Source organism: Nocardiopsis sp. NRRL B-16309 (genome assembly GCF_001279585.1).
GTDB lineage: Bacteria > Actinomycetota > Actinomycetes > Streptosporangiales > Streptosporangiaceae > Nocardiopsis.
Map to the genome: position 1 here is coordinate 1 of NZ_LGEC01000066.1, position 55,477 is coordinate 55,477.

At 72.9% G+C, this 55,477-nt stretch carries 58 protein-coding genes (1 of these 58 cut by a window edge); 30 read left to right on the plus strand and 28 right to left on the minus strand.

Annotated elements, in window-relative coordinates; genetic code table 11:
• Positions 1-1,078: 1,078 nt before the first annotated feature.
• Entirely contained in the window at positions 1,079-2,368 is a 1,290-nt protein-coding gene (locus ADL05_RS11260) for a citrate synthase (RefSeq protein WP_053616861.1), read from the plus strand.
• Between the two features lie 415 nt (positions 2,369-2,783).
• On the plus strand, positions 2,784-3,542 hold the full coding sequence (locus tag ADL05_RS11265) for an HdeD family acid-resistance protein (RefSeq protein ID WP_053616862.1): 759 nt from the start codon (positions 2,784-2,786) through the stop codon (positions 3,540-3,542).
• A 13-nt stretch (positions 3,543-3,555) separates the two neighbouring features.
• Here ADL05_RS11265 and ADL05_RS11270 read toward each other — a convergent pair whose 3' ends face one another.
• Together ADL05_RS11270 and ADL05_RS11275 are read right to left on the minus strand one after the other, a co-directional pair.
• Positions 3,556-3,870: a putative quinol monooxygenase gene (locus ADL05_RS11270; protein ID WP_053616863.1), complete on the minus strand. Its 315-nt coding sequence runs from the start codon at positions 3,868-3,870 to the stop codon at positions 3,556-3,558.
• 88 nt (positions 3,871-3,958) lie between these two features.
• Positions 3,959-4,153, minus strand: a complete 195-nt coding sequence (locus ADL05_RS11275) for a hypothetical protein (protein ID WP_053616864.1) — start codon at positions 4,151-4,153, stop codon at positions 3,959-3,961.
• A 217-nt stretch (positions 4,154-4,370) separates the two neighbouring features.
• Between ADL05_RS11275 and ADL05_RS11280 the strand changes: the two genes are divergently transcribed.
• The 8 genes from ADL05_RS11280 to ADL05_RS11315 all read left to right on the plus strand — a co-directional run bounded on the left by ADL05_RS11280 (position 4,371) and on the right by ADL05_RS11315 (position 14,197).
• Positions 4,371-5,618 (plus strand): hypothetical protein, encoded by a 1,248-nt coding sequence (locus tag ADL05_RS11280; protein ID WP_053616865.1) that lies wholly within the window; start codon positions 4,371-4,373, stop codon positions 5,616-5,618.
• Entirely contained in the window at positions 5,615-8,041 is a 2,427-nt protein-coding gene (locus ADL05_RS11285) for a serine/threonine-protein kinase (protein WP_053616866.1), read from the plus strand. Before ADL05_RS11280 ends, ADL05_RS11285 begins: the two co-directional genes overlap by 4 nt.
• Positions 8,042-8,058: 17 nt before the next feature.
• Positions 8,059-9,360, plus strand: coding sequence for a PP2C family serine/threonine-protein phosphatase (locus ADL05_RS11290; protein WP_053616867.1), 1,302 nt, complete (start codon positions 8,059-8,061; stop codon positions 9,358-9,360).
• Positions 9,344-10,693: a VWA domain-containing protein gene (locus tag ADL05_RS11295; protein WP_053616868.1), complete on the plus strand. Its 1,350-nt coding sequence runs from the start codon at positions 9,344-9,346 to the stop codon at positions 10,691-10,693. The genes ADL05_RS11290 and ADL05_RS11295 overlap by 17 nt, the downstream gene beginning before the upstream one ends.
• Before the next feature lie 9 nt (positions 10,694-10,702).
• Positions 10,703-11,437, plus strand: a complete 735-nt coding sequence (locus ADL05_RS11300; RefSeq protein ID WP_053616869.1) for an FHA domain-containing protein — start codon at positions 10,703-10,705, stop codon at positions 11,435-11,437.
• A gap of 135 nt (positions 11,438-11,572) precedes the next feature.
• Complete coding sequence (locus ADL05_RS11305; protein ID WP_053616940.1) at positions 11,573-12,937, plus strand: hypothetical protein; 1,365 nt, start codon at positions 11,573-11,575, stop codon at positions 12,935-12,937.
• An 18-nt stretch (positions 12,938-12,955) separates the two neighbouring features.
• Positions 12,956-13,795 carry a glutamate ABC transporter substrate-binding protein gene (locus tag ADL05_RS11310; RefSeq protein WP_053616870.1) on the plus strand — a complete coding sequence of 280 codons (840 nt, stop codon included), beginning with the start codon at positions 12,956-12,958 and terminating at the stop codon, positions 13,793-13,795.
• Positions 13,796-13,903: 108 nt separating this feature from the next.
• Complete coding sequence (locus ADL05_RS11315) at positions 13,904-14,197, plus strand: DUF6221 family protein (RefSeq protein ID WP_053616871.1); 294 nt, start codon at positions 13,904-13,906, stop codon at positions 14,195-14,197.
• Positions 14,198-14,664: 467 nt separating this feature from the next.
• On the opposite strand, the gene ADL05_RS11320 is transcribed toward ADL05_RS11315, so the two are convergent.
• Complete coding sequence (locus tag ADL05_RS11320) at positions 14,665-15,354, minus strand: HAD family hydrolase (protein WP_053616872.1); 690 nt, start codon at positions 15,352-15,354, stop codon at positions 14,665-14,667.
• An 89-nt stretch (positions 15,355-15,443) separates the two neighbouring features.
• On the minus strand, positions 15,444-16,001 hold the full coding sequence (idi, locus tag ADL05_RS11325; RefSeq protein ID WP_053616873.1) for an isopentenyl-diphosphate Delta-isomerase: 558 nt from the start codon (positions 15,999-16,001) through the stop codon (positions 15,444-15,446).
• 162 nt (positions 16,002-16,163) lie between these two features.
• Between idi and ADL05_RS11330 the strand changes: the two genes are divergently transcribed.
• On the plus strand, positions 16,164-17,648 hold the full coding sequence (locus ADL05_RS11330) for an SDR family NAD(P)-dependent oxidoreductase (RefSeq protein WP_369800931.1): 1,485 nt from the start codon (positions 16,164-16,166) through the stop codon (positions 17,646-17,648).
• Between the two features lie 55 nt (positions 17,649-17,703).
• Here ADL05_RS11330 and ADL05_RS11335 read toward each other — a convergent pair whose 3' ends face one another.
• From ADL05_RS11335 to ADL05_RS11345, 3 genes are all read right to left on the minus strand, one after another.
• Entirely contained in the window at positions 17,704-18,717 is a 1,014-nt protein-coding gene (locus tag ADL05_RS11335) for a zinc-binding dehydrogenase (RefSeq protein ID WP_053616875.1), read from the minus strand.
• A gap of 261 nt (positions 18,718-18,978) precedes the next feature.
• Positions 18,979-19,629, minus strand: a complete 651-nt coding sequence (locus tag ADL05_RS11340) for a response regulator transcription factor (protein WP_053616876.1) — start codon at positions 19,627-19,629, stop codon at positions 18,979-18,981.
• A complete protein-coding gene (locus ADL05_RS11345) occupies positions 19,626-20,894 on the minus strand; it encodes a sensor histidine kinase (protein ID WP_082376289.1) in 1,269 nt (422 codons plus the stop codon). Before ADL05_RS11345 ends, ADL05_RS11340 begins: the two co-directional genes overlap by 4 nt.
• A gap of 140 nt (positions 20,895-21,034) precedes the next feature.
• Here ADL05_RS11345 and ADL05_RS11350 point away from each other — a divergent pair, with 140 nt between their 5' ends.
• Positions 21,035-22,270 carry a DUF418 domain-containing protein gene (locus ADL05_RS11350; RefSeq protein WP_231640702.1) on the plus strand — a complete coding sequence of 412 codons (1,236 nt, stop codon included), beginning with the start codon at positions 21,035-21,037 and terminating at the stop codon, positions 22,268-22,270.
• A 262-nt stretch (positions 22,271-22,532) separates the two neighbouring features.
• Here ADL05_RS11350 and ADL05_RS11355 read toward each other — a convergent pair whose 3' ends face one another.
• Both ADL05_RS11355 and ADL05_RS11360 read right to left on the minus strand, forming a co-directional pair.
• Positions 22,533-22,817: a ubiquitin-like small modifier protein 1 gene (locus ADL05_RS11355; RefSeq protein ID WP_053616877.1), complete on the minus strand. Its 285-nt coding sequence runs from the start codon at positions 22,815-22,817 to the stop codon at positions 22,533-22,535.
• 1 nt (position 22,818) lies between these two features.
• Positions 22,819-23,922 (minus strand): sialidase family protein, encoded by a 1,104-nt coding sequence (locus tag ADL05_RS11360; protein WP_053616942.1) that lies wholly within the window; start codon positions 23,920-23,922, stop codon positions 22,819-22,821.
• A gap of 449 nt (positions 23,923-24,371) precedes the next feature.
• On the opposite strand from ADL05_RS11360, the gene ADL05_RS11365 reads away from it, so the two are divergent.
• Positions 24,372-24,980, plus strand: a complete 609-nt coding sequence (locus tag ADL05_RS11365) for a TetR/AcrR family transcriptional regulator (protein ID WP_053616878.1) — start codon at positions 24,372-24,374, stop codon at positions 24,978-24,980.
• Positions 24,981-25,106: 126 nt separating this feature from the next.
• On the opposite strand, the gene ADL05_RS11370 is transcribed toward ADL05_RS11365, so the two are convergent.
• On the minus strand, positions 25,107-25,739 hold the full coding sequence (locus ADL05_RS11370; RefSeq protein ID WP_156365810.1) for a hypothetical protein: 633 nt from the start codon (positions 25,737-25,739) through the stop codon (positions 25,107-25,109).
• A 446-nt stretch (positions 25,740-26,185) separates the two neighbouring features.
• On the opposite strand from ADL05_RS11370, the gene ADL05_RS11375 reads away from it, so the two are divergent.
• Positions 26,186-26,926 (plus strand): dienelactone hydrolase family protein, encoded by a 741-nt coding sequence (locus tag ADL05_RS11375; RefSeq protein WP_053616880.1) that lies wholly within the window; start codon positions 26,186-26,188, stop codon positions 26,924-26,926.
• Positions 26,927-27,026: 100 nt separating this feature from the next.
• On the plus strand, positions 27,027-28,004 hold the full coding sequence (locus ADL05_RS11380; protein WP_156365811.1) for a serine hydrolase: 978 nt from the start codon (positions 27,027-27,029) through the stop codon (positions 28,002-28,004).
• Between the two features lie 30 nt (positions 28,005-28,034).
• Here the strand turns inward: ADL05_RS11380 and ADL05_RS11385 are convergent, their stop codons facing one another.
• The gene (locus ADL05_RS11385) at positions 28,035-28,481 is read right to left on the minus strand and encodes a DUF1801 domain-containing protein (protein ID WP_053616882.1); all 447 of its coding nucleotides are present in this window, start codon (positions 28,479-28,481) and stop codon (positions 28,035-28,037) included.
• A gap of 150 nt (positions 28,482-28,631) precedes the next feature.
• A complete protein-coding gene (locus ADL05_RS11390) occupies positions 28,632-28,958 on the minus strand; it encodes a rhodanese-like domain-containing protein (RefSeq protein WP_053616883.1) in 327 nt (108 codons plus the stop codon).
• Between the two features lie 117 nt (positions 28,959-29,075).
• On the opposite strand from ADL05_RS11390, the gene ADL05_RS11395 reads away from it, so the two are divergent.
• Positions 29,076-29,678, plus strand: a complete 603-nt coding sequence (locus tag ADL05_RS11395) for a TetR/AcrR family transcriptional regulator (protein WP_053616884.1) — start codon at positions 29,076-29,078, stop codon at positions 29,676-29,678.
• A gap of 229 nt (positions 29,679-29,907) precedes the next feature.
• Complete coding sequence (locus ADL05_RS11400) at positions 29,908-30,375, plus strand: NUDIX hydrolase (protein ID WP_053616885.1); 468 nt, start codon at positions 29,908-29,910, stop codon at positions 30,373-30,375.
• Between the two features lie 126 nt (positions 30,376-30,501).
• Here ADL05_RS11400 and ADL05_RS11405 read toward each other — a convergent pair whose 3' ends face one another.
• Positions 30,502-30,939, minus strand: a complete 438-nt coding sequence (locus ADL05_RS11405) for a hypothetical protein (protein WP_053616886.1) — start codon at positions 30,937-30,939, stop codon at positions 30,502-30,504.
• 81 nt (positions 30,940-31,020) lie between these two features.
• Here ADL05_RS11405 and ADL05_RS11410 point away from each other — a divergent pair, with 81 nt between their 5' ends.
• The 4 genes from ADL05_RS11410 to ADL05_RS11425 all read left to right on the plus strand — a co-directional run bounded on the left by ADL05_RS11410 (position 31,021) and on the right by ADL05_RS11425 (position 35,878).
• On the plus strand, positions 31,021-32,130 hold the full coding sequence (locus ADL05_RS11410) for a CapA family protein (protein ID WP_053616887.1): 1,110 nt from the start codon (positions 31,021-31,023) through the stop codon (positions 32,128-32,130).
• 273 nt (positions 32,131-32,403) lie between these two features.
• The gene (locus ADL05_RS11415; protein ID WP_053616888.1) at positions 32,404-33,687 is read left to right on the plus strand and encodes a GAF domain-containing protein; all 1,284 of its coding nucleotides are present in this window, start codon (positions 32,404-32,406) and stop codon (positions 33,685-33,687) included.
• 287 nt (positions 33,688-33,974) lie between these two features.
• Positions 33,975-35,498, plus strand: a complete 1,524-nt coding sequence (locus ADL05_RS11420) for an aldehyde dehydrogenase family protein (protein ID WP_053616943.1) — start codon at positions 33,975-33,977, stop codon at positions 35,496-35,498.
• Positions 35,498-35,878 (plus strand): DUF779 domain-containing protein, encoded by a 381-nt coding sequence (locus tag ADL05_RS11425; RefSeq protein ID WP_197285761.1) that lies wholly within the window; start codon positions 35,498-35,500, stop codon positions 35,876-35,878. The genes ADL05_RS11420 and ADL05_RS11425 overlap by 1 nt, the downstream gene beginning before the upstream one ends.
• A 69-nt stretch (positions 35,879-35,947) precedes the next feature.
• On the opposite strand, the gene mnhG is transcribed toward ADL05_RS11425, so the two are convergent.
• From mnhG to ADL05_RS11455, 6 genes are read right to left on the minus strand one after another with little or no spacing between them, the layout of a single operon-like run.
• Positions 35,948-36,352, minus strand: coding sequence for a monovalent cation/H(+) antiporter subunit G (gene mnhG, locus ADL05_RS11430; protein ID WP_053616889.1), 405 nt, complete (start codon positions 36,350-36,352; stop codon positions 35,948-35,950).
• Positions 36,349-36,672: a monovalent cation/H+ antiporter complex subunit F gene (locus tag ADL05_RS11435; RefSeq protein ID WP_053616890.1), complete on the minus strand. Its 324-nt coding sequence runs from the start codon at positions 36,670-36,672 to the stop codon at positions 36,349-36,351. The genes mnhG and ADL05_RS11435 overlap by 4 nt, the downstream gene beginning before the upstream one ends.
• Positions 36,669-37,277 carry a Na+/H+ antiporter subunit E gene (locus ADL05_RS11440; protein ID WP_053616891.1) on the minus strand — a complete coding sequence of 203 codons (609 nt, stop codon included), beginning with the start codon at positions 37,275-37,277 and terminating at the stop codon, positions 36,669-36,671. Before ADL05_RS11440 ends, ADL05_RS11435 begins: the two co-directional genes overlap by 4 nt.
• The gene (locus ADL05_RS11445) at positions 37,274-38,944 is read right to left on the minus strand and encodes a Na+/H+ antiporter subunit D (protein WP_053616892.1); all 1,671 of its coding nucleotides are present in this window, start codon (positions 38,942-38,944) and stop codon (positions 37,274-37,276) included. Before ADL05_RS11445 ends, ADL05_RS11440 begins: the two co-directional genes overlap by 4 nt.
• 2 nt (positions 38,945-38,946) lie before the next feature.
• Positions 38,947-39,777: a Na(+)/H(+) antiporter subunit C gene (locus ADL05_RS11450; protein WP_053616893.1), complete on the minus strand. Its 831-nt coding sequence runs from the start codon at positions 39,775-39,777 to the stop codon at positions 38,947-38,949.
• A complete protein-coding gene (locus tag ADL05_RS11455) occupies positions 39,774-42,728 on the minus strand; it encodes a Na+/H+ antiporter subunit A (protein ID WP_053616945.1) in 2,955 nt (984 codons plus the stop codon). Before ADL05_RS11455 ends, ADL05_RS11450 begins: the two co-directional genes overlap by 4 nt.
• Positions 42,729-43,034: 306 nt before the next feature.
• On the opposite strand from ADL05_RS11455, the gene ADL05_RS11460 reads away from it, so the two are divergent.
• The gene (locus tag ADL05_RS11460; protein ID WP_053616894.1) at positions 43,035-43,508 is read left to right on the plus strand and encodes a MarR family winged helix-turn-helix transcriptional regulator; all 474 of its coding nucleotides are present in this window, start codon (positions 43,035-43,037) and stop codon (positions 43,506-43,508) included.
• 18 nt (positions 43,509-43,526) lie between these two features.
• Here the strand turns inward: ADL05_RS11460 and ADL05_RS11465 are convergent, their stop codons facing one another.
• From ADL05_RS11465 to ADL05_RS11480, 4 genes are all read right to left on the minus strand, one after another.
• Positions 43,527-43,721, minus strand: coding sequence for a DUF397 domain-containing protein (locus tag ADL05_RS11465; protein ID WP_053616895.1), 195 nt, complete (start codon positions 43,719-43,721; stop codon positions 43,527-43,529).
• A 9-nt stretch (positions 43,722-43,730) separates the two neighbouring features.
• Positions 43,731-43,919 (minus strand): hypothetical protein, encoded by a 189-nt coding sequence (locus ADL05_RS31735; protein WP_053616896.1) that lies wholly within the window; start codon positions 43,917-43,919, stop codon positions 43,731-43,733.
• Positions 43,920-44,174: 255 nt separating this feature from the next.
• Complete coding sequence (locus ADL05_RS11475) at positions 44,175-44,366, minus strand: DUF397 domain-containing protein (protein ID WP_053616897.1); 192 nt, start codon at positions 44,364-44,366, stop codon at positions 44,175-44,177.
• 12 nt (positions 44,367-44,378) lie between these two features.
• Entirely contained in the window at positions 44,379-45,218 is an 840-nt protein-coding gene (locus ADL05_RS11480) for a helix-turn-helix transcriptional regulator (RefSeq protein ID WP_255351842.1), read from the minus strand.
• 169 nt (positions 45,219-45,387) lie between these two features.
• On the opposite strand from ADL05_RS11480, the gene ADL05_RS30500 reads away from it, so the two are divergent.
• The 6 genes from ADL05_RS30500 to ADL05_RS11510 all read left to right on the plus strand — a co-directional run bounded on the left by ADL05_RS30500 (position 45,388) and on the right by ADL05_RS11510 (position 49,614).
• Entirely contained in the window at positions 45,388-45,912 is a 525-nt protein-coding gene (locus ADL05_RS30500; RefSeq protein ID WP_053616898.1) for a hypothetical protein, read from the plus strand.
• On the plus strand, positions 45,912-46,190 hold the full coding sequence (locus ADL05_RS11490) for a hypothetical protein (protein ID WP_053616899.1): 279 nt from the start codon (positions 45,912-45,914) through the stop codon (positions 46,188-46,190). Before ADL05_RS30500 ends, ADL05_RS11490 begins: the two co-directional genes overlap by 1 nt.
• Positions 46,187-46,543: a hypothetical protein gene (locus tag ADL05_RS11495; RefSeq protein ID WP_156365812.1), complete on the plus strand. Its 357-nt coding sequence runs from the start codon at positions 46,187-46,189 to the stop codon at positions 46,541-46,543. Before ADL05_RS11490 ends, ADL05_RS11495 begins: the two co-directional genes overlap by 4 nt.
• 239 nt (positions 46,544-46,782) lie before the next feature.
• A complete protein-coding gene (locus ADL05_RS11500) occupies positions 46,783-48,204 on the plus strand; it encodes a hypothetical protein (RefSeq protein ID WP_053616901.1) in 1,422 nt (473 codons plus the stop codon).
• A 133-nt stretch (positions 48,205-48,337) separates the two neighbouring features.
• Positions 48,338-49,003 (plus strand): ClpP family protease, encoded by a 666-nt coding sequence (locus ADL05_RS11505; RefSeq protein ID WP_053616902.1) that lies wholly within the window; start codon positions 48,338-48,340, stop codon positions 49,001-49,003.
• Positions 49,000-49,614, plus strand: a complete 615-nt coding sequence (locus ADL05_RS11510; protein ID WP_053616903.1) for an ATP-dependent Clp protease proteolytic subunit — start codon at positions 49,000-49,002, stop codon at positions 49,612-49,614. The genes ADL05_RS11505 and ADL05_RS11510 overlap by 4 nt, the downstream gene beginning before the upstream one ends.
• A gap of 63 nt (positions 49,615-49,677) precedes the next feature.
• Here ADL05_RS11510 and ADL05_RS11515 read toward each other — a convergent pair whose 3' ends face one another.
• Positions 49,678-50,082, minus strand: coding sequence for a helix-turn-helix domain-containing protein (locus ADL05_RS11515; RefSeq protein ID WP_053616904.1), 405 nt, complete (start codon positions 50,080-50,082; stop codon positions 49,678-49,680).
• 282 nt (positions 50,083-50,364) lie between these two features.
• Between ADL05_RS11515 and ADL05_RS11520 the strand changes: the two genes are divergently transcribed.
• Positions 50,365-50,628 carry a GlsB/YeaQ/YmgE family stress response membrane protein gene (locus ADL05_RS11520; protein WP_053616905.1) on the plus strand — a complete coding sequence of 88 codons (264 nt, stop codon included), beginning with the start codon at positions 50,365-50,367 and terminating at the stop codon, positions 50,626-50,628.
• A 72-nt stretch (positions 50,629-50,700) separates the two neighbouring features.
• On the opposite strand, the gene ADL05_RS11525 is transcribed toward ADL05_RS11520, so the two are convergent.
• From ADL05_RS11525 to ADL05_RS11540, 4 genes are all read right to left on the minus strand, one after another.
• Positions 50,701-51,603 carry a Gfo/Idh/MocA family protein gene (locus tag ADL05_RS11525; protein ID WP_053616906.1) on the minus strand — a complete coding sequence of 301 codons (903 nt, stop codon included), beginning with the start codon at positions 51,601-51,603 and terminating at the stop codon, positions 50,701-50,703.
• Positions 51,604-51,756: 153 nt separating this feature from the next.
• Positions 51,757-52,917, minus strand: a complete 1,161-nt coding sequence (gene galK, locus ADL05_RS11530) for a galactokinase (protein WP_053616947.1) — start codon at positions 52,915-52,917, stop codon at positions 51,757-51,759.
• A 14-nt stretch (positions 52,918-52,931) separates the two neighbouring features.
• The gene (gene galT, locus ADL05_RS11535) at positions 52,932-54,014 is read right to left on the minus strand and encodes a galactose-1-phosphate uridylyltransferase (RefSeq protein WP_053616907.1); all 1,083 of its coding nucleotides are present in this window, start codon (positions 54,012-54,014) and stop codon (positions 52,932-52,934) included.
• A complete protein-coding gene (locus ADL05_RS11540; RefSeq protein WP_053616908.1) occupies positions 54,011-54,802 on the minus strand; it encodes a DeoR/GlpR family DNA-binding transcription regulator in 792 nt (263 codons plus the stop codon). Before ADL05_RS11540 ends, galT begins: the two co-directional genes overlap by 4 nt.
• 239 nt (positions 54,803-55,041) lie before the next feature.
• Between ADL05_RS11540 and ADL05_RS11545 the strand changes: the two genes are divergently transcribed.
• Positions 55,042-55,477: the 5' portion of a glycoside hydrolase family 2 TIM barrel-domain containing protein gene (locus ADL05_RS11545; protein WP_053616909.1), read on the plus strand. 2,468 nt of this gene lie beyond the right edge of the window; 436 of the gene's 2,904 nt are visible here — the first part of the coding sequence; the start codon lies at positions 55,042-55,044; the stop codon falls past the right edge of the window.

The following is a 55,477-nucleotide window of genomic DNA, read 5'->3' on the forward strand; positions in this document are numbered from 1 at the left end:
CGCGGAGGTGCTGCGGCGCCGCAACGACGGCGAACTCCTGGTGCTCGTGCACAACAAGTGGCGGCTGCGCGTCATCGAGCGCGAGCACCCCGGCCTGCTGATGGAACCGCTCCTCGCGGGCGGCGTCGTCGAGGGCGACTGATCCGTCAGGGGCGACCCATCCCCGCCGGTGCTCCGGACCGGCCGTGTCCGTGCCCTCGCGTGTGGACGGCCCCATCGGTGCTCCGGACCGACCGCGTCCGTGCCCTCGCACGTGGAACCGCCGAGGCTCCGGACCGGCGCGACTTCGGCCCCGACCGTGCCCCCGCGCGGTGACCACGCCTGTGATCCGTCCCACCGGTGGCCATTTCGCCCAGGGTTGTTCACGGTGTTTACCCCGCGTGAAAACCGATGACGCTTTGTCGATGCCTTCGCGTCGCTGACGGGCAATGAGTCCAGTGTTCGGGCGTCCCGGTATCCGTGTGGTCGAGAAAGTCTCACGGTGCGGTCGGGGGCGGTGTGAAATCCCGTGCCCGGGGCACACAGAGTGGACATCTTCCGGCGCTCAGCCGTGGGGGCGGTGGGGCGCACGAGGTGCGGTACACCCGGGTGGAGGCCAAGATCACCGCCTCCGGGGCACCCCGCGCCAGCTGCCGTGATCTGGGCGAAGGTACCCTGTGGGAAGGCCACTAGAGCTCGCTCGAACACCTGACCGCACCGCCGGTCGCCCGGGTCTGTCCAGATCTGTGAAGGGGCGTCCGGGGACGACGGGTTCGGGATGGGAGAAGTGCTCAGGGGACCGGTACAGGAGGCGGCGGCGCCATCGGGGGACCCCCGGTGCCGCCCGTGAAGCCTCAGGGTGATCACGGTGTAATCGACGGCTGGCAAAGATTGTAAATATTCACTGTGTGGTAATTATCCGCGCGTCTGGGTATGTGTTGCATGTCACCTGTTCGCGAAACGGTGGAACTTATATGATTTTGCTTAACCGTTGTTTAACAAAACAGAACAATAACGAGTGAATCAAGAACGTGGCGGCGGACCGTCCCGCGTCTGACGCACCTCACGTATCCCCCGCCTGGAAAGGTTGACCTCGGGCATGAGCGAAGACGACAAAGAGCGCACGGTGGAGCTCCACTACGACGGCGGCGTCCTGAAGCTGCCGGTGTTCACCGGTACCGAGGGTGAACGCACCATCGAGCTGAAGACACTGCTGGGCTCGACCGGTATGACCACCCTGGATCCGGGGTTCGGCAACACCGCTTCGTGTAGCTCGAAGATCACCTACATCGACGGTGCGGCCGGGATCCTGCGCTACCGCGGGTACCCCATCGAGGACCTCGCCGTGGGCGCGACCTTCCTCGAGGTCGCCTACCTGGTGATCTACGGCGAGCTTCCGGAGCCGGCCCAGCTCAAGGAGTTCTCCGGCAAGCTGCGCGAGAACGCCGCCATCCCCGACGACATGGGCGCGCTCATCGACGCGATGCCCCGCAACGGGCACCCGATGTCCCTGATGGCCAGTGCCGTCAACACCCTCGCCGCCTACTACGACGACAGCGTCGACCCCTCCGACGAGGAGCAGGTCGAGCTGGCCACGATCCGGCTGATGGCCAAGCTGCCGACGATCGCGTCGCGCATCTACCGCAACTCCATCGGCGAGAAGCCGATTAACCCGGACGAGTCCCTCGACTACGTCGAGAACTTCATCAAGATGACGTTCGGCGAACGCGCCCCCGAGGGCGAGCTCGGCGAGCTGTTCAACAAGGCCGTCGGCATGCTGCTCGTCCTGCACGCGGACCACGAGCTGAACTGCTCCACCGCCACCGTGCGCGTCGTCGGCTCCTCGCAGGCCGACATCTACGCCAGCGTCGCCTCCGGCATCAACGCCCTGTCCGGCCCGTCGCACGGCGGCGCCAACCAGGCCGTGCTGGAGATGCTGGAGGAGATCCGCGACTCCGGCATCAGCATCGACGACTTCCTGGAGCGGGTGAAGGCGCGCGAGATGCGCCTGATGGGCTTCGGCCACCGGGTCTACAAGAACTTCGACCCGCGCAGCAAGGAGATCAAGGTTCTGGCCAGCCAGATCCTCGACCGGGACGAGAACCCCGACGAGCTGTTCAAGCTGGCCCTGAAGCTGGAGGCCGCCGCGCTCGCCGACTCCTACTTCACCGACCGCAAGCTGTACCCGAACGTCGACTTCTACACCGGCGTCATCTACCGCACCATGGGCTTCCCGACCAACATGTTCACCGTGTTGTTCGCCATCGGCCGCCTGCCCGGCTGGGTCGCCCACTACCGCGAGCAGCTGCACGACCCGGCCTTCCGGATCGCGCGCCCGCGCCAGCACTACGTCGGTGCCTCCGAGCGCCGCTACCCCGGCCAGGGCTGATCGGCTCGGGCGCCTTGAAGACGGGGCCTTCGGTCCTTCCGGTGCACGCCCTCGTTCCTCGGGAGTGCACCTCCAGGTCCTCCAGGACCCCGTCGGCGCCCTCGCTGTGCCTGCTTTGGGCCTCCGGCCGTCACCGCACCGCCCGTCCGCGTCACCGAGACGCGGGCGGGCGGCGGTGCTTCTCGGGGGCCCTGGAGACGGGGCCTTCGCGCCTTGCGGTGCGCGCCCTCGCTGTGCTTTCCCTGGGCCTCCGCCCGCAGCTCGCTTCAGCTTGGGGACGTATCCGTACTCGTGTGGGACCGGGGCTTTCCGCGTCCTTTGCCTACGCAGAGTCGTCGGTGTGCGACCTTGAGGGAACTGGCAGGGTGCGGCCCCTCGACGGGGCACGGGACGGCGCGATCGAGCGGAGGCGACGATGGTCAGGTACGCGTTGGCCGGCGACATGCTCGGAGAGCTGAGCCGGAACTGGTGGCTGGTGCTCCTACGGGGGATCGCCGCGATCGTCTTCGGGGTGCTGGCCCTGGTCTGGCCGGGTCTGACCCTCGTCGCCCTGGCGTTCGTGTTCGGTGTCTACGCCCTGGTCGACGCGGCAGCGCTGGCCTACGCGGCCTACCGCTCCGCGCCGGTCGGCCGGGCGGGACTGGTCCTGCAGGCGGCCCTGAGCGGCCTGATGGGCGTCATCGCGCTGCTCTGGCCGCTGGCGGCGATCGTCGCGCTGGTCTTCCTGATCGGTGTGTGGGCGATCCTGACCGGTGTGGCGGAGATCGTCGCCGCCGTGCGGCTGCGGGCGCACATCACCTCGGAGTGGCTGCTGATCTTCGTCGGCGCCCTGTCCGTCGTCTTCGGTCTGCTGCTGTGGTTCTGGCCCCTGGAAGGGGCCCAGGCCATCATCTTCGTGGTCGGGATCTACGCCGTCATCTTCGGCGTCGTGCTGGCCGTCGCCGGGGTCCGGCTCCGGGGCGCGGCCGACGCCTTCGTCCCGCCGGCCGAGCGGGGCCGCTCCGGGGCGCCGGACGACGCGCCCGTGGAGGACTACGCGGGCGGCGAGGACTTCGGCGGGGACCGGGGCGGCCTCCGGCCCGACGCGGGGGAGGAGCCGCGTTCGGGCGGACGCCACCGGTCTCGCCGGGACGAGGAGCCCCCGGAACCGCCGGAGGCCCCCGGCCGGATCTGATCGCCGCGCGCCCTCACTCCTCGCTGACGAGCAGGGCCCCGAGGCGGTCGGACTGGCTGCCCGGGACGACCAGCGCGGCCTTCTGCTCCTGCCACGAGAGGAAGTGCGGCGTCCGCCGGTGCGCCTCCAGCGCCTCCTGGTCGGCGAACACCTCGTAGACCCAGAACAGGTCCGGGTCGACGGTGTCGGCGGCGACGTCGAAGCGCAGGCAGCCCGGCTCGTCGCGGACCGAGGCCACGGCGTTGCGCGAGATCCCGGTGAGGAAGTCGGCCCGCCGGCCCGGGAGGACGCGGACGGAGACGACGAGGCTGACGGAGCGGTCGGGCACGGGGCCTCCCAGCGGTGGACGTCGTGGCGATGGTGACGGATCCGGGGGCCGCGCGCGGTCCGGATCCGGCTCGGCGCTCCCGAGGGGATCAGTCGCCCAGCGAGTACCCCCGCTCGGCGACCAGTTCCCGCAGCACGCGCACCGCCTTGGGCCCCATGCCGTGCAGCCGCAGGAGCCGCGCCGCGCTGGCTCCGTCCAACTGGGCCGGTTCCGTGTATCCGGCCGCGGTCAGGGCGCGCCTGGCGGGGGCGCTCAGTCCCGGGAAGGCTTCCGTCTCGTCCATGACCCGTTTCTACCCCAGGCCGCCACCGATCCGCGGTACGACGCGGTTGACCGTACGTGGCCTCCGCATGGGTGCTCTCTTGTGGTTGGGGTAGGTCAACGACAGACTCTTGTCCAGTAAAGGAACGGTGTTCGCCCGCGGGCCCCCGCGCACCCGGGCGACCGAAACGGGGAGTGATACGGCGGTGGCGAGCGCGTCTGGGGCGAGGATGCCGCCAATGAGCTGGGAGGGCATCGACCACGCCCTGAACCGTGTCCGGGGTGAGGCCGACCGGATCGCCCTCAACCTGGCCGATCTGGACCAGCACGTCGGCCACCGCCTGCTCAGGGGAGCCGAGCTGACGGGCCGCACCCTGGCGCGGTGGGAGCACGCCAGTCGGCATGTCCACAGCCTGTGGACGGTCCACGGCGCCTTCCGGTCCGTGGTGGAGAGCGCGACCGAGCTGCACGCCCAGGGCCGCGACGCCCAGCGCGAGCTCACCTTCCTGCTGACGGGTGAGTCCGTCACGCTGGCGCGCGAGGTGCCGCTGGCCGAACGCGGGCTCCTGGACGAGGACACAGAGCGCATCTCCCTGGCCGAGGCCATCGCCCGGATGTCCGCCGACTACGAGGAGGTCACCGAGGTCGTCTCGGTGGCCGAGACCGCCTGGGACGCGCTGCACCCGAGGCTCACCGAGCTGGACGCCATGTGGCAGGAGATCCGCACGCTCTCCGACATGGTCGAGCCCGGCGGCACCGAGAACGAGGCCCTGCGCGCCGAACTCGAACTCGTGGCCGAGGTCGTCAGGCGCGACCCCCTGTCGCTGTTCGAGGACGGCCGGGTGGACACCTCGTCCCTGGAGCGCATGCGGGGCCGCCTGGAGCGCATCCGCGGCGAGCTCCGCGACGCCCTGCGCATGCGCGACTCCTTCGACGAGAGCGTGGAGCGGCTCAGCTCGGCCGTCGACGACGTGGAGTCCGTCCTGAGCCGCGCCCGCGAGCTGCGGGACCAGGTCGTGCGCAAGATCTCCTCGCCGGAGGCCGTCGGAGTCCCCGATCCCGTCCCCGAGCTGCGCGCGCGGCTCAAGGGCATGGACGCCCTGCGCGCCCAGGGCCGCTGGCGCGACCTCGGCGCCCTGCTCGGCGAGCTCCAGCGCGCCGTCCACACGGCCGCCGACGACGCCCGCGACAGGGAGTCGAACCTGACGGGCCTGTTGGAGCGCCGTGCCGAACTCCGCGGCCGCCTGGACGCCTACCGGGCGCGGGCCGTCCGCCTGGGCCTCGCCGAGCACGACCGGCTGGTCGAGCTGCACCGCGAGGCGCACTGGGGCCTGTGGAGCGCGCCCTGCGACCTGCGCCGGGCCACGGTCGCCCTCTCCGCGTACCAGAGGACGCTGGTCGAACTCTCGGGAACCGAATCGGCTCAGAACAGAACCACACCGGGCGCGGGGGCGTCAGACGGCGAGAGCGAGGGTGGTGTGAGATGACCCAGTGCACGACCTCCGGCTGCCGGGGCCGGATCGAGGACGGCTTCTGCGGCGTGTGCGGACTGGCGCCCGTCGACGCGGTCGCCGCCTCGGGCCCCCAGCAGTCCCTGCGGCCGCCCTTCTCGGGCCCGCAGGCGTCCCTGCGGCCGTCCTTCACGGGGCCACGGACGTCTGTGCCGGGGACCTCCTCCGGTCCGCAGCGGCCGTTCGGCGCCGTGCCGCCGAACGAGGCCCTCGACCAGTGGCCGACCGACATCTCCGGCGGCGACTCCGTCCACTCGCATCCCGTCTCCGGCAACGTCAAGCTCTCCGGGCGCTCCGGTCCCGGGAGCGTCGGCGGGGCCGTGAACGGCGGCGGGTCGTCGCGCTCCAGCCGCCGGTCGGACCGCGGCATGCTCGGCGAGGGCATGGTCGAGGTCCCGCTGGTGCCCTACCGCGACCCCGCCGAGGCCGTCATGGCCGACCCCGTGGTCGCGGAGAAGAACCGGTTCTGCGGCAACTGCGGCGAGAAGGTCGGCCGGTCGAGGGGAGACCAGCCCGGTCGCACCGAGGGCTTCTGCCGCAAGTGCGGGACGCAGTTCTCGTTCACCCCCAAACTCGCCAACGGCGACCAGGTCGGCGGCCAGTACGAGGTGCTCGGCTGCCTGGCGCACGGCGGCCTGGGCTGGATCTACCTCGCCCGCGACCGCAACGTCAACGACCGCTGGGTCGTGCTCAAGGGCCTGCTCAACGCCGGCGACGCCGAGGCGCACAAGGCCGCCGCGGCCGAACGGGCGTTCCTGTCCGAGGTCGAGCACCCCAACATCGTCAAGATCATCAACTTCTCCCAGCACCCCGACCCCCGCACCGGGATCCCCGGCGGGCACATCGTCATGGAGTACGTCGGCGGCAAGTCCCTGCGCGAACTCCTCATCGAGCGCCGGGAACAGGGCACCGGCGACGAGGTCCTGCCCGTCGACCAGGTGATCGCCTACGGGCTGGAGTCGCTGCGGGCCCTCGGCTACCTGCACAGCAAGGGCCTGCTCTACTGCGACTTCAAGCCCGACAACGTCATCCAGAGCGAGGAGCAGATCAAGCTCATCGACCTGGGCGGCGTGCGGCGCATGGACGACACCCAGAGCCCCGTCTACACCACTCCGGGCTACCGGGTGCCCGAGGAGGAGCTGCGCGGCCCCGGGCCCACGATCAGCGCCGACCTGTACTCCGTCGGCCGGGCGCTGGCCGTCCTCAGCTTCCGGTTCAGCTTCATGCGCGAGCACCCGCACAGCCTCCCGCCGCGCGAGAGCGTGCCGCTGCTCCAGCGCTACGAGTCCTACGACCGCCTGCTCCGGCGCGCCACCCACATCGACATCGAGCGGCGCTTCCACGACGCCGGCGACATGGCCGACCAGCTGACCGGTGTCCTGCGCGAGGTCCTGTCGGACCTGCAGGGGGCGCCGCACCCGGCGCCCTCGTCCCTTTTCGGCGGGGAGAACTTCACCGGGGGCTCCGAGTCCGGCGCCCACCACGCCGACCGCATGCTGAGCCCGCCCTCGCCGACCGAGGCGGCGACCCTGCTGCCCAGCCCGCTGATCGACCCCGCCGACCCCGCGGCGCAGCACCTGCGGGGCTTCTCCTCGCTGCCCGCGGACGAGCTGGTGCCCGCGCTGCGCGCCATGCCGGCCCCCACACCGGAGACCAGGCTGATGCTCACCCGCACCCTGCTCACCGCGGGACGGCACGGCGAGGCCATGGACGTCCTGCAGAGGTTCGCCGAGGCCGTCCCCGGCGACTGGCGCACGATGTGGTACCTGGCCGTCGCCGAGCTGAGCACCGGGCGCTTCCGGGAGGCGCGCGAGCACTTCGACGAGCTCTTCGACCACCTGCCCGGGGAGATCGCCCCCAAGCTCGGCCTGGCCATCGCCTGCGAGCGCGTGGGTGAGCACGAGACCGCCGCGCGGCAGTACCAGACGGTGTGGGGTACCGACCACTCCTTCGTCAGCGCCGCCTTCGGCCTGGCCCGGATCCGGTTGGCCCAGGGCGACCGGAGCGCGGCGATCGCGGTGCTGGACACCGTGCCCGAACTGTCGAGCCTGTACGTGCAGGCGCAGACCGCGCTCATCGCCGTCCTCGCCACGCCCCAGCGCGCGACCGGCGCCGCGGACTTCGTCCAGGCCGGCCGCCGCCTGGAACGGATCGGGCTGGACGGCGAGTCCGCCGACCGCCTGGCCGCGCGGGTCCTGGAGGCCGCGCTGGGCTGGCTGGACGCGGGCGGCCGGCCCCCGGAGCGGCAGTCGCTGCTCGGCGACCGTTTCACCGAGGACGGCGTGCGGACCAACCTGGACCGGCGGTACCGGGCTCTGGCCTACCGCGCGACCGGGGCGTCCGAGCGGTACGAGCTCGTCGACAAGGCCAACTCCCTGCGTCCAGTGACGCTGCTGTGAGGAACGAGGGATCACCGATGACCGTGGTGCGCACCTGCCCCGTCTGCTCGGACACCGTGGCCGCCGGTGACGTCTTCTGCGAGCGGTGCGGCCGCACCCTGCCGGACGACGTGCGCGAGGCCCGCGACACCGACGCGGTGGCCACGGCTCCGCAGGAGAGCCTGGCCGACCAGTCGCGGCCAGGGCTCGTCCCCGGTGACGGCGCGCCGACCGCTCCGCAGGTGAGCCTCAGCGGCCTCGCCACGAGCGAGGAGCCCTCGGGCGACCCCGAGTGGGAGGCGGTCGACGCCATGGCCACCCAGCCGGTGCGGCGTGCCCAGCGGCCCGCGGGGGTCCCGGCGCCCGCCCCGGCCCCCGAGGGGGTGGCGCCCGAGTGGCCGCCCCCGGCCACGGGCAGCAACCCCGTACAGCCGACCAACCCGGGCCTGTGCGTCTGGTGCCCGGGCACCGTCCTGGACGGGTACTGCGAGAAGTGCGGCTTCCTCCAGCCCACCGGCCGCGACCACGTCGAGGTGCGCACCCGGTCCGCGGTGGGCGTCAGCGACCGCGGCCTGCGGCACCGGCGCAACGAGGACGCCATGGCGGTCCGGGTCGTGGACGCCGACGACCCCCACGCCCCGGGCTCGGTCGTGGCCGTGGTCTGCGACGGCGTGTCCAGCTCACCGCGCTCGGACGAGGCCTCGCGGATCACGGCCGAGACGGGCGCGACCGTCCTCGCCGAACGGCTGCGCCGGGGCGAGGACCCCCGCGCCGCCACCGGAGCGGCGATGACCCGCGCCGCGGAGGCGGTGGCCGGGATCGCCGAGTCGCCCAGCTCCGCTCCGGCCTGCACGTACGTCTCCGCGGTGGTCGACCCCGCCACGGGGACGACCACCATCGGCTGGGTGGGCGACAGCCGCGCGTACTGGCTCTCCGGCGCCCCCACCTCCAGCGCCTCGGCGCTGCTCACCAAGGACGACTCCTGGAGCGAGGCGATGGTGCAGGCCGGTGCGCTCTCGCGGGAGGAGGCGATGAGATCGGCCAACGCGCACGCCCTCATCGCGTGGATGGGCGCCGACTCCGGGGAGATCGACGCCCACATCTCGACCGTGACCCCGACCGGCCCCGGCGCCGTCGTACTGTGCAGCGACGGACTCTGGAACTACTACCCCGAGGCGCAGGCCCTGACCGACGCCGTTCCCGGAGCGGGAGCGGAGCCCCACGGCGCCGCCCGCGCCTATGTCAGCCTGGCGCTGAAGGCGGGGGGCAAGGACAACATCACCGTCGTCGTCATTCCCGTACCCACCGCACAAGGGGGTCACCGTGCCGAACAGGCCTGACCAAGCCGGCGAGCCGGAGTTCCGCGTCGAGATCGACCAGAACAGGTTCCTGCCCATCGGCAGGGGCGAGGTGCACGCGGTCGTCAGTGTCACCTCCAACAGCCCGATCCTGGTGGGGACGTCCGTGCGCGCCTCCGAGGTGATCATCGTGGACACCTCGGGGTCCATGTACGGCGAGAAGCTCAACGCGGCCAAGCAGGCCGCCCGCGCCGCCATCGAGGCCCTGCGCGACGGCGTCAACTTCGCGGTGGTCGCCGGGCACCGGACGGCGCAGATGATCTATCCGGCCGAGGACCGGCTGGTGAAGGTCGACGCCCGGACCCGGGCCGAGGCGCTGGACGCGGTCGGCACGCTGCGGGCGGACGGCGGGACGCGCATGGGCACCTGGCTCGCCCGCGCCGCGGAGCTGTTCACGCCGGTGGACGAGGGCATCAAGCACGCCATCCTGCTGACCGACGGGCAGAACAACGAACCGCCCGAGGAGTTCGAGCGGGTGCTGCGGCGGGTCGCCGGAACCTTCGTCTGCGACTGCCGCGGCGTGGGGACGGACTGGAAGGTCGACGAGCTGCGCCGGATCGACTCGGCCCTGCTCGGCGGAGGCCCCGGCATCATCGCCGACCCCGCCGACATGGCCGCGGACTTTCGCGCGATGGCCCAGGCCTCCATGGGCAAGTCGGTCGCCGACGTCGCCCTGCGCCTGTGGACGCCGCACAACGCGGTGGTGCGCTACGTCAAACAGGTCGCGCCCACGGTGCAGGACCTCAGCGGCCGCGCGGTGGAGCGGGTGCCCCAGGCGGGCGACTACCCCACTGGTTCCTGGGGCACCGAGAACCGCGACTACCACGTGTGCGTGGAGGTTCCCCCGGGCGACCCGGGCCGACAGCTGCGCGCGGGCTGGGTCCGCGTCGTCATCCCCGGCGAGCACGGCATCGACGACCACGTCCTGGCCTCGGGGAACATCCTGGCGGAGTGGACCGCAGACGAGGCCAGGGCGACGGAGATCAACCCCCGGGTGGCCCACTACACCGGCCAGGTGGAGCTGGCCCAGGCCATCCAGGACGGGCTGTCCGCCCGTCGCGACGGTGACGAGGACGTCGCCACCACACGGCTCGGACGGGCGGTCGCGCTCGCCCACGAGTCGGGCAACGAGGAGACCGCGAAGCTGCTGGAGCGGGTGGTCGACGTCATCGACCCCGTCACCGGCACGGTCCGACTCAAGCCCACCGTCGACAAGGTCGACGAGATGACGCTCGACACCAACTCGACCCGAACCGTACGGACCCGCCCCCGCCCGTCGGGGGAGGAGCCCGGCGAATCCCCCGGACCCGGGTAGGAGGGACCCATGCCGAGTTGCCCTAGCGGGCACCACTCCAGGGCGACCGACTTCTGCGACGTCTGCGGACTGCGCCTCCAGGCGCACACGCCCGCACCCGTCCCACCCCAACACCAGTACCGCCAGCCGCCCCCGCCCCGCACCGTGCCCCCGTCGGTGCCGCCGTCCGCGCCGCCTCCCCCGGCGGCGCGGCCCTCCGCCACGACCCGCGGCGGCCCCTGCCCGGAGTGCAGGACCCCCCGCGCGGGGCGCTTCTGCGAGGAGTGCGGCTACGACTTCGCCTCGCAGTCCGGCGCCCACCTGCGGCGGCACTCCGGTCCCGGATCCGGCGGGAGCGGGGCGTACTGGCGGGCGATCGTGGCCGCCGACCCGGCGTACTACCAGTACATGGTCGACCAGGGCATGCTCGACCCCGCGCAGATCTCGTTCCCGTCCAACAACCAGCAGCGCCGGGTGTCGCTCAGGGGCGAGCGCGTGCACATCGGCCGCCGGAGCGCGTCGCGGGGCTTCACGCCCGAGATCGACCTCGGCGGCCCCGGCGGCGACCCGGCGATCTCCCACATCCACGCCATCCTCGTCGCCAAGCCCGGGGACACCTGGGCCCTGGTCGACCCCGGGTCCACCAACGGCACCACCATCAACGGCACGGCCAACCCCATCGCCCCCAACGTGGAGGTTCCCCTGCATTCCAGTGACCGCATCTACGTCGGCGCGTGGACCGTCATCATCCTCCAGAAGGGGTGAACCCCGTTGACAACCCCCCAGACCGACCAGATGCGACCGCCCGGGGCCCAGGCGCCGGGGCCCGGCGGCGGACGGCCAGCCCGCTTCCGGCGCCGGCTGCGCACGACCCCGGCCCGGGTGTGGCTGCTGTCGGCGATGAGCGTCGCCGCGATCGTGGCGCTGTTCGGATCGGCCGCGTTCACGCTCAACCAGGCCAGGGACGGCCTGAACGTGCTCGGGCACAACGCCGGCCCCCAGGCGATGGCCACGACCCAGCTCTACCTGGCCCTGGCGGACATGGACGCCCGGATGGCCGACGTCCTGCTCATGGGCACCGACCACGACCTGGGGTCGGGGCGTGAGGACGCCCTGGAGCACTACGAGGGCAGCCGTGCCCGCGCCAACGAGGCGCTGCTCCAGGCGGCCTCGCTGACCGAGGGCGACACCGTCGAGGAGCGCAACGTCCAGGCGGTGCTGGACGGCATGGGCACCTACGAGCAGCTGGCCACCGAGGCGCGCCTGATCAACGACGAGGCCGCGGCCCCGCCGGGGGAGGTGGACGGGGCGGCCCTGGAGACCTACCGGGAGGCCACCCTGCTGATGCACACCGAACTGCTGCCCAAGGCCTTCAACCTGGGACTGGACTCCTCGGCGATCGTCCGCGCCAACCACGAGGAGGGGCAGGAGTCCGTGGCGATCGGCCTGGTGTGGGTCGGGGTCGTCGGCGTGGCGGCGGTGGCCTCCCTCATCGCCCTCCAGCTGTACCTGCGGGTGCGGTTCCGGCGGCGGTTCAACGTGTTCCTGCTCGCGGCGACCGCGGGATCCGTGGTGCTCACGGTGGGCGTGGTGCTGGCCCTCACCACCAGCGGCGGCCACCAGAGCCGGGCCAAGGAGGAGGGCCTGGACGCGGCGATGGCGCTCGCCCGGGCCGGGGCCATCGCGACCGACATGCAGGCCGACCAGAGCCGCTACCTCGCCGACCCGGAGCGGGCCGACAACTACCAGCAGACCTATCTCGACCGCGCCCAGGCGGTGCTGTTCCGCCCCGCCACCAACCTGGACGCCTACTACGAGCAGATCGACGGCGTCACGGCGTCCTACCCGGACCTGCCCGGCTCCGGCGGCTCCGACGAGGAGGACCCCGGCACGCTCGGCTACCTGGGACAACGGGCGCAGGACGCCCTGCTGCCCGGCCAGGAGGACGCGCTGGCCGACGTGCTGGCGGCCTACGACGCCATCCAGGACCGGGACCGGGCGATGCGCGCGGCGGCGATGGAGGGCGACACCGCGGGCGCCATCGACGAGCGGATGGGGATCGCCCACTCCGAGGACGGCGTCTTCCGGGAGTACGTGGACGCGCTGGACGAGCTCACCCGGCTCCACGAGGAGGCGTTCACCGAGGGCATCGACCGCGGCGACCGCGCGCTGGCGCCGTGGACGTGGGCGCTGCCCGCGGGCACGCTCGTCCTGTTGGCCCTCGTCGTCGCGGGTGTGCGCCCCCGGCTGGCCGAGTACCGCTGAGAGACAAGGAACAGGCCGATGAGGTACCGACACCGTCGCACCGTCGCCGCGGCCGCCCTGGCCGCCGCGGCGGTCCTGGGACTGCCCGCCTGCTCCGCGGTGGTGGGAGAGCAGGCGTCGCTGGTCGACGCGGACTCGCTGACCGTGGGCGTCAAGTACGACCAGCCCGGACTGGGGCTGGAGGGCGAGGACGGCGGGTTCACGGGCTTCGACGTGGACGTGGCCCTCTACATCGCCGACAGGCTGGGGGTGGCGGCCGAGGACGTGGAGTTCGTGGGCCTGGTCTCCAGCGAGCGCGAGGACAAGCTGGTCAGCGGTGAGGTCGACATGGTGCTGGCCACCTACTCGATCACGCCGGCCCGCAAGACCGAGGTGACCTTCGGCGGCCCCTACTACGTGGCCAAGCAGGACGTCCTGGTGCGGGCCGACGCCACCGACATCCAGAGCGTGCGCGATCTGGAGGGCGGCAGCGTGTGCCAGGGCGAGGGCTCGAACTCGGCCCGGCGCATCACCGAGGGCCTGGGGATCGACGTGGAACAGATGGACGCGCCGAGCTACAGCGCGTGCATCGACCGCCTCCGTGAGGGCGACGTGGACGCCGTGTCCACGGACAACCTCATCCTGGCCGGGTTCCTGGCCGAGGACCCCTCGGCCTTCCGGTTCGTCAACAACCCGTTCACGGACGAGAAGTACGGGGTGGGGCTGCCGTACGGGGACGTGCGGGCCTGCGAGGCGGTGAACAAGGCGGTGAGCGAGATGTACCAGGACGGGACCGCGGCCGAGCTGCTGGACACCTGGTTCGGCGAGACGGACCTGGAGGTGACCACGAGCGTGCCGCAGTTCGAGGGGTGCAGCTGAGCCCGGGACCGGTCGGGGAGCCGGTCGCGGGGGAGTGGTCGAGACGGGGGATATGGCAGATACTGACCCTTGCGCAGGGCCATGGGGGTACCGGATGGGAGTTGTCCGTTGACCATCGTCGAGTTCCTGAGTGCCCGCCTGGACGAGGACGAACGCGCGTCGAAGTCCGTGCCCGTGGGCTCCCGCGGCCGTGAGCGGGCCCTCGCGGAGGTCGCGGCCAAACGCGGGATCGTCCGCGGCTACGCCCAGGCGCACGCCGCGAGCATGCGTGTCCTGGACTCCTCCTCCGCCGTCGGGGGCGCGGACCCCTGGTCCGAACTCCTGGCCTGGCGGCGGGCCGTGAAGTACCTCGCGGCCGTCTACCGCTCGCACCCGGAGTACGACCGGTCGTGGGAGGAGTAGGGGGGTGTTCGGGCGTTCGGGCGCCTGGAAGACGGGGCCTTCGCGGCTTCCGGTGCACGCCCTCGTTCCTCGGGAGTGCACCTCCAGCCACTCCAGGACCCGTCGGCGCCCTCACCGTGCTTGCCTTGGGCCTCCGCTCGTGCCCACACCGTCGCCCGCCACCACCCTCAACGGACGCCTTCGGCGCGGTTCCTCCTGCTTCGGCCCGGATAGACCCCCTGTGGTTCCGGTGGGCTGGACCGCTCACCATCAACCCCCTGTGGCACGGCTGGGGGGTGCTTGGCGCCGGGTCCTTCGTCGTCGCCCGCGCCTGTGCTCGTGCCCACACCGTCGCCCGCCACCACCCTCAACGGACGCCTTCGGCGCGGTTCATCCTGCTTTGGCCCGGATCTACCCCCTGCGGTTGAGGTGAGCTGGGCCGCTCACCTTTGACGCCCTGGGGTGCGCGTGGGCGTCTGGTGGACGGGTCACTTGAGGGCGAGGAGGCCGTCCACGACCTCGACCAGGTCCCGGCCGGTCACGTCCGGCGGGGTGAACACCGAGGGGAACCGGCCCTCCAGGTGGGCCGACCACCCGGTGACCAGTCCCGCCCGGGCGCCGCCCGCCACGTCCCAGCCGTGCGCGGTGACCAGGGCGAGGCGGTCGGGTTCGACCTCCAGGGCCTCGGCCGCGGCCAGGTACGGGGTGGCGGACGGCTTCCAGCTGTTCGGAGCCGCGCAACTCAGGACGCCGTCGACCAGCGCGTCCAGGCCCGACCGCGCCATCAGCGCGGTGGTGGGGCCGTCGTCGCCGTTGCCCAGCGTCACCACCGTGAGCCCGGCCTCACGCGCGGCGGTCAGGGCGTCCGCCGCCTCGCGCCGCTCGGTGAGCTCGGACATCCCCTCGATGATCGCGTCCTCGGCGGCGGGGGCGATCTGGTGCCCGGTGATGTCGCGGAGCGCCCCGCGGGCGACCTCCTCGAAGGTGTGGCCGCCGCCGAGCAGCGCGAGGGCGAACGCGTCCCTCAGCAGGTGGTCGCTCCAGCGGGTCATGAGGACGCGGGGGATCCCGGCCGCGCGGAAGCGCCACTCCAGCGGGGCGAGCGGGAAGAGGGTGTCGAGGACGTCGAAGGCGAGGGCGAGCGGTCGGCGGGGCGCGGGTGAGGGGGCGGCGGTCATCGGCTCACTCAACTCCTGGGGAGTGCGGGGGCTGCTGACCCGGTACCTACCCGTTTCGGTCCGCGCGGGATCTCCCGTCGGGGCGCGCGTCAGGCCGGCGGGGCGCCCCCGAAGGCGGCGTCCATCCGGGGGATCTGCTCGACCGCCCACGGGCTCAGGGCCCAGGGAGTGCGCTCGGCGAGGGCGACCAGGTCGCGCCATCCGGTCCACGCGACCTCGGCGACCTCGGACGGGTCGGGGTCGGGGACCTCGGCGGTCCGGGCCCAGAACACCGGGCAGAACTCGTTCTCGACGATGCCCTCGGCCGACACCGCGCGGTACCGGAAGTCGGGGAGGACGGGGCGCACACCGGTCAGCGCGATGCCGAGTTCCTGGCCGACGCGGCGCCGCACGGCCGTCTCCAGGTCCTCCTCCGGAGCCGGATGGCCGCAGCAGCTGTTCGTCCACACCCCCGGCCACGTGGTCTTGGCCAGGGCGCGGCGGGTGACCAGGACGCGTCCGTCGGCGTCCTGGACGTAGCAGGAGAAGGCCAGGTGGAGAGGGGTGTCGCGGGTGTGCACGGTGGCCTTGTCCGCGACGCCCACGCGCTCGTGCCGCTCGTCGAGCAGCACCACGCGCTCGGTGGCGGCGGTCGTCGGCTGGATCACGGCTCTCCCCCAACTCGCGGGGCCTGCGGTCCCGCACGTCAACAGTCGTCCCTCCCATAGTCACCCGTCCCAGGCACCACACGGCGCCCCGGCCGGTCCGCGGCGGCGCGTAATCTTCCTGGAGGCCCCACTCGGGGACCTTCAGGGACAGCGGTGGAGTCAGTGGTGACGGAGACGACAGAGAAGCAGGAACGGAGCGGGACGGCCGCCGGGGACGGGATCGACCCCGAGCGGTTGCGCGTGTGCCTGGAGGTGCTCCGGGCGGCCGAGGACCTGCCCGTCGACCACCCGGACTCGCGCACGCTCCAGCAGTCCACCGCGAAGCTGTTCAAGTACGTCAAGGAGCAGCGGCGCCGCGACCGGCGGGCCGCCGCGCAGGCGCACGACGCCGCGGTCTTCGCCGCCACCGCCACGGCCGCGCCGGACCGCATCGACGACGAGACCAGCGGCCGGGCGCTCACCAGCGGGGCGAGCGGCGCGCTGGCGGGCGTGCTGGTCAAGCCGCGGCCCTGCTACGTCTGCAAGCAGAAGTACACCGAGGTCGACGCGTTCTACCACCAGCTCTGCCCGTCGTGCGCGGCGTTCAACCGGCAGCGCCGGGCCGCGCGTACCGACCTGACCGGTCGGCGGGCGCTGCTCACCGGAGGCCGGGCCAAGATCGGGATGTACATCGCGCTGCGGCTGCTGCGCGACGGCGCCCACACCACCATCACCACGCGCTTCCCCAACGACGCCGTGCGCCGGTTCGCGGCGATGCCGGACAGCGGCGACTGGCTGCACCGCCTCGACGTGGTCGGCATCGACCTGCGCGACCCCGCGCAGGTGCTGCGTCTGGCGGACACGGTGGCCGGACGCGGGCCGCTGGACATCCTCATCAACAACGCCGCCCAGACCGTGCGCCGCTCGCCCGCCTCCTACGCCCCCCTGCTGGAGGCCGAGGCCCAGCCGCTCACCGGCGAGGGCCTGCCCGAGCCCCTGGTGCTGGGCGGAGTGCGCCCGCGTGCCCTGGACGAGGCGCCGGAGGGCGGCGCCGCGGTGGCCGCGCACGCACTGACCCCGCAGATGCTCACGTCGCTGGCGCTCACCACGGGATCGGCCTCCTTCGACCGGGTGCGGGCGGGGACGGCGATCGACGCGGGCGGCCTGGTGCCCGACCTCGCCCCGGTCAACAGCTGGACGCAGCGGATCGGCGGGATCGACCCCGTGGAGATGCTGGAGGTGCAGCTGTGCAACGTCAGCGCGCCGTTCCTGCTGGTGGACCGGTTGCGGCCCGCGCTCGCGGCGTCGAAGGCGCGCCGGACCTACATCGTCAACGTGTCGGCGATGGAGGGCGTGTTCGGCCGCGGGTACAAGGGCCCGGGGCACCCGCACACCAACATGGCCAAGGCCGGGCTGAACATGCTCACCCGCACCAGCGCGCCGGAGATGCTGGAGTCCGACGGCATCCTCATGACCGCCGTGGACACCGGGTGGATCACCGACGAGCGCCCGCACCCGGAGAAGGAGCGGCTGGCCGAGGCCGGGTTCCACGCTCCGCTGGACCTGGAGGACGGGGCCGCGCGCGTGTACGACCCCATCGTCCGGGGTGAGCTGGGCGAGGACCTGCACGGCTGCTTCCTCAAGGACTACGCCCCGGCGAACTGGTAGTCCGGCCCAGGGGGAGGGTTCCGATCCTCCGCCCGGGGGGTGCCGCCGGGTGCCCTCACGGGCGCAGGACGATGCGGACCGGTGAGCCGATCCGCTTGCGGAGGCGCTCCACCGCCTCCGGTGCCTGTCCCAGGGGCAGCGAGTCGCTGATGGAGCGGCTGAACTCCAGGCGGCCGACCCCGACCAGGTCCACCAGCTGCACCACGTGCTCGGGCTCCGAACCGTAGTGGCCGAGGATCTGCTGGCGGAGGTAGCTGAAGCGCGTGCCGTCGGTCACCTCCAGCGGCCGGTTGGTGAGCCCCACCAGCACGAGGCGGCCGTGCTCGCCCAGGACCTTGACCGCCTGCTCCCGCACCACCGGGACCCCGGCGAAGTCGAACGCGGCGTCCAGGCCGCGCCCGTGGGTGAGCTGGCCGATCCGGGCCAGGAAGTCCTCGGCGGTGGAGTCCAGGGCCACGTCGGCGCCGTAGTCCAGTGCCCGGGCGCGCGCCTGCGCGTCGGGGTCCGCGGCGATGATCGGGGCCGCCCCGACGAGTCTGAGCAGCTGCACGGCGTGCGCGCCCAGGCCGCCGACGCCCCACACGCACACCGCCTCCGCCGGGCGGACGTCCCCGGTGGTGGTCACCGCGGCCCAGGGCGTGGAGACGGCGTCCGGGATGATCGCGGCCTCGTCGAAGGGGAGCGCGTCGGGGATCGGCACGAGCGTGTCCGCCGCGGCCAGCGCGAACTCCGCCCAGCCGCCGTCGTAGTCCACACCGCGGGTGAGGACCTGGCCGTGGCGGTCGTGCTCGCCGGCCTGGAGCGCCACCCGGTCGCCCACGGCCACGTCGAGCACCTCGGGCCCCAACTCCTCCACGACCCCCGACACCTCGTGGCCGAGGGTGACCGTGTCGCCCTTGAGATGGAGCGGGGTGAGGGAGCCGTCGACGAGGTGCACGTCCGACAGGCACACGCCCGCCGCCCGGACGCGCACCAGGACCTCGTCCCGCCCCGGGACCGGCCGGGGCACGTCGGTGACCTCCAGGGTCCGGGTCGTCACGTTCAGCCGGACCGCGCGCATGGTGGCCATGGGTCATCCCTCGCAGTGGTCGAGGACGGGTGATTCCAGGCAATCATCACGCTTCGTGCCCACGGAGGTACCGGGACGACACGGGCGATACTGGTCAGAACCAGCTCAGGTTTTCGTCAAGGGGGCGGGGAGGGGACGGCGGCCCGTGGTGGTCGCGGGCCGGCGTCAAGGCGCCGGGGCCGGGGCGGAGGCGGCGGTGGGACCGGGGCCCGTGGCGGTCTCCCACCGGTGCGCGCGGCGTCGGCGGAGCCGCCGACCGGCTCACTCCGCCATCAACCCGTTCCGGTACGCCCAGGCCGCGACCTCCACCCGGTTGCGGGCGCCCAGCTTCGTCTGGACGCTCGCCAGGTGGGTCTTGACGGTGCTCACGGTCACGAACAGCTCTTCGGCCGCCTCCCCGTTGGTGCGTCCCCGCGCCACGGCCCGCACGATGTCGCGCTCCCGGGCGGTGAGGACGTCGTCCTGGGGCGGTGACGGGGGCCGGGCCGCCGCGAAGTGCCGCAGCAGGCGCACGGTGATGCTCGGCGAGACGAGGGCGTCGCCGCGCGCGCCCGCCCGCACGGCCTCGATCAGCAGGGCGGGTCCGGCGTCCTTGAGCAGGAAGCCGACCGCGCCGCCGGTGAGCGCCGCGTGCACGTACTCGTCCAGGTCGAACGTGGTCACCACGACCACCCGCAGGGGGTCGGCGACCCCCGGCCCGGCCAGGCGGCGGGTGGCCTCCAGCCCGTCGATCCCCGGCATCCGGATGTCCATGAGGGTGACGTCCGGGCGCAGCTCCCGCGCCAGCCGCACCGCCTCGACTCCGTCCCCGGCCTCACCCACCACCGAGATGTCGTCCTCGGCGTCCAGCATGAAGCGGAAGCCCGTCCGGACCATCCGCTGGTCGTCGGCGAGCAGCACCCGAATCGTCATGCGTCCTCGTTCCGGTCGTCGTCGCGGGCGGCGGCTCCGGCGGCCGGCACCGTGGCGACGGTCAGCGGCAGCCGTGCCCGTACCGTCCAGCCGTGTCCGTGTCCGTCGGGTCCCGCGGTGAGGTCCCCGCCGAGCAGACGGACGCGTTCGGCCATGCCCACCAGGCCGTGGCCGCCACCCACCGGCGGCGCGCCCCCGCGGCCGTCGTCGTGGACGCGCATCCGGACCCCGTCCGCCTCGACCGCGACCTCCACACCGACGAGGGCGGCCCCTCGGGCGTAGCGCAGTGCGTTGGTCACCGACTCCTGGGCCACGCGCAGCACCGTGGTCGCCACGTCCGCGGGCAGGTCCGCCACCAGGCCGTCGACACGGACCCTCACCTCGGGGCGCCCGGTCGCGGCGGGTGCCGCCAGCGCCGCCAGGCCCTCCTCGGCGCTCGGAGCCAGGGGGACCTCGCCCGGTTCCCGGAGCCGGGCGACCATCGTGCGCATCGACTCCAGCGCGCGCGTGCCCGCCGCCTCGATCTCGGGAAGGGCGTCGCGCACGGCGCCCGGGTTGCGGTCGGCGACGTGCCGAAGGGCCTGCACCTGCACGACGATGCCGGTCACCTCGTGCGCCACCACGTCGTGCAGGTCGCGGGCGATGGAGAGTCGCTCATGGGCGCGCGCCCGTGCCACGTGCATCCGGCGCCAGGCCTCCCACCAGCGCAGGTACAGGCCCGGGGCCAGGCCGAGCAGCACGAAGCTCAGGGCGGTCGTGATCTGCCCGGACCAGAAGTAGGGCTCGCGCAGGAAGTCGGAGAGCGCCGCCACGACGAACGCGAGGGAGACCGCGGTGATCGCCCAGGCGCGGGCGCGCAGCGCGGTGAGCGTGAGCAGGACCAGCGCGGGCGCGAGCTCCGCCGCCACGAAACCGAACCCGAAGGAGCCCTTGGGCAGGGGCCACAGCAGGGCCGAGACGGCCGTGACCGCCAGCGCCGAGACCAGGGCGGCGCCCGTGGTCAGGGCCGGGCCCGAGTCGCGCCGCAGCGCGACCATGGCCAGGACGGTCGCCAGGGCGCCGGAGACCAGGGGCAGGTACGACATCGGCGTCACGGGCGGACCCGGCCACCCGGGGGCGGAGAGGTCGCCGACCAGGCTCGTCACGGACTGGATGAGCACGACCGCGAGCACGGCGGCCACGATCAGCGGCGCCGCGCGCGGGAGCACGCCGACGGACACCGGAAGCCGGTCCCCGATGCGGCCGAAGACCCTGTTCAAAGCCATGCGACCACCCTAGAAGGCGAACGGCCGGATGCCGTCGGCCGAAAGGACGAGACCGGCCTCCGGGCGGTCCGCCGATGGGTCGATGCGCGCGCGCCGATCCGGCGGCGACGCTGGAGTGACCCTAATCCAGGAGGCTCCTCGTGACCGACAGCCCGACCGCCCCCGTGCACCCGCCCTCCGGCGGACGGGTGCCCTTCCTCGACGCCGCACGGGCACTGGCGATGATCGGCGTGGTGCTGATGAACGCGCCCGCGGTCGTGTTCTCGGCCGAGATGGCGGGCGAGCGCCCCCGGGGCGCCCTGACCTCCGTGGTGGACGCGGGACTGACCCTGCTCATGTCGGGCAAGGCCCGTGCGCTGCTGATGGTGATCCTCGGGGCGGGCGCCGTGCTCGCCTGGCGGGCCGCCGTCCGCCGGGGCGGCGCGCCGATGGCCCTGATGCTGCGGCGCTACCTGGTGCTCGGTGTGCTGTTCGGAGTGCCGCACCTGTGGGTCTTCTCCGGCGACATCCTCACCCACTACGCGCTGGCGGCCCTGGTGCTGGCGCCGCTGATGCCGCTGCTGGTCGCCGGGTCGCGCGCCCGGCCGCTGTTCGCCGCGGCGGTGTTCTTCGCGGTGGCGCCCGTGGTCGCGGCGTTCGCGCCCCAGTCCCACGAGCTGGAGACCGTGGTCGTGCTCGTGCCGCAGACCGTGGGCTTCTTCTGTGTGGGGGTGTGGCTGGCCCGCCGTCCGGAGACGACCGCGGACGCGTCCGCGGGTCCGTCCCGGCTGCCGCTGCGGCTGGTCGTGCTGGGGCTGGTGGGTCATGCCCTGGGCCTGGTCGCGATGCTCGCGGCCGATCTGTTCTTCCCCCTGGAACTGGACGCCGACGGTGTGCCGGTCGGTCTGGGCCCTGACGGTATGCCGCCGCGCGAGCCGGGGTCGGACATGCTCGTGTCCGTGGGCGGCACGCTGATGGGACTGGGCGGAGCCCTGCTCTACCTGGGCCTGGTCTGGTGGCTGGTGAACCGGGGACGCACGTCCGCGCGTGTGCTCGGCGGACTCGTACCGCTGGGCCGGATGACCCTCACCGCCTACCTCGGCAGCACACTGGTGTTCCTGGCGGTGATGGGCCCCTTCGAGGGACGGGTGCCGCTGCTCGCGCAGTACGGGCTCGCGGCGGCCTACTTCGTCGTGGTGGCCCTGGCCGCGCGCTGGTGGGCCCGCCGGTTCCTGCTGGGGCCGCTGGAGTGGGTGTGGCGCGGCCTCACCGTCCTGCGCCCGGTCCCGATGCGGCGCCCGGCCGCCGCCCCGGTGGCGGCCGCGCCAGCCGGTCCCGGCGAAGCGGACCGGACCGCCGGAACCGGCGGCGGACCGACCCGGTCGCCGCAGGCGTGAGCCGGTTCGGCGTGCGGGTCGCGGTCCGCACGCAGAGGTGAGCCGGTTCGGCTCGCGGTGGCCGGACGGAGTCCGCCCCGATGCGTTCGGGGAAGGGCGTCCGGCCTCAGGGCACGGACGGGCGTCCGCCCCCTGCCCGAGGGCGGACCCGTCACCGTAGGCCTGAGCGGCGGATCGGTGTGTGGGCCGCGGTCCGCTCGCACGGGGGGCTGGTTGGCTCGCGGTGTCGGGGCGGTCCGCCCCTGCTTGCTCCCCGTCGGCATCAGCCCCCGGCGACCGAAGGCAGCAGGCGGACGTCGGCACCCTCCGGGACGGTCGCGGCCAGCCCGCCGATCGCCCGGCACTCGTCGCCGTTGACGAACACGTTGACGTAGCGGCGCAGCCGCCCCTGCTCGTCGCGGATCCGCCGGTCCAGCCCGGGGTGCCGCGTGGTGAGCTCGTCCAGCACACCGCCGAGCCCGGTGCCGTCGGAGACCTCCACCGGGATGTGCGCGGCCCCGCCGGCGTCGGCCCGCAGCAGGCCGGGCAGGTGCACGGTCACACGCATCTCACACCTCCGTGGCCCGCACGCAGAGCACGTCCGGCAGGTGGGCCGCCACCTGGTGCCACGTGCCCTCGTCGTCGGTGGCGGCGAAGACGTCGCCGGTCCGCGTGCCGAAGTAGAACCCGGGCACGTCGGCGCCGTCGGTGCACGCGCCGTCGCGGAGCACGATGCCGAAGTAGGCGTCCTGCGGCAGGCCGTCGACGTAGGGCCGCCAGCTGTCGCCCGCGTCGTCGGTGCGGTACACGGCCAGCCGGTTGTCCGGCGGCAGGTGGACCTCCTGGCTGACCACCGGGAAGTTGAGCACGCTGGTGGACCGCCCGGGGTGGGCGACCATCGCGAAGCCGAAGTCGGTGGGCAGTCCCTTCTCGACGGCGGTCCAGCCCTGCCCGGCGGGGTCCGCGCTGCGGTAGACGCCGTGGTGGTTCTGGGCGAACATCACGCCGTCCGGGGCGGCGGCCACCTTGTGCACGCACTGGCCGTACTCGGGCTCCTCGTCGGGCAGGAACCCGGCGCTGATGCCCCGGTTGGCCGGGTTCCAGCTCCGGCCGTCGTCGCGGGTCTGGTAGACGCCGCCGGTGGACATCGCCACGGTCATGGCGTCGGGCGCGCGCTGACCGGCGGCCAGCAGCCCGGGCAGGATGGTGTGGATGGCGCCGCCGCCCGCGCCGGGGAACCAGTCGTCGTGGTGGGGGTGGTCCCAGAGCGCGCGGACGAGGTCGAAACTCCGCCCGCCGTCGGAGGAACGGAACAGGGCGTGCGGTTCGACCCCGGCGTAGACCGTGTCGGCGTCGTCGCCGAAGGCGAACTGCCAGGCGCGGGTGAAGGAGGCGTCGGTGTCCTCTGGGAAGGCGATGGGCGCGGTGTCCGGTTCGTGCCAGGTCGCCCCTTGATCGTCGCTGTACCAGACACTCGGGCCGAAATGAGAGCTTTCGGCACCGGCGAGGACACGGCCCGAGTGGGGATTGATCCCCACGGCGTACACGGAGCTCATGCTCGCGTAGTCGGCGGCGTCGAGGCGGTGCGGACCCTCCACCCGCCAGGTGCGCCGATCCTCGCTGCGGGCGGTGAAGAGCCCTTTGCGCGTGCCTATGACCAGGAGATACGTCATGACCAACTCCAGCATGTGACGGAGGTCTCCACCATGCCACACTGGTCCGACCATCGGTGAGAGGTCGGGATGGCCGCGCTCCCGGGCGCCCCGCTCGGGTCAATAGTCAATGGCCCCAACGAATGCGCGAGTCATCGAATGCTGTTCGGTCGGTAAATGTGTCGTCGGTCGCAGTGAGTGGCGATGATAGCGGTCGGGGAACCGCATTCCCGGTGCGTGGCGTAAGTTCCGAGGTAGGCGGTTGCGAGTGCGGTCCCAGTCTGCAATAAAATTCCGGGCCAACCGGTGTGCACGCTCGGGCTATGGCCTGGACCGTCCGTCTTTCCGCCCGCCCGAACTGGTCACACGACTTCCCGCTCGCTCGGTCTTCGCGGTTGGTTTCGGGACCACCGTCCTTATGGTTCTGCGTACCAACAAGTTCCGAGTTCCCACTCGATAGGGTTCGCCTCATGCAACACCCCCCGGACACGCTTCACGCCCGCAAACGGCGAAAGGCTCGCGCCACCATCGTGTCGGCCGCCTTCCAGCTCTTCGCCGAACACGGGTTCGACAAGGTCACCGTCGCCGAGATCGCGGAACGCGCGGAGGTCGGCCGGACCACCTTCTTCCGCTACTTCGGCGACAAACAGCAGGTGTTGTTCGCCGACGACGGCGCGGAGGTCGACCGGATGTGCGACCGCGTGCGCGAGGCCGATCGCCAGGAGGAGGCGCAGGGAAAGGACCTGGGCGCCGCCGTCGAGCTCCTGCGTGAGGCCGCCGTGACCGCGCGGCGCCATTCGGTGCCGTCGCCGGCGCGGTCGGTCGTCCTGGCCCGACTGCTGCGCGAGAGCGTCGACCTGCGCTCGCGCTACCTGCTCACCCATGAGCAGCGGGCCGACCGGCTGGCCGCCGCGCTCATCGAGATCGGTACCGCCGAGGACGTCGCCGTCCTGGCCGCGCACACGGCCATGGCGTGCGAGCTCACCGCCCTGCGCCTCGCGGAGGGCCCGGAGGCCTTCCCCACGCGTCTGGACGAGGTGCACGCGCTCCTGCGCGGGCTCCACGGTCCCGGGGCCTGAAGGCGCTCGCCCTCGTCCGGAGGAGGGGCCGCCGCCGTGTGGGGGCCGCCGCAGTGTCGGGCAGGGGGCCGCGACGGACCGTGACCGTCTCCGGACGGTGCGGCCCGCCGCGCCGGGGCCGGAGGGTCAGGCGTCATCGGTGAGGTCGAGCGGGCGCGGCCGGAAGCTGTCGACGATCACCTCGATGGTGTCCTCGTGCTCGTCGGCCACGGACGCGGGGGTGCTCGCCCGGATCGCGAAGACGGTTCCGGCGCCGGGCTCGACGACGACCTTCTGGGTGGCCCTGCGGTGCCGGTCGTCGTACTCGACGTCGACCCACTGGGACTCACCGCCCTTCAGGACCGCGTCGAACACCAGGACCGCGGAGGCGCCGCCGTCGCCGAACAGGCCGTCGTCCTCACCCGTGTCCAGGGACAGCCGTTCGTAGGAGTCCGCCTCGCGCTCCACGTACGACTCGTTGCGCTCCATCCAGCGCTGGGCCGTCTCGCCCTGCTCCGCGTCGTCCCAGATGGTGTGCACGACGATGCTTCCGTCCGGTGAGGTGATGATGCCGGTGTCGGGCCCGCCGTCGGGCGGCGCCGTCCACTCGATGTCGGGGTCGCCCGCGGAGTCGTACCAGTCGCTGGGCAGGTGCACGAAGTAGGTGCCCGACCGGTAGAGCCGGTAGCCGGGCCTGGGGAACGGTTCTCCGTCACAGGCCGTGGTCAGTCCGGTGACGAGCAGTATCACTGTGGCTGCGCTCAGGGGGCGAAGCAGCATGGGGGGAGCCTCTCGCCGATGTGAGGGGAATCACTCACCCTACTCCTCGGGGGGCTGACCTGCGAGGGTGTTGCCGCATTCGCCCGCCGAACGCCCTGCCGAAGACCCGCCGCACGCCCGTGCGCTCGGCTCCGCCCCGTCGTGCGCTCGGCCCCGCCCCGCCGCGCAGCGTGGAAGCCGTCGACGGCGGGGCGCGCGGGCCCGGCCGCGGGGCCGCCGAGGAAGAGCCTGCGGTCGATCATGCGGGGTCTCCTTGGAGGGCGGGGAAGAGACTGGAAGCTAAGTGATCATTTAGTTACAGACCGCGTCAATCGGTGTTGCGCGAGTGCACGGCCGGGGCGCAAGTTTCCGGTGGCGAGAGGGCCGTGATCTGACCTGCATCACCATGCCCGTGAACGTCCTAAGGTGGTGGAAACTGCTCGGGGGCACGGACACGGGAGACCGCCTTGACCGACATCGACCTCAGTGCGCACACCCGGGACGGCGACGGTTCCCGCCGCCTGCGCGGCTACCTGGCGCGGCCCGACGGCGAGGGGCCCTGGCCCGGCGTGGTGGTCCTGCACGAGGTGTTCGGCGTCGACGGGGAGATGCGGCGCCACGCCGACCACCTCGCCGAACTCGGCTACCTGGCCCTCCTGCCCGACCTGTACAGCGACGGCGGCATGCTGCGGTGCGTCGCGCGCACGATGCGCGCGGTCTCCACCGGGCACGGGCGTGCGTTCACCGACATCTCCGCGGCCCGCTCCTGGCTCCTGGCGCAGCCGGACTGCACGGGCCGGATCGGCGTCGTCGGCTTCTGCATGGGCGGCGGCTTCGCGATCGCGGCGGCGCCGGAGTTCGACGCTGCCGCCCCCAACTACGGGCTGATGCCGCCGGACCTGGCGGAGGCGGTCCGCGGCACCTGCCCCACGGTCGCCAGCTACGCGGCCAAGGACCCGATGCTCAAGGGGGCCGCGCCCCGGCTCGAACGGGCGCTGAACGCCGAGGGCGTGCCCAACGACGTGAAGGAGTACGCGGCGGCCGGGCACTCCTTCATGAACGCCGGGCCCGTCGGCCCCCGGGCCCTGCGCGTGGTGCTGCGGGCGATGGGGACGGGCCCGCACCCCGAGTCGGCCGTGGACGCCTGGAGCCGCATCGAGGCGTTCTTCGGTGAACACCTGGCGCGCCCTGGTGACACAGGGCGATGAAATGAACCGCGAGGGACACGGATCCCGATAGAAGGAAGGGAGGGCTCCCGCGCGCTTGGGGGCCTTCCAGATCCGGTTCCGACTCCCAGACGGGTTCACCTTGACCAACGCTCACCAGTCCCCGGCCGCCGTCCGACTCCTCCCGCCCGGCCCGAGGTGGTGGCCCGGCCTCGCCGCCGGAGGCGCAGCCGCGCTTCTCGCCCTCGGTGCCGTCCCGACCACCGCCCACGCCGACGAGTACACCGGCACGGACCCCGTGTGCCGGTCGGTCCTGCACCCGGAGGCCGCAGCGGCGATCTCGGCCGCGGTCGCCGACGTCCGCGCGGAGCGGGACACCGACTTCGGTTTCGGCGTCTCCGCCTTCGACGGCGACCTCACCTGCGGCCACCAGGCCGACCAGGGCTACGACGCCGCCAGCGTCGGCAAGGTCATCGTCCTGGGCACGCTGCTGTGGCACGCCCAGGAGGAGGGGCGCGCACTCACCGAGCGCGAGGACGAGCTGGCCACCGCCATGATCACGGTGTCCGACAACGACGCCACCATCGAGCTGCGCAACGAGCTCGGGCGGGCGCGCATGCAGGACTTCCTCGACGCGGCCGGGATGCCGAACACCGTCCTGCACCCGGAGAACTACACGGGGCTGATGAAGATCAACGCCGCGGAGGAGCTGCGCCTGCTGGGCCTGGTCACCGAGGAGAACGACGTGCTCTGTGCCGAGAGCCGCGCCTACGCCCGCGAGCTCATGGGCGACGTGACCGACGAGCAGCGGTGGGGCGTGCCCGCGGGGGCGCCGGAGGGTGCCGAGACGATCAACAAGAACGGCTGGCTGCCCTACGACGGTACGGACATCTGGCGGGTGAACAGCATCGGCGCGGTCGACGGCACCAGCGCGGGCCCGTACCGGATGGCGATCCTGACGGACGGGAACGCCGGTATGGCGTACGGGGTGGAGACCATCGAGCTGCTGTCCGCTGCCGTGCACGAGGCCCTGCACGCGGACGAGCCCACGGCGCTCAGGTCGCCCCTGCCCGGCTCGCCGGAGCTGCCGCTCACGTCCGACGGCTCCGACCGGGCCTGACGGCCTGGCCCCCGACCGCGTCGGGTCGGCTCAGGAGCGCTCGCGGCCCGCGCGGTAGGCGGTGATGAAGTCGTCCACCGGCCAGCGGGCCACCCAGTCGCCGAGCACGTCCAGGGCGACGTCGTCGAGTTCGCGGACGCGCACGCACGCCTTGCCCATGTCGAGCTTGCGGCCGGTGGCCCGCCACTGGTCGGCGAACTCCCGCTGGACCTCCTCGTCGTACACGCCCATGAGGTAGATCGAGACATGGCGCTTCTGCGCGGCCAGCGCGACGTAGCCCAGCGGCCGGCCGTTGTAGGTGTCGGGGAAGCGCTCCAGGGGGACGTGGTAGCTGATCATCCCGAACTCCATGCCCTCCTCGTAGCCGGGCGGCAGGTGGTCGAGGACGACACGGCGGATCGCGCGCAGCACCTCGGCGCGGTCCGCCGGTAGCTCGGACAGGTACTCGTCGGGCGTGGCCGCCGCACTGGACACCATGACGCCACCCTAGACGCGTCCCCGCTCCGGCGGGGGCCGACCGCGCCGGGGCGGCTGCGTTCCGGCGCCGGAACGGGGAACGGCCGGGTGGCCCCGGAGGACCGAACCGGCTCCCGCGCTTGGGGGGAGCCGGTTCGTGGTGGTGCGCGGTCAGCCCTTGTCGACGGGGAGGCCGGCCTCCACCCAGTCCTGGATGCCCTCACGGTACTTGCGCACCCGGGTGTAGCCGAGCCCCTCGAGCGCGGTGGAGACCGCCTGGCTGTTGCCGCACCCCGGGTTGGAGCAGTACACGGCGATGAGGGCGTCCTTCTCGGGGAGCAGCTCCGCCGCCTGGTCGGCGACCTCGTCGGACGTGAGCGCGACGGCTCCGGGCAGGTGCTGCTGCTCGTAGTAGGAGCCGCCCAGGGCGTCCACGACGGTCACGGTTCCGGCGTCGATGTGCTTCTTCAGTTCGTCACGGCTGATCTGTGCTGTCATGCGGCTCTCCCGACCGGACTATGGTCCGGTTCTCTCGGCGAAAAAAATCGGACCTGAGTCCGCTTGTGGTCGTGAGCATAACCGGACTTAGGTCCGATTGTCGAGTAGGGTGGTGCCGTGAACGACGAACTGCTGCGGGTCCTGCGCCGACCGCCCCGGGAACGCGCCGACGCCGCGCGCAACCGGACGCGCGTCCTGGAGGCCGCGTCCCGACTGTTCGCCGAGGGGGGCGTGGCCGCCCTGACCGTGGACGCGGTGGCACAGGCGGCCGGGGTCGGCAAGGGCACCGTGTTCCGCCGCTTCGATGACAAGTCCGGCCTCGTCTCGGCACTGCTCGACCAGCGCGAACGCGAACTCCAGGAAGCCGTCGTCTTCGGGCGGCCCCCGCTGGGCCCCGGCGCGCCCGCGCGCGAGCGGGCGCTGGCCTTCTTCGACGCCTACCTCGCCTACCTGGCCGACCACCTGGACCTCGTCCGGCTGTCGGAGACCGCCGCGCCCGGGGCCCGGTTCCGGATCGGCGCGTACGTGTTCTGGCACCGGCACCTGGCGATCCTGTGCGCGGACCGGCCCGACCCCGACCACCTCGCCCACGTGCTCCTGGGGATGGTGGCGGCCGACCTCAACGCGGAACTGCTCTCCCAGGGGATCGACTGGGGGCGCATCCGCGCGGGTGTCGCCGCGGCGGTCGACGCGCTGGTCGCCCCCGTGCACGCGCCCTAGACCAGCGTCCGGCACCGACCTCCGGGTACTCCCGCTGGAAGCGGGTTCGGCGCGGGAACGGGCCGAGGCCGCCGACGGGCGGCCACGCCCGGTGACGGAGGACACCCAGGGTGAGGATTCGGGCGGGTCACAGGTGTGCGGCGCCGGTCGTATGGGCAGGTGTGGCGCATACGCTGCCGTGGCCGACACCGTCGGCTCCGCCTCCCGTCCCCCGAGGAGACCCTGGAATATGGCTCGCACCGAGTACTACGACGACCCCGCCGCCCCCGCGCCGAACAGCCTGGTCCCCGCGGCCACCGCGGCCGTGTTCGACGAGGGCGGACAGTTGTTGTTGCGACGGCGGGCGGACCACGGGTTGTGGGTGATGCCCGGCGGGGCCGTGGCGATGACGGAGAGCCTGGCCCAGGCCGCGGTACGGGAGGTGTGGGAGGAGACCGGCTACGAGGTGCGGATCACCGGCCTCGTGGGCACCTACACCGACGCCCGCCACGTCGTCGTCCACAACGACGGCGAGGTGCGCCGCCAGTTCACGGTCTGCTTCCGGGCCCAACCCGTGCGCGGCGAGCTGCGGGCCGGTGACACGTCGCTCGAAGCGGCCTGGTTCGCCCAGGAGGAGCTCGGCGTGCTGCCCATGCACCGGACCCAGCGCCTGCGCGTGGACCACGCCCTGCGCGGCGGCAAGCCCCACCTGGGCTGACCGCCCCACGCGCTCGCTCCCTGGCGCGGCACCGGGTGGAGCCGCGCCGCCGTGCGGCGGGCCCCGCACCGAGCGCACGGTTGCTCCGGCCCACGGAGCCCGGACCGGGCGCGGCGGCCTCGTTCGTCACCCGCTCAGACGGAGGTCGCCCTTCCACGTGTCGGCGTGGACGGAGCCGGTCGGGAACGCGATCTCCAGGGCCACCCGGCCCGTGGCCGGGTCCCGGCGCTCGCGCACCTTCTCGATCCGCTGCCCGAGGTGGCGCTCGAACGGGGTCCCGGCCGCGCCCTCCCTGCGTTCCATCCGGCCCCAGATCCCCATGTCCCAGCCCTCGCCCGGCGCCTCGGCCGACACCGTCAGGCACCAGTCCGATCCCGCCGTGATCCGGGTCGACCCGTCCAGGTCGTCGACCAGCCAGACGTCGAGCGGACCCGCGTCCGGCTCTCTCTCACTGACCAGCCACAGGGTGACGACGCGGTCCAGGCGGCGGCCGACGAGCGCGTCGGGGTCGCCTCCGCGGCCGTGGAGGGGGCAGATGCTCTGGTGGGAGGGGGTCGGCGTCATCCGGAGAACCTACAGCGGAATCCGGGGTCCCCGGTCCGATTTCCCCCTTTCGCTCCTCCGGACACGTCCTAGCCTGGAGGGGTGCGCACCAGTCCGGTGACCCTGTTCCTCTGCGGGGACGTGATGCTCGGACGCGGGGTGGACCAGATCCTGCCCCACCCCGGCGACCCCGGCCTGGACGAGCCCTCCGTCCGGGACGCGCGCGTGTACGTGCGCCTGGCCGAGGAGGCCAACGGGCCGATCCCCGCCCCGGTGGGGTTCTCCTGGCCGTGGGGCGACGCCCTGCCGGTGCTGGCGGAGGCCGGGCCCGACGTGCGCGTGCTCAACCTGGAGACCAGCCTCACCGGCGCCGGGTCGTTCTGGCCCGGCAAGCAGGTGCACTACCGGGCGCATCCGTCGAACCTGCCCTGTCTGTCCGAGGCGCGGCCAGACGTGTGCTCGCTGGCCAACAACCACGTCATGGACTTCGGATACCCGGGGCTGACGGACACCCTGGACGTCCTCGCGGCGGCGGGCCTGCGCACGGCGGGCGCGGGCCGCGATGCCGGGGAGGCGCATGCGCCGGTCGCCGTGCCAGTGCGCGGGGGCGGACGGGTGCTGGTGTTCGCGATCGGGCTGGCCTCCAGCGGCATCCCCGCCGCGTGGGCCGCCCGCGCGGACCGGCCGGGGGTCGCCCTGGTGTCTCCCGAAACCGCCGCGGCCGACGTCGCGGCGCGGGTGCGCCGCGTGCGAGAGCCCGGCGACGTGGTCGTGGCCTCGGTCCACTGGGGCGGCAACTGGGGCTACGACGTGTCGCGTGAGGTCGCCCTCGCGCACGCGCTGGTCGACGGGGGCGTCGACGTCGTGCACGGGCACTCCTCGCACATGCCGCGCCCGATCGAGGTCTACCGCGAGCGGCTGGTCCTGTACGGCTGCGGTGACCTCGTCAACGACTACGAGGGCATCCAGGGGCACGAGGAGTACCGCGACGATCTGCGCCTGCTCTACCTGGCCTCGGTCGATCCGGGGACCGGACGGCTGCTCGGGTTGCGGACGGTTCCGCTGCGGGCGAGCCGGATGCGCCTGTGGCGGGCCCCGCGCGAGGACGTGCTGTGGCTCCGGCGGCGGCTCGGCGACGTCGGCGGCGCCTTCGGGTGCGCCCTCGTGCCCGAGGGCGGTGACCTGGTACTGGACTGGCCGGGGCGGCGGTAGGGATTCGGACCCGGGACGGTCCGGCAGCGGTCGGCCGTCCTGCGCGGACGGACCCGCCGTCGGGAACCGGCCCGGCGTGCGGCCCGGCTTCCGGCCCGGGATACGGCGGGGAGGGGGAATGAGGGCAGGGCATGGGACGCGTCGTGCCACAAGGGGTGACCGAGTGTGTCCGGGGGGAGCCCTTGTCAGACGGGGTGCGCGCGGATTGAATCAGAGGGGCCGGGAGGGCCCGCCCGAACCGGCCGCCGCCGTCACGCCGCTGGGAGGTTCCCGATGCCCGGGGCCTGGAACGCCTGGTCATGGGACGCCGATCCCGACACCGTGCGACGGGACGTCTCCGTCGCCCACGAGCGCTTCACCGGCTCCGGCCGACTCAGCCACCGCGTGCGCGACGTGGTCGGGGAGTCGTGGCGGCGCAGTGCCCTGCACGGCGTCGACCCCGACGCGACCCTGCCCAGCGTCGAGCTGTCCGGACACGTCCTGCGCGACCACCGCGACGCCCACCCGCTGTCCGCGGCCATGCCGCTGCTGCGCCGCCTGCTCGCCGACGGCGTGACCGGACCGCAGATCCTCGCCGTCGGCGACGCCTCCGGGCGCCTGCTGTGGGTCGAGGGCGACCACCGGCTGCGCTCCCGCGCCGAGGACGTGCACTTCGTCGAGGGCGCCAACTGGCTGGAGCGCTCGGCCGGGACCAACGCCCCCGGCGTCGCGCTCGCCCTCGACCACGAGGTCCAGGTGTTCGCCAGCGAGCACTTCTCCCGGGGCGTGCAGCGGTGGAGCTGTTCGGCGGCGCCCCTGCACGACCCCGACACCGGAGCGCTCATCGGCGTCCTCGACCTCACCGGGGAGGACCGCATCGCCTCGCCGCAGGCCCTGGCGCTGGTCCGGGCGGCGGCCGCCGCCGCGGAGATGGAGCTGCGGGCCCAGCGGATCAGCGGTCGGCTCCCCACCCCGGGACGCCCCCTGGACGACGCGCCCGCCGGCGCACCGGGCCGGGCCGTGCTGCGGGTGCTGGGCCGCGACCACGCCCGCCTCACCCTCGACGAGCGGACCGTCGAGCTCAGCCGTCGGCACTCCGAGATCCTGCTGCTGCTCACCCGCCACCCGCGCGGACTGAACGGCGAGGCGCTCGGCGCCCGCCTGCACGAGGCCGACGCCTCGCCGGTCACCATCCGCGCCGAGATGTCCCGGCTGCGCCGGCTGCTGGGCGCCGGGCTCCTCGCCTCCCGCCCCTACCGCCTGCTCCACCCGGTGGACACCGACGTCGACGAGGTCCGCCGCCACCTGGCCGAGGGCGCCCACCGGCGGGCGCTGGAGACCTGCGCGGGGCCGGTCCTGCCCGCCTCCGAGGCGCCGGGGGTGGTCGACCTGCGCGAGGAGCTGAGCGCCGAGGTGTGCGAGGCGCTGGCCGCCCACGCGGCGCCGGACGTGCGGCTGGCCTGGGCCGACCACCCGGAGTGGCGGGACGACCCGCGTGTGCTCTCGGCGGCGCTGGACACGCCCGAGTCCCCGCGGCACGCGGCCCTGCGCGGCCGCCTGCGCCGGCTCGGTGCGTGACGCCCCCGTCACCCGGCCCGCGTGGGGCGCCGTCCGCCCCTGACGCCTTCCAGGGGTGTGGCCCGGCTCCGCGGAGGGTTCCCCCTGTGGCCCGGCTGGTGTGCGGTCCCCTCCCGAACGCGGCCCGACCCCTTGGCGCCGCTCGCGCGTGACCCACCACCCCCGGCCCCTCCTCCTCGGACCCGGCGCAACGTGGTCGCAACGTTGCCGTGACTAGCGTCACTGTCATCGGGCTCCCGACAGTGGCGGCCCACCGTCCCGGCCGCCACGCGCACCTGGAGGACACCATGACGATCTACACGCCCCCCGGCCAGCCCGGCAGCGTCGTCGACTTCGCGCCCCGCTACGAGAACTGGATCGGCGGCGAGTGGGTCGCTCCCGTCAGGGGCCGCTACTTCGAGAACCCCACCCCCGTCACCGGGCGGACCTTCACCGAGATCGCCCGGGGCGGCGCGGAGGACGTCGAACTGGCGCTCGACGCCGCGCACGGCGCCGCTCCCGCGTGGGGCCGCACCTCCCCGGGCGAGCGCGCCCTCATCCTCAACCGGATCGCCGACAGGATCGAGGAGAACCTGGAACGGCTCGCGGTCGCCGAGTCCTGGGAGAACGGCAAGCCCGTCCGCGAGTGCCTGGCCGCCGACCTGCCGCTGGCCGTGGACCACTTCCGCTACTTCGCCGGGGCGATCCGCGCCCAGGAGGGCCACAACTCCCAGATCGACGGCGACACGGTCGCCTACCACTTCCAGGAGCCGCTGGGCGTGGTCGCCCAGATCATCCCGTGGAACTTCCCGCTGCTCATGGCCACCTGGAAGCTGGCGCCCGCGCTGGCCGCCGGGAACGCCGTGGTGCTCAAGCCCGCCGAGCAGACCCCGACCACGATCCTGCTGCTCATGGAGCTCGTCGCCGACCTCCTGCCGCCGGGCGTGGTCAACGTCGTCAACGGGTTCGGGGTGGAGGCGGGCAAGCCGCTGGCCGCCAGCTCCCGCGTACGCAAGGTCGCCTTCACCGGGGAGACCACGACCGGGCGGCTCATCATGCAGTACGCCTCGGAGAACCTCATCCCGGTCACGCTGGAACTGGGCGGCAAGAGCCCGAACGTCTTCTTCGCCGACGTCGCGGCCGCCCGCGACGACTTCTACGACAAGGCGCTGGAGGGCTTCACCATGTTCGCCCTCAACCAGGGCGAGGTGTGCACCTGCCCGTCCCGGGCCCTGGTGCAGGGATCGATGTACGACTCCTTCATGGCCGACGCCCTGGCCCGGGTCGCGGCGATCAAGCAGGGCGACCCCCTGGACACCGACACGATGGTCGGCGCCCAGGCCAGCAACGACCAGCTGGAGAAGATCCTGTCCTACATCGACATCGGCAGGCGCGAGGGGGCCGGGGTGCTGGCCGGGGGCGGCCGGGTCGACCTCGGCGGCGACCTGTCCGGCGGCTACTACGTGGCCCCGACCGTGTTCGAGGGGCAGAACACCATGCGCGTCTTCCAGGAGGAGATCTTCGGGCCGGTCGTGTCGGTCGCGCGCTTCGACGACTACGACGACGCCCTCAAGATCGCCAACGACACCCTCTACGGCCTGGGCGCCGGGGTGTGGTCCCGCGACGGCAACACCGCCTACCGCGCGGGCCGCGACATCCAGGCGGGCCGGGTGTGGGTGAACAACTACCACGCCTACCCGGCCCACGCGGCCTTCGGCGGGTACAAGCAGTCGGGCATCGGCCGCGAGAACCACAAGATGATGCTCGACCACTACCAGCAGACGAAGAACCTCCTGGTCAGCTACTCCGACCAGGCGCTGGGGTTCTTCTGATGGACACCCCCGACGTGGAGCGCGTGGCCGTCACGGGGGAGGCGGCCACCCTGCTCCGGGAACTGTGGGAGGAACACGGGCCGCTCATGTTCCACCAGTCCGGCGGGTGCTGCGACGGCAGCTCTCCGATGTGCTATCCGGCGGGGGAGTTCCGCACGGGAGGATCCGACGTCCGGCTGGGGGAGCTGGACGCGGGGACGCCCGAACCCGTCCCGGTGTGGATGTCGCGCTCGCAGTTCGAGCTGTGGAGCCACACCCACCTGACCATCGACGTGGTCCCGGGGCGGGGCGCGGGGTTCTCGCTGGAGGCACCGACCGGACGGAGGTTCCTGATCCGCTCCAGGCTCATGACCGACGAGGAGGCGGAGGGCCTGGAGTAAGGGGGAGAGGAGCCGGGGGCTCCGGAGGCGGCGTGGTCTCCGGGGCCCCCGGCGTGTCCGGGCCGGCGGTCACTCCGAGGCCCGGTAGCGGCGCGTGCCGGTGGCGCGGTCCTCGCTCTCCAGACGGTCGAACAGTTCGTCGGCCACCAGCAGGTCCTCGTCGATCCGGCCGGTGCGGTACCCGACCCGGGCGGCGATGTGCGCGGCCACGGGAACCGTGATGACCTGGAACAGGCCCACCACGGCCAGGGTTCCCACGGTGAAGATGCCGGTCTCCTCCGGCAGCAGCCGCAGCCCGATCCCGACCAGGACCAGCAGCAGGCCGAGGACCTGGGGCTTGGCCGCGGTGTGCATGCGCGAGAGCAGGTCGGGGAACCGGATCAGGCCCACGCTCGCGACGAAGGACAGCATCGCGCCCGCCAGCAGGCAGAGCACGGCGACCCAGTCCAGGACCGCCGTCAGTGCGTCGCTCACGCGGCATCCCCTCCTTCCGTGTTCGGGGCCGGCACGGGTTCGTCCCGCTCGCGCAGGGCGTCCTCGTGGCGCCGGGCCACGAACTTCGACACGCTGATCGATCCCACGAACCCGACCAGGGACAGCACCAGCAGGACCGGCAGGACCGTGGGGTCGCGGTTCAGCGCCGCGTAGGCGCCGATGCCCGTCAGGGCCGACGCCACCAGCACGTCCAGCGACAGGGCCCGGTCCAGGATGCTCGGGCCCATCAGCATGCGGGCCATGCTCAGCAGCGCCGCCGCGCCGAGCAGGACCGCGATGGCGATCCACAGTACGTTCACGCGCTCTCCGTCCCGACGGTCTCGGCCGCCTCCAGCTTGGCGATGTCCACGCGGGTCCCCAGCGCCCGCACGATCCGTTCCTCCAGCCGCCACGTGTCCCGGCGCGCGCGCTCGGTCCCCGCCTCGTCGCGCGTGCCCAGGTGGTGGATGTACAGCACGTGCTCGGGCTGGCCCACCTCCACGACCACGCTCCCGGGGATCACCGACAGGGCGATGGACGTGCACACCAGCATGAGTTCGGAGTCGGTGCGCATCCGTACCGCGATCACCGAGCTGAGCACCGGGCCCGGCGTGAACGTCTGCCAGGTCACCTGGAAGCTCGACTGGACCATCTGGACGAAGAAGTAGACGAGCAGCCGCAGGAACTGCCACGGATGGAAGCGGAAGCCCTCGGAGACCGGCGGCAGCGGGAACACCACCATGATCAGCACCGACACGCCGAACCCCAGGACCAGCAGGCCCAGGGACTCCTCCCGCAACCGGAAACCGTCGAACAGCAGCATCCACACCACGGTCATGCCGAGCGCGATCGGGATCTGCACCTTGCCGAGCCTGCGGCGCAGGGCCTGCACGCGCTCCGGCCGGGTGGCGGGCGGTCTGGTCATCGGCTACCTCCGAGCACCGCTTCGATGTAGGGCGTACGGGCCATCAGCTCGGCCGCGGCCTCCGAGGAGTAGGCGATCAGGGGACCGGCGAACACCGTCAGGCCCAGGCCCATGGCGGCCAGCGCGACCGTCGCGCCCACCATCGACCGGGGCAGGACCGCCGAGGTCACGACCGTCGTGGCGGCCGGACCGGACGCGTCGCCGATCCGCGACGACGGACCGACCGCCTCGCCGGGTCCCAGGGCCGCCGTCGACGGGTCGCTGGAGTCCTCGTTGTACTCCAGGACCGTGCCGGGCTCGGCGACCATGCCCTCCGCGGGGGCCCGCCAGAACGCCGAGTTCCACACCCGGGCGATGACGTACAGGGTGAGCAGGCTCGTGGCGACCGCCGTGGCCATCAGCGCGTAGGCCAGCGGCGTGCCCGCCTGCGCGCCCGCCTGGAGCAGCGCCACCTTGCCCAGGAAGCCCGAGAGCGGCGGGATGCCCCCAAGGTTCATCGCCGGGACGAAGAACAGGATGGCCAGCATCGGCGCGATCCGGGCGAGCCCGCCCAGGTTCTCCAGGGACGTGGACCCGCCCCGCCGCTCGATCAGACCCGTGATGAGGAAGAGCGTGGTCTGCACGGTGATGTGGTGGGCGACGTAGAACACCGCTCCCGCCAGCCCCAGCTCGTTGCCCAGGGCGACCCCGAAGACCATGTAGCCGATATGGCTGACCAGCGTGAAGGACAGCAGCCGCTTGATGTCGTTCTGCGCGACCGCGCCCAGGATGCCCATGATCATCGTCGCCATGGCCGCCCACAGCAGGAACGTGTTGATCTCCGTCCCTGGGAACAGCAGTGTCTGCGCGCGGATGATGGCGTACACGCCCACCTTGGTGAGCAGGCCCGCGAACACCGCCGTCACCGGCGCCGGGGCGATCGGGTAGGAGTCGGGCAGCCACGCCGCCAGCGGGAACACCGCGGCCTTGATGCCGAACGCCATGATCAGGAAGATCTCCAGCACCAGCCGCAGCTCGGTGGAGATCTCCGGCAGCCGCTCGGCCAGCTGCGCCATGTTGACCGTGCCCGTCGCCGCGTAGACCAGTCCGAGCGCGATCAGGAACAGGACCGAGGACAGCAGGGACACCACCACGTAGATGGCGCCCGCGCGCATCCGGGACTGCGTGCCGCCCAGCGTCAGCAGCACGTAGCTGGCGGTCAGCAGGATCTCGAAGCCCACGTAGAGGTTGAACAGGTCGCCGGCCAGGAAGGCGTTGGAGACGCCGGCCACCAGGATCAGGTAGGTCGGCTGGTACACCGACAGCGGCGCCACCTCCGCCTTGCCCGCCATGCCCTGGCCGATGGAGTACACGAGCACCGCGAGCGTGATCGCCGCGGACACGGTGACCATCAGCGCGGACAGCCGGTCGGCCACCAGCGTGATCCCGTACGGGGCCTCCCAGCCGCCGATCTGCACCGCCTGCGGCCCGAGCAGGTCGGCGGCCCCCATCAGCAGGACGCCGACGACGAGCACGACCGTGAGCGCGCCGACGCTCAGCCACTGCTGCAACTGGGGCCAGCGGATGCCCAGGGCCAGCTTCACCCCGGCCGCGAAGAGGGGCAGGACGACCGGCAACGGGACGAGGTAGTGCACGTCGTCGCCGAGGAGTGTCAGGAGGGGTCCCATGATCAGTCGTTCCCTTGCAGGTCGCTGTCCTCGGCGCGGGCCTGACGCTCACGCTCGGCACGCATGGTCTGGCGCGCCTCGCGCCGCTCCGCACGGATCCGGCGGCGCAGGTCCCGCCAGAGCGCGCGCTCGGCGGCGCGGTCGGCCCGCCGGTGCTCGCGCAGCTGGCGCCGGGCCAGCCGGATCCGGCCGCGCAGTTCCTGGACCTGGGCGGACATGCTCTCCGTGTGGTCGGTGAGCCGGCGCATGGTCTCCTCGGAGCGCGCGTCACCGCCCCCGGCCTCGGCCTCGGCCTCGTACCGGGCCAGCTCGGCCCGCGCCGAGGCGATCTCGGCCTTGAGCCGTGCCTGCTCGATCACGGCGTGGCCGCCGGACTCGGCGACGTTGGCCTGGAGTTCGGCCCGCTGGGCGCGGATGTCCGCGCGCATCTGCCTGCGGATGCCCGCGACCTTGCGGCGGGCCGTCCGGCGGCCCTCGTGCCGGACGATCCGCAGGTCCTCCGCGTCGTCCTGGACCTCGTCGTTGCCCTCCAGCTGCCAGCTCCGGTAGGCCATCGCGAGCAGGAACGCGGTGATGCCGAGGGTGATGACGATGGCGGTGAGGATCATCGCCTGCGGCAGCGGGTCGGTCATCCGGTCCTCGGGCGTGAGCCAGAGCAGCGGCGGACCGCCCGCGGCGCCGCCCGCCGCGAGGATCATCAGGTTGACGCCGTTGCTCATGACGACGAAGCCGAGCAGGACCCGCGTCAGGCTGCGCTCCAGCAGGAGCACGACGCCCACCGCCACCAGGACGCCGGTGACGAGGACGAGGACGAGGCTGGGTGTGTCGTTCATGAGGCGACCTCCTCGGCGCTTCGGCGGGCACCGGTCCGGGCGGCCTCCTCGTCGGCGTGGGCGGCGTCGCGCTCGATCTGTTCGTCGACGCGGGCGCCCAGGCTGCGCAGGATGTCCAGGATCAGGCCGATGACCAGCAGGTACACGCCGGTGTCGAAGACCAGTGAGGACGTGAGGTGCAGGTGGCCCAGGAGCGGGATGTGCAGGTCCAGGGCCGCGCCCGCCAGGATGTCGCCGCCGTAGACGGCGCCCGCCAGGGCGGTGCCGGTGGACAGGGCCAGGCCGGTGCCGATCAGCGCGCCGGGCTGGACCCACGCGGTGGCGTAGAGCTCGTAGCGCCCGCCCGCGAGGTAGCGGACGATGAACGCGAGTCCGGCGACGATGCCCCCGGCGAAGCCGCCGCCGACGGCGGTGTGGCCGGTGAACAGCAGGTACACCGAGATCACCATGACCACGGGGAACAGGAAGCGGGAGACCGCCTCGAAGATGACCGAGCGGCGGTGGGTCGGCAGTGCCTCGGCGCCGGGCAGCCAGGCCCCCTTCCACTGGGGCCGGATGTGCAGCCGCTCCGGTGCCGTCCGGAGGCCGCCGAGGTCGAGTGAGGCCTGCCCGTCGGTGGGCCGGGGCGGCGTGGCGACCGACACCGCCATGGTGCCCGGCGCGGTCCGGCGGGGCTGGGCCCGGCGGCGGACGAACATCAGGCTGGCCACACCGGCCGCGGCCGCGGCCAGCACGGAGATCTCGCCCATCGTGTCCCAGGCGCGGACGTCGACGAGCAGCACCGAGATGATGTTCTCGCCGCCCGCCTCGCGTGCGAGGGCGGGGTAGCCGTCCGAGATGGACTCCGCCTGGCGCCCGGCGAGCGCGAAGTAGGTCATGCTCGCCACCAGCGCGCCGGTCGCGGAGCCCAGGAGCAGGTTCCACAGCCGGCGCCCCTTCAGCGCGGGCGTGGAGAAGTGCGCGGGCAGCCGGCGCAGCACCAGCACGAAGACCACCACGCTGACGGTCTCGACGAGGAACTGGGTGAGCGCGAGGTCGGGCGCCCCCTGGAGGTAGAACAGCACCGCGCACCCGTAGCCGGTCATGCCGACGAGGATCACCGCGAACAGGCGGCGCCGCACGATCAGCGTGAACAGGCAGGTGAGGATGATGACCACGGCCGGGATCAGCTGGACGGGGTGGTCCCACAGGCGCACCGGCGGGGTCTGGGCGTCCCAGAGGCGCCCGGCGAACAGCGGCAGTGCGGCGGCCACCACCGTCGTCACCAGGATGGTGCCGAGGTAGACGGGCAGCGAACCGCGCTGCGTCTGGCCGGTCACCTGGAGCGCGAGGGTGTCCAGCGCGGCCAGCATCCGGCGGTAGACCCGGTCGGGTTCGACGAAGGCGAGCCGGTTGCTCAGCCACACGACGCCGTGGCGGTAGCGGAAGAGGACGAGGCCGCCGACCACGCACAGCGCGGACAGCAGCAGCGGGAGCTCGAATCCGTGCCACAGCGCCAGGTGGGTGGGGTAGGCCCCCGGAGCCAGGGGGACGGAGTCGGCGTAGAGCGCGAGGAGGGGGTCCACCGCGGACGAGAGCGGGCCGCCCAGCAGGCCGAGCAGGGCCAGCAGCGCGGGGGCGGCCAGGAACAGCGGCCCGGGGGCGTGCATCGGGGTGGCCGGCACGCCCTCCTTGACCGCGAACGCGCCCCACAGGAAGCGCAGGCTGTAGGCGACGGTGAGCACGGAGCCCGCGACCATGGCCACGAGGACGGCGGTGTCGGCGGCGCCGCCGTCGGTGTAGGCGCCGAAGGCCAGCTCCTTGGCGGCGAAGCCCGCCGTGGGCGGCAGGCCCGCCATCGACGCCAGGGCCAGGACGGTGATCCAGAAGGTCGTGGGCGAGGACGTGCGCAGCCCGGAGAGCTCACGCAGGTCCCGCGTGCCGGTGCCGTGGTCGATGACGCCGACCAGGAGGAACAGCGGCGCCTTGAACAGGGAGTGGGCCACGACCATGGCCAGCCCGGCCAGGGCGGCGGCGCGGGTGCCGGTGCCCAGCAGGGCGATGAGGAAGCCGAGCTGGCTGATGGTGCCGTAGGCCAGGAGGAGCTTGAGGTCGAACTGGCGCAGGGCCTTCCAGCCGGCGAGCACCATCGTCAGCGTGCCGAAGAACAGCGCCATGGTCTGCCACAGGAGGGCGTCGGGGAAGGCGGGGGTCAGCCGGGCCACGAGGTAGACGCCGGCCTTGACCATCGCGGCGGCGTGCAGGTAGCCCGAGACCGGCGTGGGCGCGCGCATCGCGGCGGGCAGCCACAGGCTGAAGGGGAACAGCGCGGACTTGGACATCGCGCCGATCATCACCAGCACGAGCGCGGCGTTGACCACGGTGCCGCCCGGGGGTGCGGCCACGATCTCGGAGATGACGTAGGTGCCCGCGCTCTCGCCGAGCAGGATCATGCCGACGAGCATGGTCAGGCCGCCGAGGGTGGTGACGGTGAGCGCCGTCATCGCGGCGCGGCGGCTCTCCTTGAGCTCGGTGCTGTGCCCGATGAGCAGGTAGGAGAAGACCGTGGTCAGCTCCCAGTAGACGAAGAGCTGGATGAGGTCGTCGGCCAGGACCAGGCCGAGCATGGCCGCGGCGAAGGCGACGAACACGCCGGCGAAGCGGCCGAGCCCGGGTTCGGAGTCCTCGAAGTAGCGGGCGCAGTACACCAGGATGACCGCGCCGACCCCGGCGGCGATCAGCGTCATGACCAGGCCGAGCGCGTCCATGTGCAGGCCCAGGCGCAGCGAGAACTCCGGTGCCCACGCCACACTCTCGGTCGGGGCGTCGCCGTCCAGGACCGCGGGGACCTGGAACAGGGCCCAGACCGTGGCCGCGCCCGGGACGACCGCGAGCGCGAGGAACGCGTTCCGGCCCCACCGGCGCACGAGTAAGGGGGCGACCGCCGCGGCGAGGACATGCGCGATCAGCACGGTCGTCAATGTGCCCCTCCCGGACTGGTCCGGTCCCGCTCCGCGGCACGGCGCACCGGGCGCGAGCAGGGGCGTCGCCGTGGGCGACGCGTGCCTGCCGCGGGCGCGCCCTCACGGGCGGACGTCCGCCGCCCCGGCACCGGCCGTCCCGCCCGCATCCGGCGTCGTCGGGCAGGTGTGGTCTCGGTGCGTCGGGGCATGGATGATTTGCGTACTCTGGTTATTTAATAGCTAGGCTATACAACCGTCAAACCGCCGCGCGGCCTCCGGGGCCCCGGCGACCGCTCCCCATGCGAGGACCGCTTCGTGCCCGACGACCACCACGAGCCCGCCGAGGACGGCTCCGCCGCCCAACTCGAGGAGTTCCAGCGCGCCTGGACCGAACTGATCAACGCGGCGATCCACGCCCGTACGCGGAGCGGCCAGCACCGGTCCGCCGATGAGCTCACGTTGACGCAATCCCTGCTCATGGAGGCCGTCCGGGGTCTGGGCGCTCCGACCGTGGGCTCCGTCGCCAAGGTCGTCGGGGTCTCGTCCCCGTCCGCTACCCGTATGATCCAGCAGCTCGAACGCAAGGGGATGATGGCGCGCCGTCGGGCCGAGCACGACGAGCGCAGCACTGTGGTGACCCTCACCGAGGAGGGTGAGAGGGTTCTCGCCGAACGGCGCGTGGAGATGGAGCAGAAACAGCGCCGGATCTTCGACGCGATCGACCCGGCGCTGCGGCCCACGGTCCTGGAGGTCCTGCACGGTCTGCGCGAGGCCATGGACCAGGCCTGAGCGTTCGGGGCGGATCGGCTAGTGACCGTCGCCGCGGGCGGCGGCGAGGAACGCCCGCCACTCGCCGGGGTCGGCGAAGGTGAGGTGCCCGAGGTCCCTGTGCCGCGTGTCCCGGACGGCCGCGCCACCGGGCAGGTCTGCGACCTCGACACAGTCGGACGCGTTCGCAGAGTAGCTCGACTTGCGGAAGGCCGGTCGTGTGGATGGGTACACGATCACTCCTTAGCGGTCGGGAGGGACGGCAGGGCCACCGGTGGGTTCGGCGGGAGCCTTGCGCTCGCCGGCGCCCGTCTTCTTCATCTGGCTCACGCGACCGGGAGTGATGCCGAGGTATCGCGCGATGTCGTCCTGAAGGATGCCCGACCCCTGGGCCTCCACGATGGCCGCGCGCCGGATGCGGGACAGTTCCACGCTCTGGTCCTGTAGGGCCGCTACGGCGTCGGAAGCGGCTCGGGCTCTCTCCAGTGGGTCCTCGATGGAGGCGATGTCATGCGGTGTGCGTGCGTCCACAGCGGTTCCCCCTACCCGTCGGAAAGGTGTCCACGCGCCCCCGTGCGGCCGTGTCGGTGAGAGAGCGAGCACATCACGTCACGACACTGGTCAATGTACTCCCCGAAACCGTGCGAGGCCCCGGTTCGTTCACCGGGGCCCCTTCGCCTTGGTCCGCTAGAAGCTGTCGCGGCGGGCGGCGGCGAGGAACGCTCGCCACTCGCCGGGGTCGGCGAAGGTGAGGTTTCCGAGGTCCCTGTGCTGCGTGTCCCGGACGGCTGCCCCGCCAGCCACGTCAGCGATCTCGACGCAGTTGTCGCCGGAACCGCTGTAGGACGACTTCCGGAATCGCAGAGTCGATGAATGCATGATGCGTCCTTGCTAGATGAGTGATTCCAGGTAAGCGACCGAGGCTTCGGGAGTATCGGCGGCGTTGCAGATGTGGCCGAAGACGCTGACGTAATGCTGGATGGCCTCCGGCTGTTCCAGGTACAGGTCCTCAGTCGCGGTCTCTATGTAGGCAAGGGGAAGGTCCGCCGGGTCGGGAAAGTCGAGAATCATGAAGCTGCCGTCCATCGCGGCATGGGATCCGACATCGTCGCGAAGCACCTGGACGTCGATGTTCGGTCGCTCGGCCATCTTGATGATGTGTCGTATCTGGGTCGCCATGACCTCTGGGCCTCCGACCTTCTTGCGAAGGGCGGCTTCGTCCACCACCGCCCAGACCTGAGGTGGCTCACGTGATGCCAGGATCTCCTGGCGGCGCATCCTGCCGGTCACCTTACGGGCGATGCTCTCGTCGCTGAGGACGCGTCCGCCTCGGAGGATGGCATCTGCGTATGCGGGAGTCTGGAGCAGGCCGGGGATCAAGAGCGCTTCGAAGGTGCGGATCATCGAGGCGCCGCTCTCGAAGTCGGCCAAGCCGCCCCGGAGCACGTCTTTGTAGTCCACCCACCAGCCTCGGACGCGGGACTCGCGAGCCAGAGACGTCAGGGCTTCATGCATCTCTTCGGAGAGCTCGTACAACTCCGCGAGATCCTTCATGTCGCGAACCGAGGGCAGCTTCCACTCGTTGCGCTCCATGCGGCTGAGCTTTCCCGAAGCCCATCCGAGCTGCTTGTTGACGCTTTCGATCTTCAGGTTGCGCTCTTCGCGCATGCGCCGAAGCAGGGCAGAGAGCCGTCTCCGCCTGGCGCTGGGGCTGTACCTGCTATCGGCCACCCTGTGTCACCTCCTGGCTCGCCTGATCATAGGCCAGCAAAGGGAAACCAGACATATCACCCACTTGTGATTCACATCTTGCGAATACCAAAGTATGTATCGCATGATGTCTATGTAGCTAGTCAAGCCGTCTTCCCCCAGCCGCATCCGATGAAGAAGGAGGCGCCCTGTGCGCTACCTGCGTTCCGTGGACCTGGAGGCCGTACGCGCTGCGGCCGCGCGGTCCTTCCACCTGACCCGGGCCCCCGAACCCACCGACCCCCTCGCGACCCGGGACCGGGCCGCCGAGCCCCCGGAATCGGTCGTCGTCTCGTTCCCCGGAGGTACCGGCCCGGCTTCGCCCGATACCGGGGAGTGGGAGCGGCGGCCGTTGGCTCCGGTCATCGCTCTGTGCGAGCACTACCGGCACCGCGAGAGGCGTCGGGGACTGCGGGTCGCCGCCTTCCGGGCCTGCTCGTGTGACTGGGTCGAGCGGCCCGTGCCGCACCGGCCCCGGCACGCCAAGTGCGCGACCGAACCCGCACGACCGCGTCGGCGCCGCTCCTCGCGGGTGCGGTCCTACGTCTGCGGGCCGGGTGGGGACCTGGCGCCGTTGGCGTCGGCGGTGCGCGCGTGGATGTCGGTGGTGGCGTCCGGGCCGGACGGGGGATCGGTGCTGGAGGGCGCCGGATCGGGCGTGGGGGCGGTGGCCTGATGAGGCGCACGATCTGCGATATCCGCGAACTGCCGTCGATGGCCGCGCTGCGGGCCTGGGCGCGGCGACAGCACGTGCGCGTCGAGTACCTGGGCTCCTCGCTGCGTGGTGAGCCGGTCTACGGGGCCCGCCGGGGCGTCGTGACCAGGGTCGCGCGGGGTCGGCGGCAGGGTCCCGCACGCGTGGTGTGGGCGTGGGAGTCCCTGCTGGAGCGCCTCTCGCACGGCGATCTCGGCGAGTGGGGCAACCACCTGAACCGGAAGGGGTGCAGGCCATGAGTGCGGGCCACGGGGTGCCCGAGGACCCGTGCCCGTCCTGGTGCGAGGCCGACCACGGGATCGACACCGAGCGCATGCGACATCTGCGTCTGGTGCGCGACCGTGGCGAGGAGGGCGTGAGTGTGTGGCTGACCCGCTCGGACAGTTGGGCGGGCAGGCGGGGTCTGGGGTTGGTGGAGGTGACCGTGTGGGGCCGCCGGGGAGGTTACACGCGCACGTCGCTGGAGCCGTCGATGGCCCGGCTGCTGTCCAGCCTGGCGGACCGGTGCGGGCACGCCGAGCTGGCCGCGGCCCTGGATCGGGCCGCCGACCTGCTCGACGGCGCGTCCCCGATCGCGACGACACCGGCGTGAGGCCCTGGTGCCGGGCGAGGTCGCCGACCGGACACGCCCGCCCAGGCGCCGGGCCCCGATGGGGTCCGGGACGGGGTGCGCGCGGCGCTCGACCGCCCCGTGGCCGCCTGAGCGGCCGGTCGGCCGGACGGAGGAGGCCCGGGCCCGGCGGGGTCGTCCCGTGGACCGATGCCCCGCCTGGGACGGGCTACGTAGTCTCACCAGCCGAAGGGGCGCACGGCCCCTGAGGGGAGACCGTCATGACCTGGCCGGAAGCCGTCCTCGTCGGTGCCGCCGCCGTCCTGGCACTCGCGATGCCCGTACCCGAGCGGTACCGCGCGAGGGCCGTGCTCGCCGCCGGGCCCGTCCTCCTCGCCGCCGCGACTGTGGCCGCAGCGGTCGGCGGTCCGCGGTGGCAGTGGATCCCCGTCGCCGCGGGCGCGGTCCTCGCCGTCGCGTTCGTCCTCGTGGGGCGACGGTTCCGGCGGCGCGGGCGGGCGGAGGGGGCACGTCGGGGAGCGCGCGTCCTGGTGTTCACCGCGACGACGGTCGCCCTGGGCCTGGTCGCCGCCGGAGGGCTGGCGATGTGGGCCCTTCCGGCGGTGGACTTCCCCGAGCCGACTGGCGCATACGCGGTCGGCACCACCACGGTGCAGTGGTCGGACCGCGCACGCGACGAGACGTGGACGCCGGACCCCGACGACCACAGGACCGTGCTGGCGCAGCTCTGGTACCCCGCCGAACCCGGGACCGGCACCGCGGGAGCGCCCTACCTCGGGCGGACCGCGGACGAGGCCCGCGTCGTCACGGACGGGATCGCCGAGAGCTTCGGTCTGCCCGGCTTCCTGCTCTCGGACGCCGCCCGGGCCCGTACCCGCGCGGCGGCCGGCGCCGAACCCGCCCGGAGCGGGGCGCCGTTCCCCGTCGTGGTCCTCTCTCCGGGCCTGGGCGGGGTCCGCGGCCAGAACACCGCGTGGGCCCAGGAACTGGCGAGCCACGGCTACGTCGTGGCGGCGCTGGACCACCCCTACGACTCCGCGGCCGTGGTCCTGGACGACGGCACCGTCCTGCGCGGTCGCCTGACCGTCCCCGAGGGGCCGGAGGAGGACCGGCTCGTGCGGGAGTGGACGTCGATCCGAGTCGCGGACATCCGCCTGGCCCTGACCCGGCTCCTGGAGATGGACGCCGACCCCGACGGGCCGTTCGCCGACCGACTGGACCCCGACCGGGTCGTCGCCGCGGGCCACTCCTTCGGCGGTGCCGCCGCCCTGCACGCCGCCGCGGCCGACCACCGGTTCACCGCCGTCATCGACATCGACGGCTTTCCGCACGGCGCCGACACCCTGGCGGTGCCCCGACCGCTCCTGGTGCTCGTCGCGGGCGCGGGGACCGGGAACGCGGCCAACGACGCCCGCTACGCCGACGCCGTGACCGCGGTACTGGCGTCCGGCGCCGGACCTGGCTGCGCGCTCACCGTCGAGGGGGCCGCGCACCTGAGCTTCACCGACGCGCCCCTGTACCTGCCGCCGGTGCCCTCGATCATCGGTTCGGCCGGTCGGACCCGGCCGCTGGCCACCACCGCGGACGCCTCGCTGGCCTTCCTCGACGCGGCGCTGCGCGACCCCGCGGCCCACCCCGGCGACGCGCTCGCGCCCTTCGGCCCGACCGAGTGCTCCCCCTAGCGGACGGGGGTCTGCCGTGGGCAGATCTGCCCCGGGCCGAAACCGTGGAAGTCGGACGGCCCGCGCCCGCAGTGTGGAACCACCGGCCGGGCGGACGAGCGCTCCGCCTCCTGGGCCGGGAGAGGAGAGTTCCATGGGCATTCACGCAGGGATCATGGCCGCGGAGGAGGGATCGGGCGGCGGGTTCGACGACCTGCTCGCCACGCGCCTGCTGCGCAGCCGCGTCGTGCTGCTGGGCACACAGGTGGACGAGGAGAGCGCGAACCGGGTGTGCGCGCAGATCCTGCTGCTGGCCGATGAGGACCCGCGCCGCGACATCACGCTGGCCGTCAACAGCCCGGGCGGCTCCGTGCACGCGGGGATGGCCGTCTACGACACCATGCACTTCGTGCCCAACGACGTGTCGACCCTGGTCATGGGGTTCGCGGCGAGCATGGGCCAGTTCCTGGCCTGCGCGGGCGCGCCCGGCAAGCGGTACAGCCTGCCGCACGCGCGGATCATGATGCACCAGCCATCGGGCGGGCTCGGCGGGACGGCGGCCGACATCGCCATCCAGGCGGAGAACCTGGCCTACACGAAGCGGACGATGGTACGCCTCATCGCCCAGCACACCGGGCAGACGGAGGAGACCATCACCGCCGACCAGCACCGCGACGCCTGGTTCACGGCCGAGCAGGCCAAGGAGTACGGCTTCGTCGACCACGTGGTGGCGTCGGCGTCGCAGCTGGAGGGCAGCGGACTGCGCCTGGGCGGACCCAACCCCGGGTTCGCCTCGCACGCGACGGGAGGGGACCGATGAGCAGCTACACCGTGCCGATGGTGGTCGAGCGCACACCCCACGGCGAGCGGTCGTTCGACGTGTTCAGCCGGTTGCTGTCGGAGCGCATCATCTTCCTGGGCACCCCCATCGACGACGACGTCGCCAACGTGGTCATGGCGCAGATGCTGCACCTGGACTACGACAGCGCCGAGACCGACATCCAGCTGTACATCAACTCGCCCGGCGGCTCGAACACCGCCCTCACCGCCATCTACGACACCATGCGGTTCGTGCGCGCCGACGTCGCCACGGTGTGCATGGGCCAGGCCGCCTCAGCGGCGGCCGTGCTGCTCGCCGCGGGCACGCCCGGCAAGCGGATGGCGCTGGAGCACGCCCGCGTGCTGCTGCACCAGCCCTCCGCGCAGACCCAGGGGCACGCCGCCGACCTGGAGATCGAGGCGTCGGAGGTCCTGCGGATCCGGTCGCAGGTGGAGGAGATCCTGTCCCGGCACACCGGCCAGACCCAGGAGCGGCTGCGGGCCGACACCGACCGGGACATGATCCTCACCGCGCAGCAGGCCAAGGACTACGGACTGGTGGACGGGATCGTCACCGTCCGGGAGCCCGGCGCCCTCGCCGGAGCCGCCTGAGGGGCGTGCGGGCCGGGCGGTGTGCGCGGGGCACGCCGCCCGGCCCGGCCGGACGGCTGCCGGTCAGGCCGCCAGGGACATGACCTGGGGCCGGTGGCGGACGGGTGCGGGAACGTGCGCGCCCGCGCGCCGGAAGTCGCCAGCGCCGGTGCCGGTCCTGGACAGGCCGATCAGGGCGGTGCGCCGGTAGAGCTCGGCGAGGACGTCGCTCAGGCTGAGCCCGAGCGACCGGTAGACCGCGGCGAGGACCTCCGAGGAGGCCTCCTTGCGGCCGCGCTCGATCTCCGACAGGTACGGCAGTGACACCTGGGCGTCCTCCGCCACCTCGCGCAGCGTGCGCCCCTGCTCGTTGCGGGTGCGGCGCAGCAGGTCGCCGATGAGGTCGCGCATGAGCGGGTCCTGGCGCTCCTCGGCGGGCGCGCCGCCCTGCCTGGCTTCGTCCAGGGAACGCGGGACGCTGTCGGTCATCGGTGGCCTCCCGGCGCGTGGTCACTGGTCCGGCTCCGAGCCTACGCCGGGCGCCCCGGCCCGGGGGAGTGGGACGGCCACGCTTCTGCGGACGGCAGAACGGGCCCGGGGACGGTGGATCGGGCCCGCGGACGGTGGATCGGGCCCGGGGACGGTGGATCGGGCCCGGGACGGCGCGAACGTGCCAATTCATCGCAAAGGCTCTCTGCGGAGAGGGCGGGCGCCGTGTCCCGTGCGTCCGGACAGGGAACGACGCAGAGGCGTCTACCAGGGGAGGAACCTGTGGAGATCACCGGAATCATCAGCGCGCTCATCGTCGGCCTCGTCGTCGGCGCGCTCGGCCGACTCGTCATCCCCGGCAAGCAGCACCTGCCGATCTGGCTCACCCTGCTGCTCGGAATCGTCGCGGCCGTCCTGGGCGGCTGGCTCGCCGGGCTGCTCTGGGACGCCTTCCTGTTCGTGCTCCTCGTACAGGTCCTCGTCGCGGCGGGCATCATCTACCTCGCCGACGGCATGTACGCGAAGAACGCCAGCGGAACCGCCTGACCGCCCGCTTCCGTTCCCCGCCCCGGCCCGCCGGATCCGCGCGGCGGGCCGGGGCGGGCGGCCGAGCACGGCTCAGGGCAGGCGCACCGTCCGCCCGGTGCGCACCGACTCCTCGGCCGCCGCCAGGATCCGCACGACGTCCCGGCCGAAGGCGACGTCGCACGGGTCCCCGACCGTGCCCTCCACCTGGGCCAGCAGGCGGTCGACGGCGTTGCCGAACGCCGTCACCGCCGTGCGGTCCCCGTCCGGGGCGGTCACCCAGCCGCGCTCGCCGTGCAGGGCGACCTCGAAGGTCCGCGCGTCCGGCGGGGCGTCCAGCGTCAGTGCGAAGGAGCCCACCGGGCCGCCCTGGTGCCGGGTCAGCACGTGCGCGGTGTCGCGCGGGCCGACCACCGCCGTCACCTCCTCGACCGCGCCGAGCACGGGCAGCACCACCGACAGCGCGTGCGGGCCGATGTCCCACAGCCCGCCCTTCTCCCGCCGCCAGCGCGAGGCGCCGAAGGGGTTGTCGGGCTGGAAGATCGACGCGAACATCGTCACCCGGGCGCCGTCCCAGCCGCCCGACTCGACCGCCTCGCGGACGAAGCCGTCCACACTGTCGGAGAACCGGTTGGTGAAGAAGACCATCGAGGCGAGCCCGCGCTCCGCGCACTCGGCGGCGATCTCGTCGGCGACCCGGGCCGAGAGCGCCACGGGCTTGTCCAGCAGCAGGTGCCGACCGGCCCGCGCCGCGCGCAGCGCCAGGTTCCCCTGGATGTGCGGCGGCAGAGCGATGGCGACCGCGTCGACGTCGGCGATGAGCGCTTCCGCGTCGTCGTAGGCGCGGGTCCCGTAGCGCTCGGCGAGCGCGGCGGCCTTCGCGGGATCGCGTCCCCACACTCCGGCGAGTTCGGCGCGGGGGTGGGCGGCCAGCGCCGCACCCTGCGTCTCCGCCGCCCAGTAGCCGGTACCCAGTAGTCCGAACCTCAGGCCCATGGCCCGTCTCCCCTCGTCGTCAACGTGCGGTGCCATTGTCCATGGGAACGCTCCCAACCAGTCGTCCAGGCCCGCCACCGGCAGCGACCACCGGCCGGTGGCGGCCGAACTCGGCTGACGGCCACGGCGCCGCCGAAGGCGGTCCGGGACGGGTCACCGGACCCGGCGGGCGCCCTCCGCGGGAACCGCCGTGAACCCCGTGGGCTCGGCGAATCCCTGGTCCCGGTAGGCGGCGCGCACCGCCGCCAGGCACGACTCCCGCGCCCCGGCCGCCACCAGCGCGATCACGCAGCCGCCGAACCCGCCCCCGGTCATCCGGGCACCGTACGCCCCCGCCGCCAGCAGCGCGTCCACGGCGGTGTCGACCTCCGGGACGGTGATCTCGTAGTCGTCGCGCATCGAGGCGTGCGACGCGGTGAACAGGGTGCCGACCCCGCGCGGATCCCCCGCGCGCAGCAGGTCGACGGTCTCCAGCACCCGGTCGTTCTCGGTGACCACGTGGCGCACCCGGCGCCGGGACACGTCGTCGGGCAGCGCGTCCAGGGCCGCCCGCAACCCCTCGGCCGTGACGTCGCGCAGAGCCGGGACGCCCAGCACCCGCGCGGCCTCCTCGCACGAGCGCCGCCGCTCGGCGTAGGCGCCGTCCACGTGCCGGTGCGGCGCCCGCGTGTCCACCACGAGCAGGGCGAGCCCGTGGGCGGCGAGGTCGAAGGGCACCTGCTCGGTCTCCAGCGACCGGGTGTCCATGAACAGGGCGTGCCCCGTCGTGGCCAGCATCGACGCCGACTGGTCCATGATCCCGCACGGCATGCCCACGAACCCGTTCTCCGCCCGCTGCGCCAGCGCGGCCACCCGGGCGGGCGCGGGCTCGGTGCCGTGCGTGTGCGCGGCGGCCAGGACGGTGGCGCAGGTCAGCGCCGCCGACGACGACAGCCCCGTCCCGCTCGGGATCGTGCTGTCCACCAACAGGTCCAGGCCGTCGATCCGCACACCCGTCCCGACCAGGGCCCACAGCGCGCCCGCGGGGTAGGCGGCCCACCCCGGGACGGACTCCGGCACGAGGTCGTCCACACGCGCCGAGAACTCCTCGTCCGACTGCCGGGAGCGCAGCCGCACGATCCCGTCCGTGCGCCGGGCGCCCGCCGCCGCCAGCGCGTGCGGCAGGGCGATCGGCAGCACGAACCCGTCGTTGTAGTCGGTGTGCTCGCCGATGAGGTTGATCCGCCCGGGCGCGATCCACACGCCCTCCGGCTCGCGGCCGTAGGCGTCGCGGAAGGCGTCGGCGCACGCCCGCGCGGACGGCGCAGCCGTCACTCCGGTCGTCCCGGTCACTGTCCCGCCTCTCTGAGCCGCCGCGCGGCGGCCTCCGGGGTGACGTCGTTGATGAACACGCCCATGCCCGACTCCGTCCCCGCCAGGTACTTGAGCTTGCCGGGCGCGCGGCGCACCGAGAACACCTCCAGGCGCAGGGCGGCCGAGTCGCGGCGCTCCCGGACCGGGGCCTGGTGCCAGGCGGCGATGTAGGGGAGCGGCGCGTCGTAGAGGGCGTCCATCCGGCGCAGCACGTCCAGGTACAGCTCCGCGAAGTCGTCGCGCTCGGCCCCGGTCAGCGCGGGCAGGTCCGGCACCCGCCTGTGCGGGTACAGGTGCACCTCCACCGGCCAGCGCGCGGCCGCCGGCACGAACGCGGTCCAGTGCTCGCTCTGGGCGACCACCCGGACCTTCGCCTCCTGTTCGGCGCGTAGGACGTCGGCGAACAGGTCGCCGCCGGTGCGGCGCCGGTACTCCTCGGCGGAGTCGAGCGTGCGCTCCGTCCGGGGCGTGACGAACGGGAAGGCGTAGATCTGCCCGTGCGGGTGGTGCAGGGTCACCCCGATCTCCGGACCGCGGTTCTCGAAGCAGAACACCTGCTCCACCCCCGGCAGCGCGGACAGGGCGCGCGTGCGGTCCACCCACGCGGCCATGATCGTGCGCACCCGGCGGGGGGACAGGTCGACGAAGGACGCGTCGTGGTCGGACCCGAAGACCAGGACCTCGCAGCGGCCCTCGCCCACGCGGCGGGACGGCTCCAGTTCGCCGACCGGTTCGAGCGCGCGGCCGTCGTCCGGCACCAGGGAGGGGAAGCGGTTCTCGAAGGCGACCACGTCGTAGGCGGGCGCGGGGACCTCGGTCCGCCGTCCGTCGACGGACGGGCACAGGGGGCAGTCGTTCGTGGGCGGCAGGTGGGTGCGGCCCTGGCGGTGCGAGGCGATGACCACCCACTCGCGCAGCAGCGGGTCGAAGCGCATCTCCGACCCCGTGGCGGTCGGGGGGAGGTCGCGGGGGTCGGGGGTCGGACGCCGCACGGCGTCGCCCTCGTCGAAGTAGATGATCTCGCGACCGTCAGCGAGCCGTTCGGCGGTCCGTCTCAAGTCTCTTCCCGGTGGACGGCGTCGGCGACGACGAGCCGTCCGACGTGTTCGGACAGGGTGGTCCGGGCGTCCTCGTCGATCCCGGAGTCGGTGACGAGCACGTCGCAGCGGTCCAGCGGCGCGATCGTGCTCATGCCGACGGTGCCCCACTTGGTGTGGTCGGCGGCGACCACGAGCGCGGCGGAGGCGTCGACGAGGGCCTGGTCGGTCTCGGCCTCCATGAGGTTGGGCGTGGTGAAGCCCGCGCGGACCTGCATGCCGTGCACGCCCAGGACGAGCACGTCCAGGTTGAGGCCGCGCACGGCGGTGAGCGCGACCGGGCCGACCAGGGCGTCCGAGGGCGTGCGGAAGCCCCCGGTGAGCGCGACGGTCTGGTCCGGGCGCGCGGACCGGTAGAACACCTCTGCCACGCGCAGGGAGTTGGTGACGACGGTCAGCCCCGGGACGCCGGTGAGGTAGCGGGCGACCGTGGCGGTGGTGGTCCCCGCCGACAGGCCCACGGCGCTGCGCGGTTCGACCAGGTCGGCCACGGCCCGGGCGATGGCGTGCTTCTCGTTCTCCTGGCGGGTCGACTTGGCCTCGAACCCGGGCTCCTCGGTGCGCGCGCCGTCCGCGGCGACGGCGCCCCCGTGCACCTTGCGGATGGCGCCGCGCCCGGCCAGCGCGTCCAGGTCGCGCCGGACGGTCATGTCCGACACGTCCAGGCTCTCGACGAGTTCGGTGACGCGCACCCCGCCGGTCCGCCTGATCTGTTCGAGGATCAGCGCCTGGCGCTGCGCGGCCAGCATGGGACCTCCCCACCGGATGAACGAAAATGTTTGAACATGTTCGGATACTGACGCAGGCTCGGGTCGGATGTCAACGAGTCCGGGCCACCGTGACTTTTCGTGTTTGGAACCGTTGATAAGTGTTGACAACGTGGTAGTGCTCTGTTGAGGTTATGGGTGCTTTCGTGCCCCCTCCGGGTGCGGCACCGTCCGGCGCAGCCCGGCCCCGGCGCGCACCACCGACCGTGCAGAGGATCGACGTGCCCACTCACCCCGAACACGCCCCCTCCTACCTGGAGAGCCACACCCCGTCCGCGGGGACCGAGCCGCCCCGGGCCGCTTTCGCCTCAGACGCCCCCGTCCTGGACCTGGACGGCGACTGGCGCTTCCGCCTCGCGCCCACCGCCGAGGGCGGGCCCGGCGCCTTCGAGCGGGAGGACTACGACGACTCCGGCTGGGACACCCTCCCCGTCCCCTCCCACTGGCAGCTGCACGGGTACGGCGCCCCCGCCTACACCAACATCGCCTACCCGTTCCCCATCGACCCCCCGCACGTGCCCGACGAGAACCCCACGGGCGAGTACCGGCGCGCCTTCGACCTGCCCGGGTCGTGGCCCGGGGGTTCGGCCGTCCTGCGCTTCGAGGGCGTCGAATCGTGCTACGCCGTGTGGCTGAACGGCCACGCGCTCGGCCACG

Coding starts and splice junctions, on each gene's coding strand:
- ADL05_RS11260 (WP_053616861.1), top strand. CDS start 1,079: ATGAGCGAAGACGACAAAGAGCGCACGGTGGAGCTCCACTACGACGGC.
- ADL05_RS11265 (WP_053616862.1), top strand. CDS start 2,784: ATGGTCAGGTACGCGTTGGCCGGCGACATGCTCGGAGAGCTGAGCCGG.
- ADL05_RS11275 (WP_053616864.1), bottom strand. CDS start 4,153: ATGGACGAGACGGAAGCCTTCCCGGGACTGAGCGCCCCCGCCAGGCGC.
- ADL05_RS11280 (WP_053616865.1), top strand. CDS start 4,371: ATGAGCTGGGAGGGCATCGACCACGCCCTGAACCGTGTCCGGGGTGAG.
- ADL05_RS11285 (WP_053616866.1), top strand. CDS start 5,615: ATGACCCAGTGCACGACCTCCGGCTGCCGGGGCCGGATCGAGGACGGC.
- ADL05_RS11290 (WP_053616867.1), top strand. CDS start 8,059: ATGACCGTGGTGCGCACCTGCCCCGTCTGCTCGGACACCGTGGCCGCC.
- ADL05_RS11300 (WP_053616869.1), top strand. CDS start 10,703: ATGCCGAGTTGCCCTAGCGGGCACCACTCCAGGGCGACCGACTTCTGC.
- ADL05_RS11305 (WP_053616940.1), top strand. CDS start 11,573: ATGAGCGTCGCCGCGATCGTGGCGCTGTTCGGATCGGCCGCGTTCACG.
- ADL05_RS11310 (WP_053616870.1), top strand. CDS start 12,956: ATGAGGTACCGACACCGTCGCACCGTCGCCGCGGCCGCCCTGGCCGCC.
- ADL05_RS11320 (WP_053616872.1), bottom strand. CDS start 15,354: ATGACCGCCGCCCCCTCACCCGCGCCCCGCCGACCGCTCGCCCTCGCC.
- ADL05_RS11335 (WP_053616875.1), bottom strand. CDS start 18,717: ATGGCCACCATGCGCGCGGTCCGGCTGAACGTGACGACCCGGACCCTG.
- ADL05_RS11340 (WP_053616876.1), bottom strand. CDS start 19,629: ATGACGATTCGGGTGCTGCTCGCCGACGACCAGCGGATGGTCCGGACG.
- ADL05_RS11345 (WP_082376289.1), bottom strand. CDS start 20,894: ATGGCTTTGAACAGGGTCTTCGGCCGCATCGGGGACCGGCTTCCGGTG.
- ADL05_RS11355 (WP_053616877.1), bottom strand. CDS start 22,817: ATGCGTGTGACCGTGCACCTGCCCGGCCTGCTGCGGGCCGACGCCGGC.
- ADL05_RS11360 (WP_053616942.1), bottom strand. CDS start 23,922: ATGACGTATCTCCTGGTCATAGGCACGCGCAAAGGGCTCTTCACCGCC.
- ADL05_RS11365 (WP_053616878.1), top strand. CDS start 24,372: ATGCAACACCCCCCGGACACGCTTCACGCCCGCAAACGGCGAAAGGCT.
- ADL05_RS11370 (WP_156365810.1), bottom strand. CDS start 25,739: ATGCTGCTTCGCCCCCTGAGCGCAGCCACAGTGATACTGCTCGTCACC.
- ADL05_RS11385 (WP_053616882.1), bottom strand. CDS start 28,481: ATGGTGTCCAGTGCGGCGGCCACGCCCGACGAGTACCTGTCCGAGCTA.
- ADL05_RS11390 (WP_053616883.1), bottom strand. CDS start 28,958: ATGACAGCACAGATCAGCCGTGACGAACTGAAGAAGCACATCGACGCC.
- ADL05_RS11400 (WP_053616885.1), top strand. CDS start 29,908: ATGGCTCGCACCGAGTACTACGACGACCCCGCCGCCCCCGCGCCGAAC.
- ADL05_RS11405 (WP_053616886.1), bottom strand. CDS start 30,939: ATGACGCCGACCCCCTCCCACCAGAGCATCTGCCCCCTCCACGGCCGC.
- ADL05_RS11415 (WP_053616888.1), top strand. CDS start 32,404: ATGCCCGGGGCCTGGAACGCCTGGTCATGGGACGCCGATCCCGACACC.
- ADL05_RS11420 (WP_053616943.1), top strand. CDS start 33,975: ATGACGATCTACACGCCCCCCGGCCAGCCCGGCAGCGTCGTCGACTTC.
- ADL05_RS11425 (WP_197285761.1), top strand. CDS start 35,498: ATGGACACCCCCGACGTGGAGCGCGTGGCCGTCACGGGGGAGGCGGCC.
- ADL05_RS11440 (WP_053616891.1), bottom strand. CDS start 37,277: ATGACCAGACCGCCCGCCACCCGGCCGGAGCGCGTGCAGGCCCTGCGC.
- ADL05_RS11445 (WP_053616892.1), bottom strand. CDS start 38,944: ATGGGACCCCTCCTGACACTCCTCGGCGACGACGTGCACTACCTCGTC.
- ADL05_RS11450 (WP_053616893.1), bottom strand. CDS start 39,777: ATGAACGACACACCCAGCCTCGTCCTCGTCCTCGTCACCGGCGTCCTG.
- ADL05_RS11475 (WP_053616897.1), bottom strand. CDS start 44,366: ATGCATTCATCGACTCTGCGATTCCGGAAGTCGTCCTACAGCGGTTCC.
- ADL05_RS11490 (WP_053616899.1), top strand. CDS start 45,912: ATGAGGCGCACGATCTGCGATATCCGCGAACTGCCGTCGATGGCCGCG.
- ADL05_RS11495 (WP_156365812.1), top strand. CDS start 46,187: ATGAGTGCGGGCCACGGGGTGCCCGAGGACCCGTGCCCGTCCTGGTGC.
- ADL05_RS11500 (WP_053616901.1), top strand. CDS start 46,783: ATGACCTGGCCGGAAGCCGTCCTCGTCGGTGCCGCCGCCGTCCTGGCA.
- ADL05_RS11505 (WP_053616902.1), top strand. CDS start 48,338: ATGGGCATTCACGCAGGGATCATGGCCGCGGAGGAGGGATCGGGCGGC.
- ADL05_RS11510 (WP_053616903.1), top strand. CDS start 49,000: ATGAGCAGCTACACCGTGCCGATGGTGGTCGAGCGCACACCCCACGGC.
- ADL05_RS11515 (WP_053616904.1), bottom strand. CDS start 50,082: ATGACCGACAGCGTCCCGCGTTCCCTGGACGAAGCCAGGCAGGGCGGC.
- ADL05_RS11525 (WP_053616906.1), bottom strand. CDS start 51,603: ATGGGCCTGAGGTTCGGACTACTGGGTACCGGCTACTGGGCGGCGGAG.
- ADL05_RS11540 (WP_053616908.1), bottom strand. CDS start 54,802: ATGCTGGCCGCGCAGCGCCAGGCGCTGATCCTCGAACAGATCAGGCGG.